A 55,844-nucleotide genomic window follows, 5' to 3' on the forward strand; every position below is an offset into this window, starting at 1 on the left:
AATAAGGAGGTACTTTATGTCGAATGTTACAATGAAAGGAAACCCGCTTACTCTGGCTGGAAATAAGTTGAGTGAAGGCGACAATGCTCCGGATTTTAAGGTTGTGGATCAAAATTTGCAGCCAGAGTCACTCAAAGATTACTCCGGCAAAGTAAAGCTTATAAGTGTTACTCCTTCACTGGATACGCCGGTTTGTGATATGCAGGCCAGAAAATTTAATGAAGAAGCTGCTAAATTGGGTGATAACGTTGCTGTGCTGAACATCAGTGTTGACCTTCCTTTTGCCATTAAACGGTTTTGTAATGCCGCCGGAATAGACAAGGTGGAGACATTATCCGATTATAAGGATGTTTCTTTCGGAGAAAACTACGGGGTGCTTATAAAAGAACTCAGACTTCTTGCACGGGCTGTTTTTGTTGTTGATGATAAAGATATTGTCAGATACATGGAAGTGGTTCCGGAAGTTACAGATGAGCCTGATTATGAAACGGCTTTGTCTGAGTTACGCAAAGTGACTCAATAACTATTGTCTAAGTAATATTTGCAATATTGCGTTGAGAATCTGAATATTAATCTGACCTGTTCATAGTTTTAGCTTTGGACAGGTCATTTTATTTATAAACAGTAAACTGTAACAATAAATCCATTCATTCTCCTCCTTTTTAGATATCTTCATATGACCCGGTCTTACAAGATTTACCAATTCTAATTTTTTTAAATTATAAGGTGATTCACAGCGTCGGTATATTTCGAAAAAAAATGCATTCTGCATAACTAAAAACAGGCGTATTAATCTGAACTTTGGTTAATAAAGCAAAATCGCAATAATGGTCATATGTTCATAATAATCAAGTGACAAAATTTTGAAAAGCTAAATGTATAAATTTTTTTTATAAACCTTACTGATTGTGTAGGAATTGTAACTAATTGATTTAACACTATAATGTAAATAAGACCTATATAGTCCTAATAAAAAAGAATTTTTTTGTAAATTTTTTATTGCATATATATCTATAGTTGTATATTGTATACACAATAAAGAGCATATGACAATATTAAGCAGTTGTTTGTTGTTATGTGTTGAAGTTTTTACATACTGAGCGTGTTTTTAAAGCTTTGAGTATTGAAATGACCAATAATTGGAAAAAGAGTTATTTATGGCATGTGCTATAAATTGCTAAAATAGTTGGAGGCTAAAAAATGGGAAAAGGGCAGTTAGGTTTATCCAGGAGAAAGTTTCTTCAGGTATCAGGTGCTGCTGCATCTTCTATTGCAGCAGGAGGGTTGTTTAACACTGTAAAAGCGAGCTCAAGTGAACATTCAACCCTCAACTCTTCAAAGGGCAATGAAAAGTTTATACCGTCTGCATGCGGAATGTGTGTTAACAAATGCGGTCTTGTTGCACATGTGGTGGACGGCAGAATTGAAAAACTAAACCCAAATCATAAGTTTTTCAAATCCCGCTCAATGCTTTGTGCTAGAGGAAATGCCGGGGCTGCTGAGCCTTATAATCCTGACAGATTAAAAAAACCGCTTTTGCGTGTTGGTAAACGCGGTGAAGGAAAATGGAAAGAAATAAGCTGGAAAGAGGCTTATAAGCTGGCTGCTGAAAAGCTGGCAGAATTAAAACAAAAATATCAAAACAGATCTTCTGTAGCCTTTGTTTCAACCGAAGGTTTTCAGGAAGAGTTTTTCAATATGCTCTCAACTTCTTACGGGTCCACTAATACAGTAAGACATCCCACTTTGTGTTTGGCATCAGTTATTCAGGGATGGTCATCTGTTTTTGGCACATATCCCGATGCTGACTTAACGGAAGCTGATTTTGTTTTGATGCTCGGAGCTAACAGAGCCGAATCTTTTGTAACACCGGACACAATTGATTTTCAAAAATCCATGCCCAAAAAGCAAACGCTCGTTTATGTGGATCCCCGTTTTACATCCACAGCCGCAAAAGCAGACAAGTGGTATGCCATCAGGCCCGGGACTGACCTTGCTTTTGTATTGGCTGTAATTCATGTTATTGTAAATGAAAATCTGTATGATGAAAATTTCGTCAATAAATACACATACGGTTTTGAAGACCTTGTAAAACTTGTAAAACAGTATACACCGGAATGGGCTGAAAAAGAGTGTGAAATCCAGGCTGATGAGATTAGATGGGTAGCTCGTGAATATGCCAAATATGCCCCCAGAAGTGTTGTTTATCCGGGCAGAAGAACATCCTGGTATGTGAATGATGTATACTTCAGACGTGCCTGTGCCATTTTGACAGCAATTACAGGTAGTTGGGATGAGCCGGGCGGTATCGTTCCAAAATCATCAATACCTCTTAATAAGCATGATGGCGCTTTATATCCCTTTTATGAAATGGTTAAGCCGCGCATAGACGTTAGCAGAAAATCATCTATCAAAAATTTAATACCTAATGATGAGAGGGCCAAAGAAGGCCTCCCTCAGGACAGATGCGCATATTTAAGTGAAAAGGACGGCAGCTGGATTGTTTTCAGAGATTCAATACTTAAATCCGATCCGTATCCTGTAAAAGGTATGTTTGTTTTTAAACAGAACCCGGTTGAAGCAGTTCCTAACAGAGAAAGGACGTTAGAAATGATGAAGCAGATGGAGTTTATCTGCACGATAGATATTCAGATGTCTGATACTGCATGGTATTCTGATCTTGTACTTCCTGAATCCACATACCTGGAAAGATGGGATCCCTGCCATTCTCTTTCAGGGATATGGCCTATTGTAGTTGCAAGACAACCTGTTATTGAACCTATATTTGATACAAAATCCATGAAAGAGATAACTGCCGGAATTGTCAATGAAATGCTTAAGATCCCTTCATTATGGGATGACTGCTGGGAGTCAGATGTTAAAACTTTTAAAGAAACTGTTGTTGAGCCTATACTAAATCAGCCTACAGAGAAATTTATAGAACATCAACTTTCCAAATACCCCGGAGCTTATGAAATGATGCTTAAAGAAGGGGTGTTTTATCTTGATGATAAAGCAAAATATGGAAAAACAAAAAAGAAAGATTTCAGATATAAAACAAAGACGGGAAAGATAGAAATTTACAATGTTCGATACGAAAATGACGGATTAAACCCACTCCCCGTTTATGCATCACCTCCTCAGCCCAAACCCAACGAATTCAGAATGATTTTAGGCAGACACGCATGGAATACCCATTCCGGGACACAAAATAACGAATATCTGCACGAAATTGAGCCTGAAAATGCTGTATGGATAAACGATAAAAGAGCACTTGAGTTAGGAGTTATGGATGGTGACTACGTTTATGTCAAAAGTCCTGTAGGAGAACAAAAGATTAAGGCAAAAGTCACCAGGAAAATCAGACCGGATTGTATCTTTTATACACACGGCTTCGGACGTTTGTCTAAAGGATTGTCTTTGGTTTACAAAACCGGTGCTTCACAGGCCGCTATCCTGGAAGATTATGTTGACTCAATTTCCGGTAATGCGGCTATGCATGAAACGTTTGTTGAAATAAGAAAAGCTTAAGAGGTGCACAAATGGCGAAAAAAAAATATGCAATAGTATTGGATGCAAGTAAGTGCTTAAACTGCAAAGCTTGCACTGTAGCCTGTAAGTTTGAAAATAATGTCCCTGTGGGTCAGGAAACTTATAGAATCTGGGTAACAGAAAACAGGGTGCATGGGAATTTTCCTGATTTAACTCAAACTTTCCAGCCTTCCCAGTGCCAGCATTGTGAAAACACCCCCTGTGCAAGTGTATGCCCCACCAATGCCACTTATAAAACAGAAGAAGGTGTTGTGCTGGTTGATTATGATAAATGTGTTTTGTGCAAAGCGTGCATGACTGCCTGCCCTTATGATGCCAGGTTTGTTGATGAGCATCTGGAAGTAGTGGAGAAATGCACCATGTGTTACCACAGACTTCCTGACAGGGATCCGGCCTGTGTAGAAACGTGCCCGACAAAGGTCAGAGTGTTTGGTGACATAAATGATCCGAAAAGTAAAGCAAGTAAGCTTTTGGCAAAGAATTCATATTACAGACTGAAGCCTAGTGTTAATACAAGGCCTCGTTTGTTCTATGTAGATTAATAAAGGAGGTTTGCCATGACCACTCACACAGAAAAAGTATCAAATGTAGCAGGTAAGACCTTAACCACTTCTTTGATTGTTTTAGGGTTGATCTTGCTTGGTATCGGGGGATATGCTTCATTGCAGGTATTTTTGCAGGGTCATGAAGCTGTGTATGCTGTAAACAGAGAAGTACCTTGGGGATTATTGATAGCCACTTATGCATATTTTGTAATTACATCAACAGGTCTGGCTTTTATAGGCGGACTGGGACATGCTTTTGGCTTTGAGAAATACTCAAAAATGAGCAAGCGTATTGTAGTAATGGCCTTTGTGATTTTATTAGCTGGTTTTACACAGATAGGAATGGAAATAGGCCACCCCATAAGACTAATGATATATCTCATCCTTTCTCCAAATTTGAGCGCTCCAATTGTTTGGATGGGTGTATTTTACGGGATTGAACTTGTTATACTTGCAGTGGAACTGTATATAATATTTAAACCTAATAAGAAAGAGTCGGATCATAATACGGCTAAAATTGTCGGATTCTTTGCACTTCTTGTTGGAGTTCTTGCAACCAGTAACCTTGGGTATGTTTTCGGTTCTTTAAATGCAAGACCATTCTATCATGGAGTATATTTTTCAATATTTCTGGTGATTTCAGGTATAACAGCCGGTGCTGCCCTTTTGCTGGCAATTCATAATATAATTTACAAATTTAAAGTTCCCGAGAGTCTTCACAGCAGTATGAAAGCTCTTGGCAAACTTATGGGAGCCGGAATCGGAGTAATGATATTTTTATATCTGTGGAAAATACTTTCATCTCTGTATACTCAGCCCGGGGATAGTTATCTTGCGGCAAAAGCGCTGCTCACCGGTCCGTTAAGTATTAATTTTTGGGTTGGGGAATTGCTGCTCGCCGTAGTTTTACCGCTTGCAATAATAGTGTTTTCAAAGGCGTCCAATATGAAGGCATTAGGCATCGCCGGTATAATTTTTATGGTCGGCTTATTCTTTACCCGGTATGATTTTATTGTTGCCGGTCAGCTTCCTCCAATGAGGGAAGGACTCGCCGGTTCTGGTGTTCATACAGTAAATGGATTAGCTCAATATTCTCCCTCAGCTACTGAATGGATGATATTTGCTCTGGGATGGGGGGTATTCCTGGTTTTGTATTTTCTTGCAGAACGTTTCCTCATCTTGGATACAAAGGAACATTAACAGTTTTGCTGACCCGTTAACTGGCGGGTCGGCTTTATCTCAAAAATTAGAGTTGCAGGCAAGTGTGATTTTTTTGTTCATAAGGAGTTTGAAGTGCCCAGACAAGATAAAATAAGATTTGTTGGTTATGATCCGGAAGTAAAAAATTTTAAACCGAGTGGCTTACCATCTGTCAAACTTGATAAAGTAGATTTAACAATTGATGAGTTCGAAGCAATCAGACTTGCTGATTATTTGGGATATGATCATGAAAATGCCGCTCTCCTGATGAATATTTCAAGACCGACATTTTCACGTCTTATTGTAAGAGCCAGACACAAAGTAGCTGATTTTCTGGTGGGAGCAAAGGAGCTCATTATCAAAGGCGGTAATATAGAATTTGTGACCAGGCAGCAGTGTGATAAATGCGGACTTGAAGTGCTAAATGGCAATAATAATAAATTCAAACATAAGTGTAAATAGGGGGTGAGATATGCCCGGGTTAGACAGAAGAGGCCCTTTTGGAAACGGCCCTAAAACGGGTAGGGGTTTAGGAAAATGCAGTGACAACAGTGAATTTGCCAGACTTGAAAGAGACAGACCGCGCTATGGAAGATGCAGACACAAAACTTGTAGAGGCAGACATGGAAATAAAACAGACGTAAGGGAGAATTAACCATGAGGATTTCAATACCGCTTATTAATAATGAAGTTAGTGATCATTTCGGAGGAGCAGATTCGTTTTTTGTTGCTGATATTGCTGATGATGGCGAGATTGTTCGTGAATTTACACAAACACCGCCTGAACATGCTCCCGGGGTTTATCCGAAGTGGTTAAAAAGTGAAAATGTGGACATTCTGCTGACTAAAAGCATTGGAGGCAGGGCGAAAGTTTTTTTAAATGATTACGGAATAAAAGTGATCACAGGTATAAACAATGATAAACCGGAGAAAATAGTATCAGAATATTTAAAAGGAAATGTAAATTCCTCAAATGAATTTTGTGCGGGTTCAGGTAATTGTTCAGAGCATTAATGAAAGGCAGGCCCCATAAACGGGGCCTGCCTTTTTTATTCTTCGTTTAAATTAAGATATTTTTCTGCCATTAGATAGAGAAATGCACAGAAAGCTATCGCACCTATAACGATTGATACTTCGGTGAATGAGGGAGTATAAGATACCAATCCGTTGGGAAGTGCTCCCTGCACATGAGCTCCCGGAGCCGGTTCTCTCATTGGAACAAGCTGACCGGCGATTACCAGATCATATCTCATATAAAAGATTCCTATTACTGCTGAGATAGCTGCAACAAGACTTGCTTTAATGTTTCTTCCTTTTGTAAAAATAATTATGAAAAATGGTATTAACATTCCCAAAGCAACTTCAAACAACCAAAAGTTGACGCCCAGCTGGCCGGAAAGCAGTGTCTGTACAGCTTCAAATTTTTCTGGAGGTGCTCCGTAAATTGAAGTAATAACTTTCCAGATATCAAAAAATATCAATACACCAACAAGGAAACCGAAAATTTTGGTGATGCTCTTTAAAACCTTCACTACTTTCTCCGGCATGTTTGAAGGAGATCTGTAAGCTACAAAGAAAATGATTATTATCAAAGCAGATCCTGATATAAGAGCAGAAAGTATAAAGTATATTGGCAGGTAAGGACCGTGCCAGAAAGGTCTTGCTTCCAGCAGACCAAAAACCGCTCCGAGGTTAGAGTGGGCTGAAATACCTGCCAGAAAGCCTCCAAGACCTGCGTAAAACGCACCTTTGTGATTGTGCTTCATCAGAAAGTAAAATTCAACAATGATAAATACCAAGTATACTCCGTACAAAGTACCCATCCACCAGATGGCTGACTCGAAATTGGGTGAGATCACATTGTATATCATCATTCTGAAAGGGTGTCCGAGCTCCAGGGCAATGACACCAAAACCACACAACAGAGTAAATATTGCCAGTATGATCGATCTTTTTCCGATGACTTCAAAATTTTCAATTCCGAAAACGTGCCCCATGGATGAGACCAGGCAAAGTCCCGTGCTTGAAACCACAAAAAATACATATGTGGAAATCAAAATCCCCCAGGGAACCGTTCTGGTTACACCGTAAACATCATGGCCGTTAATCAGGACGCTGAACAAACCGTATACACCTAAAAGCGAGATAAGCAAGGTTAATATTAACCATATATTGGATATTTTATCGTTCTTAGCAAAAACGTTCATGGTTGATACGTTGGTAGTCATTTTTGCCTCCTATTTTATATATTTGAGTTTCGGTTTTGTTCCTTTTCCAGGTTTCAAAACCGTGTATTCATTTTCTGCCAAAAGTCTGTAAACTTCGCTGTTCGGGTCATTAAGATCGCCGAACACCCTTACTTTAGGAGGGCAGGTTTCAACACAAGCCGGATCTCTTCCCTCGTCTCTCCGCTGATAACAAAAAGTACATTTGTCAATGGCTTCTGTAGAGTGGCTTTCATATCTTGCATCATAAGGGCATGCGGTCATGCAGTATTTACAGAGAATGCATTTGTCTGCATCCACCATAACAACACCATCAGCCGTTTTGTAGGAGGCGTGTGTTGGGCAGACATGAACACATGGAGGATTTTCGCACTGCTGGCACTGTGAAGGCTGAAAACTTCTGCTTATGGTAGGATAATTGGCATAATGCGTATCTTCTGCCACCCAGATTCTGTAATTATAGAAGCCGACAGGTACGTAGTTTTCCATTTTGCAAGCTACGGTGCATGCTTTACAGTCTATACATTTTGAGGTATCAAGAACTATCCCCCATTTTTCTTTTGCGTTTCTTCTTTTATGTGCAAGCTTTTGGTTAGCTTCCGCAAGCTTTAAAGCTCTGCTGTTTTCACTCATATTTTCACCTCTTACCTACTAAGCTTTTTTTATTTCTACAAATGTTTCGTGCAATAAAGCATTCCCGGATATTGTCTCGGCATAATCTTCCAGTATTTCGGCATCCGAAGCGCCAACTTTATAAACATTGGTAAGCCACTTGGACAATCGTCCGAAACCGTGAAGATAAAAAACTGTATCCGGTCTTGTATATTCAGTGACGTGAACTTTTACCTTTTGCTCTCCCACGGAACTTTTAACAATTGCATAGTCCCCGTCATTCAATCCCTGTTTGAGTGCGGATTTAGGATGTATCCAAAGCATGTTTGTGTAGTGCCCGTAAGCTTCCAGCAGATAAGGTACATTTTGCGTGTTTGCCTGAGTAAACTGTGCGTGTCTTCCCACAACAAATCTGTATTTACCTTGCGGAGCTTCAGATGGTTTCTGATAAACCGGGAGAGCATAAAGTCCGGCTTCCGGATATCTTACGCTGGCGAGTTCTATTTTGCCCGTTTTTGTTTTAAGCCTGGCACCTTCTTTGAGGGTTTTGCCGTATGGGATTTTATCTGTTTTGTAAAAGCATCCCTTTTCCATAAGCATTTTGTAGGCACCGGGATAATCTGAAAGCTGGTGCTTTATAATGTGAGACATGGGAACACCTTTGAATGTTTTAACATAATCCCTCATATAAGCCTTATCCTCTTCCCAGGCATCAACCCAGTATTCATCTTTCTTAAGGAATCTTTCAGTTAAATCAACGGTAATATCCTTCATGGATTTTGTATCAAAAAGAGGATCGATAACAGGTTTTCTGAAAATCACTACCGGCGCAACACCGCCTAAGCTATGAGCCGGATCCCATCTTTCCAGATATGTGGATTCAGGGAGAACTACATCTGAATACCATGCAGTATCGGACATCTGGATATCGATTGTACATATGAATTCCATAGATTTCAGCATTTCCAGTGTTTTAGATCTGTTAGGAACAGATTCAACCGGGTTTTGCTTGTAAACAAACATCCCTTTAACGGGATACGGTTTTTGCTTTAATATAGCATCCCTGAACAGTACCCAGCTTCCGTCAGCTTCTGAAAGATAAGCTACTTCATCTTTGGGCATACCTTTGTTGGATTTTATATATTCAGGTAAAACATCAGCTGCGAAACTTACTTTTCCGCCGTCTATTCTGCTTTTGACTCTGCCAAAAAGTGGGAATATGAACTCGTGAGATTTCAGACTTATACCGGACTTGGGTATAAGACCTCCCTTCCTGTCCCAGGCTCCAACTATTGCATTAAGAATAGCGCATGCTCTTCTGTAGTAAACATCATTGGCAGTAAAAGAACTTCTTCTGCCCGGATACCACACAGAAGCCGGGGCATTTTCAGCGAATTTTCTTGCCATCCATCTTATTTCGTCTGCAGGAATCTCGCTTTCCTTTTCAGCCCATTCCGGCGTATTTTCCTTAACGTGTTCTTTCAACTGATCGAAACCGTGTGTATATTTGTTAACAAACTCCTTGTCGTATAACTCTTCAGATATGATGACATTTATCATGGCCAGAACAACTGCCATATCCGTACCAGGTTTTATCGGAAACCATTTGTCTGCAATAGCAGCAGATTTTGTTGCACGCGGATCAAGATATACAAAAGTCTGTTCTTTATGTTTTTTTGCCAGATCAATTGTGTCAGGTGTAATAAAAGCTTCCGCCCTGTTGGAGCCGGCCATAACAACAAATTTTGCGTTGGCGATGTCAGCATCTGGCAATGTGCCGTAAACAGAAGAGTATCCCTGAATATTGGAAGCAAGACACAGCGTAGGATGACGTACACTGTTGGTTGATCCAACTACGGATGTCAGATGCCTGAAAAATTCTTCCTGCAAGCCTTCAGTGGAAGCGAATGCGATGGAAGATCTGTTGTCATATTTGTTTATCAGTTTTATTACATTTTCAATAATGTAATCGTAAGCCTCATCCCAGCTTACTTCTTTCCATTTACCTTCACCGCGTTTGCCGGTTCTTATTAAAGGTTTTTTCAATCTGTCCGGAGAGTAGGGCACTTTAGCTCCCACATTCCCCCGAGCACACAGCATAGACCTGGATTTGAAAAAGTTGTGATTGGGGTTCAGTTTATGAATTACCCCGTCTTTGACATCGGCAAATAAAGAGCATTTGTTAACGCATATTGCACATGCGCTGGGAACAGTTTTGCTTCCCGACTCTTTACTTTGTTTACCGTGTTCCGATGCAACGGCTTTGATCGTTGAGAATTTAGAAGCCATTGCCCCGGCTGCAAGAGTACCCCCACTGTAAGCAAGGAACTTCCTCCTGTTGAGCTTGGTTTTCAATAAAGACATATTTTGCCCCCTTGTTTTGGTGTTTCACTTTATCCATATGTTTGAATATAGATAAATATAATTAAAGGAATGGGCTGTCAATATTTTTTTTGCTTTATTATTAGACATTTATGGCATATGCCAATAAAGAAGGTATCTGAAAAGATATTTCTATGCTATAATTTCAAAAGCATTTGCCAATAACAGACACAACGGGTAGGGTTTTAGGGTATATTGCCGGTTAACTTTAAAGGGCATTTACACTCTTTTCCGCACCTTCTCATTTTTATTATTTCATCGGAGTTGCATTTGGAGCAATAGTAGTTTGTTTTTGCACCATCCGAATCTTCCCATTCATGGGCGCATCTGATGCATTTTAAATGTCTCTTATAGAATCTTATGTATTCTTCGCACTCTATTTTGACAATCTTGCCGTTTATCAGAGCATCCGCCATTTTTTTTCTGGCTATTTCAACTATTCTGCCAAAAGTTTGTCTTGATACATTCATCAGAGAGGCAGCTTCTTCCTGGGATAAGCATTCAAGATCAGCAAGCCTCATTGCCTCCAGCTCATCAAGAGTTAAAATTGTCGCATTACCATTATTATCTAAGGATTCATCTTTGTTTGGTTTGTTGTCATTGTATGGTCCGAATTCATTAACCCGAGGCCGGTGCATAACCAATCTTTCTTTAGGTGGACGAGGCATTTGCAACTCCTTTTGAACTTATGTTTATTTACATTATATTGCTGTGTTTCCTCAAAGTCAAGTTTTGAGTTTGATTTGTAATAATCATATGCTTGTAAAGGTGGATATCAGTTTGCATGCAAAAAGTTTGGTTTATAATAGCATAAGCTTATAACGCTAAATATTTTATTAAAAAAATTAGAATTATTTTATTTTGTAAACACAGAATCTTTTTTGATTTTATCATTTTTGTACTTTATTTTGCTATATATAAAAAACATATTTGTGCTATTGGATTTCATAATATTTGCAAAAGAGCAGATTTTATAGTTTGGTCTTGCATCATATGTCAGGATTTTGGGTGTTTTCTTGCAAATAAATTGACAAATGCCAAAAATTAATATATAAATATTCATATATTAATATATTCATGGAGGTAACTATGAAAGTACTCGTTATTGGTGGTGGCCCGGGCGGTATTCAGTCAACTAAAACTTTGAAGACACATAATCCTGAGATAGATGTAACTGTAATAAGACCTGAGCCGTACAGTGTTATATATTGTGCTCTGCCTTACGTTGTGGAAGATCTGGTGGACAGGCAGAAAGTTCGTAAAAGTGACAATTTGATAACAGAAACCGGAGCAAATCTTGTAAAAGATAAGGCTGTCAATGTTGATTTTGAAAATAAAGTAGTAAAAACAGAACTTTCCGGCAATTATAATTATGATAAACTTATCATTTCAACAGGTGCAACCCCTTTTATCCCTCCAATTAAAGGGAATGAGCTTAAAAATGTAGTATCTGTAAAGACAGAGAGTGATTTGGATCAGATATTGGAATGCGTGGAAAAGGGTGCCAGAAAAGCAGTTGTTGTCGGTGCTGGTAACATCGGTATAGAAATGTCGGTGGCTTTAAAACACAAAGGTATTGAAACTTACCTTGTGGAGATGCAGGACAGGGTGGTTCCCAATATGCTAAGTAAAGAACTTTCCAAATTACCGGAAAAAGAAATTGTTGAGCTTGGTATTAAGCTGAAGTTAAATGTCGCAGTTGATGAATTAACAGGAAAAGAGCGTGTTGAAAAAGTAAAGCTTTCCAATAATGAGACTATTACTTTGGCAGAAAATGATATGGTAATCATGTGCGTCGGCGTTAAACCCAATGTCGAACTTTTTAAAAACTCACCGCTTGAGATTGATACCGACGGTATAAAAGTGAACGAATATATGGAAACTAATATTGAAGATATATACGCTGTGGGCGACTGTACGAGTTATATTTCCTACATTGACAAAAAGCCGCTGGGGGGAAAGCTTGCTACAAATGCAGTACCTATGGCTAAAATATGCGCTTACCGGATACTCGGCAAAAACTATTCCTATCCGGGTTTTATTAATGGTGCCATAACAAAGTGCGTAAACTGGCGTATGGGAGGTACAGGATTCAGCGAGGAAACGGCAAGGCAAAGGGGTTTTGATATTACGACTGCTGTAGGGGAAACCACCACAAGATTCCCCATGATTCCGGGTGCCACCAAAGTCTATGTAAAACTGATTGCTGAAAAAAATACCTTAAGAATTTTAGGGGGAGAAGTGGTTGCCGGTGAAAGTGTTCCGCAGTTTATTGATGTGATTTCCTTTGCAATCCAGAAAAATTCTACTGCATATGATTTGTTTCAATTCAGCTATTGTGCTCAGCCCTTTCAAACATTTTTCCCTGCCAGTAATGCTATAGTTCAGGCCGCTGAGAAACTTCTAAACAGTTAATGCAGATGCGGTTTTCCCGCTTCTGCATTAACTGTTACTGCATCTTTACTGTCCTTTATTAAAACTGAAGTCACCCCATTTTTCGCAGTGCAAATATTTTTCAATGTAATTTGCACGCATTTCGCAGCCGAAACTCGAAACTACTGCCGCTAACCGTCTACACCCTCCTCTCATAATTGTTTTTATTTGCAAATATTTATCCACTTTACATTCCAACACAGGGTGTGACCGCTAACCGGCAGTACGTTTCTCAAACATCGGCTGCTTCATTTGTGCAAATTACATTGAAATCAGTGTCATGTTAGCTAATTATATGTAAAACAATACTTTTATATAATTTTTGGGGTGATGCCAGTTATTAAAACCTTTGAATTATTAAGTTTTCTGCTGTAAAAGATTGGAACTGTTTCCCATGATTTTGAATATTTCTGTCTGTCGGTAGTCTGCCGGAAAAAAGTGTATGGAAAATAAAGGAAAAGTGACTGAGCCAAAAGTGTTGAAAACATATATTAATTATAGTATTTTGATTAAAACAAACAGGGTAAATAAATTATGAAAGTTCTTATTACGAATGATGACGGCATATATTCCAAAGGTATATACGAGCTGTATAAAAGTATTTCAAAAATTGCTGAAGTCGTTGTTGTGGCACCTATTAAAGAGCAAAGTGCTGTGGGGCATGCCATCACTGTAAAATATCCCCTGAGGCTTCACGAAGTTAACCGTAAGGGCGAGTTTTTCGGATATGGTGTTGAGGGTACACCGGCTGATTGTGTGAAGCTTGCTTTCGATGATATCATTACGATTAAGCCTGATCTTGTTGTTTCAGGGATTAATCACGGAGCCAATTTAGCCTCCAATGTCATTTACTCCGGCACTGTTTCCGCAGCCACTGAAGGCGCTATGCTGGGGGTTAAATCGATGGCTGTCAGTTTAGCCTCAATTGAATACACCGATTTTTCTGCAGCTGCTGATTTTGCTGCTTTTTTTGCCAAATATCTGCATAATCTGAACGATTACCATTCAAATCTTATCTTTAATATAAATGTACCTCCGCTGGAAAGGGGGGAAATAAAAGGGTGGAAATTTACAAAACAGGGAAAAACGAGATTTATGGATACGTTTGAAAAGCGTCTTGACCCCAGAGGGAATACGTATTTTTGGCTTAAAGGGGAAAAGACTGTTGTTCACAGAAGTCAGGACTGCGATGATTATCTCCTTGAGCAGGGGTTTGTGAGTGTGACGCCGATTAAATATGATCTTACTGATTACAGTCTTTATGAAAAGCTTAAAAATACTGAGGGGGTTAAAGAGTGGAAGTGATAAAAAGATTACTAATCCTGATGGTTGTGATCGTTTTCTCAACTGCAATTGTTTCGTGTGAGGGGTGTAGCCAGAATAATCCCACATCACCGGAAAAAACTGATCAGCAAAGCTGAGAGCTAAGGCGGTAATGTTTATGAAAAAGACGGGAGTGTTTGTTTTATCCATATTGTTTATATGTACCAGTCTGCTTCATGCTGAAGTTAAAGTCCCAGATTTTTCTTTTTTCGGAAAAGAAATTGCCAGTTTTCGTATAAAACCTTCATTCACGAAGATTAACGTCAGCTTTAAAAATGCAAAAAGTTTTAGTACTTACATAGAAAGTATTAAGATTGAAGCTGAGTCTTTTGACAGAAAAGAATATTCCACCAAAAAACCGGGTTCAATTTACGGTGGGACTTTCGGAACGGGGTTATCGGCCGTATTTGTGGGGAATAAAGCCTACAGGAATTACCTCGTAAAACAGTTTCTTGAGGGCAATTATCTCGGCGTTGTGAATGCATATCCTGAATATAAGAATAAATTCACAGGCGGGAAATTTGCAAATGAGACGGCTTTTTTATACGCATCTTCCCTTCTGAAGACAGGTGACATTCCAAAGGCTGTGGAGATTTTTGAAAGGGTGGCCGCCGGTGAAGACAATTTTGCCTTTTATGCCCAGGATAAACTTTTTGAGTACCTCGAGGAAGTCGGAAGATACAAAGATATACTCCGCTTAGGCGGGCATTTAAAAAGGCTCAGTCCGTATGCATCGTATCTATATCTCGATACTTTGTACAAAAACAATCAATACGATAAAATGCTTAATTTTACAAGTGATTACGAAGAGTATGTTTCTGAATACCAGGTGATAAGGGATTACAAAATCGCGGCAGAATATTTTGCCGGGAAACTGGAGAAAGTGGCAGGATACGAAGCTTCATCAGAGGTATCTGTTAACTTTATTACAGATGCACTCCTTAAAACCGGTAATTTGGAGCGTGCTTTTATTCTGATAAACGGTATGAACAGGAATAATGCCTATAAATATTATTTTAATTTTAAGTACCACATTTTAAAGGGAGATTATGAAAAGGCTGAAAAAAGCTATGAAAAAATAGCAAAGGAAAGGGATAAACTCAGCCTTTTGTTTTTCTATCTGTCGGAAAGTTTCCCCGATATCCGTGAAAATGTCCTGAGTATATTTACGTTCAGCAACCCTGTTAATAGAGATTATTTGAATTATTACAAAGGTTTACTTTACCTAAGCAGGAATAAATATGAAAAAGCTGCTGAATATTTTGAACAGGTGGTTTTTCAGGAAAACCTGCTTATTAACAGCTATTTTTACAAAGGCATATGTTATGCTGATGAAAATGCGAGCAGGTCAAAACATTTTTTTATCAGATATCTGAACAATGGGGAGGACAAGGAAAAGAAAAACATTGCCAGATTTATGCTGGGGCAGTTTTATTACATTGAAAAGCAGTATGAACAGACTCTGATGCTTGTGGAAAGTTGTTCCACCGCCTTTTGCACAGAGCTTAAAGCACAGGTTTATCTGGCTGAGTCAGATTTCCGGGAGGCTTTTAACCTTCTTGAAAATATTGACAGCAATAAAGCCGTTTACATAAAAGCTGCCGCACTGTTTAATATGCAGGATTATGAAAAAGCCTTGACAATGCTCAATAAAATTAATGGCACTTACCCCGGTAAAGATTTGTTAAAAATGCTTACATATTATAAGCTTGAGGAGTTTGATAAAGGGCTGGAAATATTCAACCGGCATAAGAATGAAAAAGATTTTATCGACAGAACGATAAGACAGCTTTATCTTGCGAATGAATATTACACGGTGATAAATATTTTGAATAGTATCGCAGATCTGACACCTGAATACAGACTGATCATGGCAAAATCGCTCTATTCCACAGGCAAATATGACAGAGCTGAACAGATTTATTACGATTTTTTGAAGGAGAAAAAATATCTTTATGACAGTATAAACGGACTTATTTCTATACAAAGCAGGCAGAAAATACAAAAAAGTTTTCTGATAAAAGGTTTCAAATGGCTTAATGACATGGAATTCGAGAGGGAAAATGTTATTGCGCTTGATTTTGCCAGGCTCGCTTTCAACTCCGGTGACACCGGCATGGGGATAAAGTATCTCAATTATTTCTTTAACAATTATCCTGATGCATCAAATGTTAAAGAGGCATATATTCTCAGAGCTGATTTCTTTTTTAATAAAGGCAAGCTGAAAGAGTGTATTATGGACATGAACAGTGCTATAAGCAGATTTGGCCGGGACGGGGAACTTTTGCTTCAGAAAGCAAAATGTTTGAAAGAAGATGACACTTTAAAAGCCCTTGAAATCTACAGGGAACTCAGTGACAGCGAACGGTTTGAAAGGGTGGCCAAAACAAATATTATGGAGCAGTCGGATAACGTTTCGGAAGTGGAAAATATTGCTTTGGAATTTAAAAAGGAGCAGTACGACCTTTATCTAAAAGGTATTGAAAGAGTTTTGAATATTACTCCTTTAAATAGACTTGAGAAGAAAGAGGAGTATGCATACGAGTTGATAGATTCGGGAATCAGAAAATATGCTCCTGCAGGAGCATACTTTGTCGGTGCTGTTGAGTATGCAAAAGGGAATTATAAAAAAGCGGCATCAGGGCTTATGAAAGTATATTACCTTTATCCCGGATCAGATTATGCATTAAAGTCATTAAAGCTTGCTAAAAAAGCTTTCACTGAAACAGGTGACAATACAAACGCGGACAAAGTACAAAAAATAATAGATAAAATGGGAAGCAAGGAGGAATAGATGCTTGAAATTTTAGAAAAGGGCGGAGTGTTGATGTATCCTATTTTGCTACTGTCAATAATATCACTGGCAGTATTTTTGGAGCGTTTGGTCAGTTTGCGTAAAAACAGATATGTTCCAAAAAATTTTATGGATAAGCTGTATGTTTTCCTGCAGAATAAATCCTTCCAGGATGCACGGTCTCTTTGCGACATGAACAGTTGTGCAATAGGTGATATATCAAAAACAATCCTTGATAATCTGGATTTGCCAATTTCACGGCTGATGGAGCTGTCAGAAGAAGCCGGCAGATTCCAGGCCAAGAAACTCGAACGTTTTCTACCCACATTGCAGACAATTGCAAACATTGCCCCTCTGCTCGGTCTCTTGGGTACCGTTGTCGGGATGATTAAAACGTTTGTAGTGATTTCCCAGCAGGGTGTGGGTAATGCCCAGGCTTTGGCGGGCGGAATATCAGAAGCACTGTTAACTACGGCTGCCGGTCTTTCTGTGGCGATACCCACGGTTATTTTCTATCATATTATTAACAGCAGGTCAGAAAGGGTGGTTTATGAGCTGGAAGGTGCCACTTCCAACATCCTTAATCTGATTTTTAAAGAGGAAACAAAATGAAATTCCGTGACGATAAAAAGACGAGAAGCGTTGATATCAATCTGACCCCGCTGATAGACGTGGTCTTTTTACTCCTGATTTTTTTTATGGTTTCCACCACATTTATTTATACAGATGCACTGAAAGTCAATCTGCCTAAAGCAAAAGGTGAAAACGTTGAGATTAAAAAAAATATTAATATTGTGATTTCCCAAAACGGCTCGATTAATATTAACGGCAACAGAGTTTCAAAAGCAGGTTTGTCCAGAAAATTAAACGAACTGCACAAAGCGATGCCAGATGCCACTGTGATTCTGCAGGCGGATAAAAATTCAGCCCATGGTGATGTTGTTTTTGTAATGGATTACTGTAAAAGGGCTGGGTTTGAAAAGCTTGCAATAGCAACCGAGGAAGAATGAAAAAATACATGTTTCTCCCTATAACCTTATTGCTGTCAATTATGATTCATCTTCTTATACTTTTGTACATTCCCGGTTTCAATGTTGATTTTAGTAAAAAGGATAATGAAACAATTGAAATTGAGCTTGTAAAACCCAAAATCAAGAAACCTCAGGAAACCAACGAAAAAGCTGCTGAAAAAAAAGCCGCCGGGAAGAAAGAGATTGCTGCTGAAGAAAAGCAGCTGATTTCAGCTGAAAAAGTTATAGAAAGCGCCGATGCTGAAGTCTCAAAAACCTTGCCGAGGGTTAATCTTCCGAAATTTAAAGATGAGTCTGAAATTTCTGTGCAAAAGCCAGGGTTTGAAAATCTTGTTCAGGTACCTGAATCAAAAAACAGAGTAAATGTCAGCTCGGAAATTGCTTCAGCAAAGTCGGAAATGTCCTCCCGGTCAGTGGGGGTAAACAAAAACAAAGCGGCAAATGCGGGTAATAACTTTTTTGAAATTAAAAGTGCAAGCAACATCAACAGAACGCTTCTTAAACCTTATCCGGAGAAACCATCTTTTTCACTCGAATCCAATACGACAGTTACATTAAGTTTTTATGTTGATCAGAATGGGAACACCTATAGTATTACACCGGTAACGAGATCAGATAAAGATATTGAACAGCTTGCCATTGATTATGTGAGTAAACTGAAATTTGAGGCAGTGTCTTATAATAAGCCTGATAAAATACAGATTAAATTTTATTTTAAGGTGGAGTAGAAATTTATGGATAACCAATTGGAGATTATTATAAAAGACAAGATAAGAGAAAAGGGGAAAATTACTTTTGCCGAATTTATGGATACGGCGCTTTATTATGCTGAGTTGGGATATTATCAGAAGGAGAATCCTTTCGGCGAGCAGGGGAGTTTTTATACGGCGGTTAATGCTTCCTCTTCTTTCGGCAGATCCATAGCTTCCGGATTTGTAAAGGTATTTGAAAGTACCGGGATTGAACAGAATATATGCGAAATGGGCGCCGGAAGCGGCTATCTGGCCAAAGATATACTTGATTATTACAAACAGGAATTTCCTGAAATTTACAGCAATCTCAGCTACCTCATAATTGAAAAAAGCGAATATCTTATACAAAGACAGAGAGAGCTTCTTAAAGAACATGCTGATGCCGGTAAGGTCGTGTGGACTGATTTTGACAAATTTGCCGATTTCAACGGTATATTTTTTTCCAATGAGCTTGTTGACGCTTTTCCGGTACACCGCATAATCAATATAGACGGAGAATATAAAGAACTTTATGTTATTAATCACAACAATGAGCTGCAGTTTTACCCGGATAAAATTTCTACACCTGAGATTGAAGAGTACATGCAGCAGGCAGGCGTTAAACTTAATAACAAACAGATCGGTGATATTAATATAGATGCATTGAATTGGATAAAAACGCTGGGCAGTAAAATTTCAAAAGGTTTTGTTATTACTATCGATTATGGTTTTGAAGCTGAACAGCTTTATTCTGACTTCAGAGTGGACGGTACAGTAACTTGTTATTTTAAACATAAACAGAACAATGATTTTTTTGAGCGCATAGGATATCAGGATATCACTGCTTTTGTTGATTTTAGCGGTCTGGAAATTTACGGAAAAGAGTATGGCCTGGAGACACTATCTTTTGTACCCCAGTGGCTGTTTCTAATACAGTGCGGAATTCTTAATGAGATGGAAAAGGCTGAATCTGACCTCCAGAGGACGGCGATAAAGTCTCTTATAGTTCCTGAAGGCGGTTTCGGGACAAATTTTCATGTTCTTGTTCAGACAAAAAATGTTAAAATTCCTGAAGATTTTGTTTTTAACAAATCGTCTTTAGAGACTTTTGATACATTGTCCCGGAATTTTTAGCATTTATGTATTATTCCTTGAACAAATATCTTAAAGAAAAATATGGTGAAAAGGTCTGGAAAGTTCCTGTGGATGCAGGCTTTTCATGTCCCAATAAAACCGCAAACAGCGGCGGAGAAGGCTGTATATATTGTGATACTGCTTCCTTTACTCATGTGGAAAGAGGAGAGATAGCTGATCAGGTTAAAAAAAGAATTGAAAAGCTGCGCAGGAGAAAGATAAACAAATTTATTATATATTTTCAAAGCGGAACCAATACCTACGGTGATATACAAACGGTTAAAAGCAGGATAAACAGTTCTCTTATTGACGAGGATATTGTGGGGATTCATATCGGCACGCGGCCTGACTGTGTGGATGAAAGTATTTTGGGCTATCTTTCAGAGCTGAATGAAAAATATGACGTTACAATCGAATACGGTCTGCAGAGTGCCAAAAACTCTACATTGAAATTTATTAACAGAGGGCATTCAGCAGAAGAATTTGCCCGGGCTTGTAAAAGGACCAAGGCAAAAGGTATAAGCGTTTGTGCCCATATTATCTTAGGTCTTCCGGGTGAGAGCCGGCGGGATATGATTGAAACTGCTGATTTTGTTGCCGGAATCGGGATTGACTCAATAAAATTTCATCATCTCCAGGTATTGAAAAATACAAAACTTGCCGAGCTGTATAGAGAGAAAAAATTTAATTTGCTGAGCCAGGAGGAATATGTTGATATTTTGTCCCAATTTATAGCACGCTTACAGCCTGATGTTGTCATTTCAAGGCTGATAGGAGATTCCCCTGAAGAGTTGTTAATCGCTCCCGAGTGGCCGTCGTCAAAATCGGATTTTGTTAATAAATTAAACAAATTTATGGAGAAAAATAATTTATATCAGGGTAAACTTTATACAGGATGAATGTTTTAAGGTTATTTGCAGAATATTTTAGTCTTATACTCTCCATAGCCCTTGTTCTCGTTGTTTTATCGGGGCGCAAAGAAGCCAGAGCAACTTTCTCATGGGTTCTTATTATCATTTTTTTTCCGTATCTGGGAGCCTTACTGTATCTTATTTTTGGCAATCCAAGGCTTAAAAAGCTGGTTGATGTCAAGTTGAAAAGCAGGCGAAATATCAGAGTTAAAAAATATTTTGACAAAATGCCCGAATACAAAAATTCCCGCCTGGCCAATCTTGTGGAAACGGTTACAAATTTAAAGCCGCAGCTCTGTTATGATCTTGAACTCCTGCCCAGCGCAACGGACAAATATTCCAAACTTGCCAGGGATCTGCTTAATGCCAGACATTATATTTTAATAGAATACTATGTTTTCAGACAGGATGAAACGGGTGATTTTTTTCTTAAACTGATTGAGTACAAAGCTGAACAGGGAGTTAAGGTATTTTTTCTCTACGACGGTATGGGCGCTGTTGGAATCACTTTAAAGAATTATCTGAAAAATTTAAAAAGAAATGGCGGAAAGTGTGCCGCCTTTTTGTCTCCATTAAACTATAAGAGCATTTTGCGCATGAATTTCAGAAATCACAGGAAGATTGTGGTGGTGGACGGAAGGGTTTGTTATACAGGCGGCATTAATATAGGTAATGAATATATTGGAGATATTATCGGCAGTACCAAGTGGGTGGATACCCACGTTCGCTTCAGCGGAGACGCAGTTTATGCAGTTGAAGAGGTTTTCTCCGAAGATTGGTACTTTGCCACTGGTGAAGATATCACGGATTTGCTCCATAAAAAACATACCAGAGTGGGCGGAGATATTAATCTGCATGTTATTCCTTCAGGCCCTGATCAGAGCAGCCCGCTCATATATGATACAATCTTTTCCACTCTCAGTGCTGCAGAAAAAACAATCGATATTATTACACCCTACCTGGTTCCTGATCAACCTATAATCCAAACGCTGAAGAATGCTTCAAAGCGCGGAGTGAAAGTCAGAATCCTTCTGCCTGGCAAAAATAATCACCCTTTTGTTGCTGCAGCCGGACGCTCTTATTACGAAGAATTGGTGGAAGCAGGCGTTGATATATATGAAACGAGAAATGTTATGCTTCATGCCAAGATTATCATGATTGACGGCTTCTGGACAACCCTTGGTTCTGCAAACATGGATGCCCGCAGTTTCAGGCTTAACTTTGAGTTGAACGTTGTAATATATTCAAAAAGATTTGCTTCAAACACCACGGATCTTATAGATTCCTATTTTGAGATGGCCAGCCAGATTGAACTTAGCACTCTGCAAAACAAAAAATTCATCAACAGGATATTTGAAGGCGTCTGCAGAACGTTGTCGCCTGTATTATGAAAAAAGGGGCTTTGCGCCCCATTTTTACTATTTTTCAAGTTCGATTTTTACTTCTTTCTCTTTGTAATCTTCCGATTTGGGAAGCGTAATCTTTAATACGCCGTTTTTAAATTTTGCTTTTACATCTTCCCGTTTAATATGTTTTGGCAGTGTTATTTGTCTGGTGAAAGATCCGTATACCCTTTCTCTGCGGTAGTAGTCTTCATCTTTTTCTTCTTTTTCATCCTTCCTTTCGCCTTTAATTGTTAACAGATCACCAGCTATACTTACATCAATATCCTTTTCTTCCATACCGGGCAGGTCGGCCTTAACGACTATTTCATTCTTGTTTTCGGAGATATCTACCGATGGTGTAAATTCCATCTCACCCAACACTCTTTCATCCGGAGAAAAGAAGTCATTGAACAATCTGTTCATTTCGTCCTGCAGACTGTCAATTCCCCTGAAAGGAGAAAGTCCTTTTTGTGTTCTTCTCGGTAACATATCTGCACCTCCTTAATGAATTATTTTTTACATTTATAAAGATATATCTGAGTCTACCTGTGTCAAGATTTATTTTTAGCGCAACTAAAATTTTCTTATTAATATTATTTAGAACGAGTTTAAAAAGAATAAGCAGCCGGGAAAGGGTGTGAGAGTGAAATGGGGAGTTGGAGAAGTGGTATATTTGTGTATTAGTTGAGAGGGCATTCAACATCGAACATCCCCATCACCTATCACCCATTACCCATTACGCATCACGGTATTATAAATCACGCATTGAAATGTAAAAATTTCGGGATTTTGCAAGTTGTGCTTTATTGAGTTTGGAAATAATATAGTGTAAATTGGGTTTCAATAATTATAAACAGGGTGAAAAATGAGCTATCTTAAAGAATTTATGGAAATATTTGGGGAAATATCCCGGATACCAAGATGTTCCGGGAATGAAAAATTGATTGCGGAATGGATAATGAAAAGGGCTGATGATAAAGGATTTAAAACAAAAACGGATAAGACCGGTAATATTTGTGTAAAAGTTGACACCGGCAGTAATAACACTGTTGTTATCCAAAATCATATGGATATGGTGTGTGAGAAAGAAAGCGGTGCAAGACATGATTTCAGCAAAGACCCCATTAAAATGACAATTAAAGATGACTGGCTTAAAGCCGAATGTACTACATTAGGTGCTGATAACGGAGCCGGTATGGCTCTGGCGTTTTTATTGTCTGAGGAAAATTCACCTAAGCCCAATCTGGAGCTTCTTTTCACAGTGGATGAGGAGAGGGGACTTGTTGGAGCTTCCGGTCTGGAAGAAGACATGCTAACCGGAAGAACTTTGATAAATCTTGATACGGAAACGGAGGGAGAGTTTATTATCGGATGTGCCGGTGGAAGAGATACGTTGATAAGTAAAAAATATGATTTTATTAATTTTGATACTGCTGAGATGTTTAAGCTTGAAATCAAAGGATTGGAAGGGGGGCACTCAGGACTTGATATACATAAAGGCAGACCGAATGCGCTAAAGATGTTGGGAGAGATGCTTGGGGCTGTTAACAAAAATTATCCTGTTTACATATCGGATATTAACGGGGGAACAGCTCATAATGCTATCCCCCGCAGCGCCTTCGCAGAATTTATGGTAGAAGGTGAAATCACAAGAAAAAACATAGAAGATACACTGGCGGCGTTTGATACCGGATTGTTTGATTTGAAAACTGTAAAAAACAGCGGCTCAGGTTTTTTAACACAGGATGATTCAGTCCAAATTGTCAGTATGATTAACGAAATTCCTCACGGAGTCTACTCCTATGATTCTAAGATGCCTGATAAAGTGGAAACATCGTCTAATCTGGCCACAATAAAAATTGAAAATAGCTCTTTTACATGTTTGGTCAGTCAGCGGAGCTCTAACCCGTCTAATCTGAATGACTTGACGGCTTTGATAGAAGACTGCGCTTTAAAAGCGGGTGCTGAGTATGAGACGGGAAATGAGTATCCCGGATGGCTTCCTGAGCCAGATTCTGAAATAGTTAGAATATTTAAGAATACCTATTCCGAAATTTGCGGAATAGCTCCTAAAGTAGATGTTGTCCATGCCGGACTTGAATGCGGTGTAATCGGTGAAAAATTCGAAAATATGGAAATGATATCTCTGGGACCCACTATAATTGATGCTCACAGCCCTGCTGAGCGTTTAAGCCTTTCATCTGTGGAGAAAGTGGTAAGACTGTTAAAAAGGGTTTTTGAAAAAATTGCCTGATAAATTTATTTGAAGATTTTTTTAGCCACGCCGTTATAGAGATTCTGATAAAAAGCGGGTTTTTCCTTTTCGTATTTGGGTGCAAAGTGGAAAAATTTCACATATTTGCTTCCACTTTTACAGAAGATATTTTTGGCCAGATCCGTGGTTAAATGCTTCTTTTTAACGGCGTGAGTTACATCCGTTTTCATAAACATGCTTTCGATAAGCAGAATATGGCTGTTTTTGGCAAAATTTATTGCCTTTACATAATTTCCATATGTGGGAGCGTTGTCCGTAATAAATGTTAAATCCTGAGCCGGTGAATATATAACGAGCATTTCCTCAAGTTCTTTTATGCTGTATTCTTTTGTGCCGTCAAAAGTGGACACATTAAGGATTGTTTCCCTGTTTCCTTTTCTCAGTTCGTCTTTTAGCTCGGTCAGCCATTTGCCGGGGATAAACCCATACTGTTCGCATGAATTTTTCTTAATATTTATGTGAATAAATTCGTTTATTCTGTAACCTACGGAGATTGTTCCGTGATCGAAAAATTCAAATGTAAGGGTGAATCCGTCCCCCAAATCTATCTTTTCAGGGCTATACTTCTCAATTTCGGGCTTAAATGATTCGTAGGATCTGAACATTGCTCTTTTGTAAGGTTTTTTGCTGCTTAATTCTATTACTTCGAGAGTAAATTTATAGTCCTGAACCAAATTCCATGTATATCCTCTGAGTTTGCCGCTGACATTTTCGATAATTCCGGGTGGCCCGAAAAATCTAATATGCTTCTCAGATCTCAAGAAACTTCTTAATATCCTGTCAAATCCATAAAAATGATCGACATGGGCATGGCTGATAAAAATATCACTTATGCTGAGGACTTCACTGTTTGAGATATTACCGAGTCTTCCGCAGTCCAGAAGAAAGGCTTTTTTCTTGTAAATATTGCGCACAAAAAAAGCAGTATCTTCGAAAGGAGAGTTTATCGGTTTTATTATAAAGTTATGCTTCATCAATCAAAAAATTTTCTATTTTTATTAAATTATCATCCACAGCTGCTTCGGTAGTGTCCACTACCAGTCCAGCACCTATATCCTCTGCAGATTTCATCTGTTTATCAAAAATTTCCGGCCTTCCGTCTGAAACAGAGGATTTGCTCAGCCGTTTCTGCAGTCTTTTAATTATTTTATCTTCTTCAGCTGTAAATTTGAGTTTGATTATATGCAGATTATTATCGTTCCTGAATATTTCAAGAAAATCGTTTTTCGAGAAACTGCCGTCAACTGCCGTCATCCTGCCTAATTTGCTGTATTTACAGGCCATCTCACCGAGTTTTTTGTATAACTTTTGTGAATTCTCTTTTGAGTATAAACCTTTGCCGTATTCATCATAAATTTTTGATTGGGGATCCAGACCGGCTGTGATTTTTCTGTAATAATCAGTACTCAGAAGGCGGCCAGGGTATTTTTTTACAAAAGCCTTTGCATTTTTACTTTTACCTGTTCCCATAAGACCAGTGAAAAGAAGAGTTTTAACTCCATCCATGTTAATTGCATATGTCAGACTTAATTCCATTAGCCTGTTTAGTTCTTCTTTCTTTTGGGTGTAATTTTCCCAGTTTTCACCTTTCTCTTCCAATAAGAAACAGGTGACTTTCGCCCTTACAAAAGCTCTGTAACATTTATAAAAATTTATCAGTTTTTGTGAGTTCTCATCATCATAGACACTGAGAAATCCCTCAAGAAAAGCGTCCGAAAGTTCATATTTGCCGATTTGATCAAGTTCAGTGCAGAGAAAAACGAAATCGGATATGACATCGTTGAAACGCATCCTTCTGTTGAACTCTATACAATCCATCAGTCCGACTTTTTGATTTTGGAAAAAAATATGCTCCAGCCTCAAATCCCCGTGTCCGTCTTTTACATACCCCCCGGATACTCTGTTTATAAAAATATTTTGATTATTATCCAGAAAATCTAATGTTTTTTTCTTTATAAAGTCATAATACTTACTGTCTATTAATGTGCCGCTATACTTTTCAGTTTGCTGGAAATTTTCTTCACAGTTATATCTTACCGTTTTATAGCCGCCGTTCTCTTCTGCAGCTTCAGCTGATGTCTCAATATTTTGAAAAAGTTCGGCCGTTTGTTTGCCTATATTCCGTGCTTTCTCTTGGGAAACTTCACCTTTTTCGATTCTGTTTTTCAGAAAATCCTTTTCAGGGATTTTTTTCATTTTTACAACATAATCCACTGCCGTTAGTGTGCTTGTGGCCGGAACGAGAACAAATTCGGAGCCGCGTCTGGCAATCTTCAAAGCGTCCTCATATACCCCCCGGCAAAAACGCTCATTAAGTTTTTTTTCCAGAATACAAAAACGCTTTCTGTCCTTTGAAAGTTTGAAATTCAGGAAACCGAAGTCCACCTTTTTTTTCAGTTTGTAGACAAAATCATCAGTCAGCAAAACGTGGGAAATATGCGTTTCGATTTCCTCTTTCGGTTTAACCAAATCTCTTAATATCAGCAGACTTGAATCTTCCGTCATATAATCTCCGCATTGTGAACATTTTTCAGTTGCTGCATACCAAACTTGTGTGTTTTCTCATCCAGGGCGATAACACAGTTTTCCGGTACAATCACATGGTAGTTTCTGCTGACCGCATCAGCAGCGGTATACATAACACAAACATTGGTTAAAAGTCCAGTCAATACTAAAGTATCGATGTTTTTTTCCTTCAGAATCTCATTTAACCGGGTATCGAAGAAACAGGAATATCTTGTTTTCTCCAGGACTATATCATTACTCTCCGGTTTGAGCTCATCGATAATTTCCGCTCCTTTCGTTCCTTTTACACAATGCTTCGGCCAAATTTCAAATTCCTTGTCTTCCGGATCGTGAGCATCACACACGTATATAACGGGATTGGAGTTTTCTGCAGCAATTTTTCTCTGTTCGTTTATACAGTCCACAATACTTTTGGCATTCGGAGTTTGCAGAGGAGCACCTTCCTGTACGAAATCATTAAGCATGTCAATGATTATAAGTGCCTTATTCATTATTATCACCTCCTTAAACTTTTTAAATACCTGATCTGGGGTTTATAGCTTTCATCTTTTTTCAGTGGTGTTTCCAATATACCTAATGTTTTGCTGAAATGCTTATCATTCAAGACTTTTCTGAAAAACTCTTCACCGAGAAAGCCTTCACCTATCATTTCATGTCTGTCTCTTTTGCTGCCGAGATCAAACTTGGTATCGTTAAGGTGGAATACTTTTACTTTGTCACCGAAGAGACGGAATGTTTCATTAACTACATTCTCGTAATCTTTTTTAAAATCGTAACCTGCTGCAAACATATGGCAGGAGTCAAGACAAACACCCAGTTTATAAGGATATTTTGAGGAGTCGATAATATATTTAAGATGCCGGATATCATAGCCGAGATTTGTTCCCTGTCCTGCGGTGGTTTCCAGTAACATCATGCAGTTAAAATCATTATTCCCATAAATATTGTCGATGAGGGCGGTAATATTATTAAGACCTTTCTCCTCACCGATACCTGTGTGCGAGCCCGGATGAATTACATAGTACGGGATACCGAGAGTATCACATCTGCCCAGTTCATCCTTTAGGCTTTCAAAAGATTTATTATACAGGTCTTTCTTTTCTGTTGCCATATTGATTAGATAAGAACTGTGGGCGCAAATTTTATTACGCCCTAATTTTTCAGCCTTTTTGCGGAATTTCTCTGCTTCATCATCGCTTATTTTTTTGCCCTGCCATCTATTGGCATTCTTTACAAATACCTGCATCGATTCACATTCATCCGTTAGTGCTCTGTCGATGCTTTTGTGAATCTCCCCGGCTATTGATTCGTGTGCGCCCACATACATTTATCAGCTCTTTTTCATATATTTCAGGTACGTTTCCACTTCAAACCTGGAACCTATTATTAATGGTGTTTTCTGGTGGAGTTTTTCAGGTTTTATATCAAGAATATTCTTGTGACCGTCTGTGGCCATTCCGCCTGCCTGTTCAATAATGTGTGCCATTGGATTTGCTTCATAAAGCAGCCTGAGTTTGCCTTCGGGATTGCTTTTGTCTCCGGGATAGAGGAAAATACCTCCTTTCAGAAGATTCCTGTGGAAATCGGCAACAAGTGAACCGATATAGCGGGAGGTGTATTTTCTTTCTTTTATACTTTTTATATATTCCACAAAATCCCTGATTTCAGGAGTCCATCTGTGATAATTGGCCTCGTTTATGCTTAATATTTTGCCGTGTTCAGGAATTCTGATGTTTTCATGTGAAAGGAGAAATTCACCGATGCTGGGATCAAGGGTAAATCCGTTTACACCGACACCCGTGGTGTACACAAACATAGTACTGGAGCCGTAAACTACATATCCTGAAGCTACAAGTTTATTCCCCTCCTGCAGAAAATCCTCTCTGCATCCGTTAAAACCTTCCGAAATTCTTTTGTAAATACCGAATATGGTTCCGATACTGATATTCACGTCAATATTGCTGGAACCGTCAAGAGGATCGAAGACTATGACATATTTTCCTTTCGGATATTTGTCGGGGATTTCTATAATATCTTCATCTTCTTCGGAGGCCATGGCACAGACTTTTCCCGTATGATCGAGGGCTTCAATCATTTTGCGGTTTGCATAGACATCCAGTTTCTGCTGTTCTTCTCCGTGGACATTTGTGGATTCATTTTTACCAAGGATGTTTACGAGTCCGGCTTTGTTAACTTCGCTGCTTATTATTTTTGCAGCAAAAGCTATCTGTTCCAGCAGTATGGTGAATTCACCTGTTGCTTCCGGGTGTTTTCTCTGCTCCTCAAGCAGAAACCTGCTTAAGTTTGTTACTCCTTTTTCCATCCAAACCTCCTTCAAAAAGAATTTTAATACGGTATTTTTAAAACATCTCTTTTAATATGTTTGTTGTGCTCAGTTATTAGTGTATTTTTATAAAACTTGAGTTTTTTGTACAGTATTTTCTTGTTTTTTTTCGAGTTTTGCACTTGAACCTGCTGCAAGTCTTTGTCCGCCCTGCTAAATCCAGCTTTGATGTGTTTCAGGACTTTTGAATAATTATTTTTATGAATTTTACCACCCTCTGTCCAGAAGTGGGCAGACTTAATCCCCTTCTAACATTTTGATAGGAGGGGAAGATAAAGCTCCGCGCACTTAACGCATTAAGTGCGCGGTTGGACGGGGTACTCACTCTATATTTTAATCATTTTTCAGGAAAAACATGTTTAGTTTTTATAGTCGCCGAATTCCTTTTCAATTTCTTTTTCAAGTTCCTCATGTGCTTTCTTTGCCTGGAACTGCTGCCATAACGCTCTTTCATTTTTAAAACTGCTGATAGCATTTTTCTGTACAATATCCTCCACTTTACCCGGATTCAGCACAACGAGTGTATAGTATTCGTTACATGGTGAAACCCACGTTTTTGTTGGTACGCTTCCTGAAAGTGTTTGGCTGGCAACCTGTTTTGAAACGTTTACAGCTACTCTGTCCACGGTTTCTTCATCTCCTACCCCGGTTGCCTGGGTGAAATTTTTAAACATGTTTTTTACCTTAACACTAATCGTTCTGGCTATTTCGTCTCTTGCCACTGCAATAGCTTCTGTTCTTGCAAACTGCATGCCCGCAGCACCGATATTTGCTGAACCAAGGCCGGTTATGCTTCCTTCCATACTTGGGTTAATCACCCAGCTGGGAGCACCTTCAAGGCATGAGTGTTTAAGAGGTTTCGGAGCTTTCTTGCCGCACCCTGCCGCAACAAAAGATAATATAATTAATACCATTGCTGCATATAGAACTTTTTTCATAAAACCCTCCTTATATAGTGCATTGAAAACTTTTTTTAATATAACATAAAAAATATCAATTACTAAGTGAAATTGCTTCAAAGTTTTTATTTTTTACAAGAGGCATTACCATGCCGAGTGTTGCGTTAACATATGTGGGATCAGCTGTATAGTAGCGTTTGCCATTATATTTGATACTTTTCCCATTTAGATTTATCTCTTCGCTGAAGCCAACTGCTGCCGCCACATGTCCCGGATAATCCAGCAAAATAACATCAAGTCCCAGAATTTCTCTTATCAGATATGCAAAGAGCATCGCTCTGTCCTCACAGTCAGAATACGGATAAAAAACTGTTTCTTCCGGTGTAAGATATTTTTCAAAGCCGAACTGTTCCATATCCGTTTTATACTCAAAAGCTTTCTGAACAAATCTTAATATGATATTAACTGCTTCGACCTCGCTTTTCCCCAAAACCACACTGTTTAAAGATTTTACGACTGCACGTTGAAAACCTGCCGAGGGCGGAGAAACAAGGTAGGCGTTAAGCACTGTTTGAGGGAAGAACCTGTAGTATCCTATATAATTTTGATTGTATATCAGGTTGAAAGAATATTTTTCCCCCGAGTAATTAAAGCTGAATGTTTTAGCAGCACTGTAATTTGCGAAATTTGGATTTTCCGCTCTGAAAAAAGCGAATTTATCTGCTCCTTCATATTTGCCCTCATATGTTTTCAGGCTCGTTATTGTATTTTTTTTAAACAGTGTGTCTACTGCATAATATCGTGTTTTCTCTATTGTAAAATAAGTAACGCCGTACAAGGTATACTTTGACGGTAAAAGCAGATATATCCTGTTGTTTTTGAAACCTATCTTGGCGTCATAACCCAGTTTTGACAAAATATACCACTGCAAGAGGGCTGCTGAATTCTTGTCTTTGTGAATGTTTTTGCTGATGTCTCTTGTGAGCAGGTATGTTCCCCAGTCGTGCAGTTTAAGCATTCGCCTGATATCTGTTATCTGACTTATAAAAGGTTTGTAATCAGCGGTGCTGAGTTTTTTCCAATATTCACTGATTTCTTCGTTATTTACTGTTGTTGGAAAAGTTTCGGCAATATCTTTATCAAAACGTACATAAATTTTTGTGCCGAAAAAATCGAAGACCATTTCCGAGGTTTCCAATGCTTCTTGAGACACTTCTGGATGAGTCACAGGTTTTATCTTTTTAACAGGCTCAGACTCCGGTGGAGTTGGGATTTCTTTCTTTGTAACTTTCGGACTGTCTGGTATATCTTTCGGAGTATGTAGTTTTGCATGAGGAATTTTATCAGGTTTTGGTACTGTATCCGGATCTATCCCTTTGAAAGCATTGAATTCTTTCCATTGTTTTTTCAAAAATTCTGCAAATTCCCTGTCCCTTTCTTCTTTAAAATTTTGGAATTCACCGAACTGCCTATTTATATAGTCTTCAAAAGATTGTTCGGCCGGTGCCGGAATTGCGAATAAAATGAACAGAAAAACAAGAAGAATCTGTTTCTTCATATGCCTCCTCTTTTTGTACATACTGCAGATAATTTTGTGTATATTTAATTTTACATTTATGATTTAAAATAAGCAATTATAAAAATATATTAATAACTGCTTTCTGCATATGAATTGATTAAATATTTAACGACTGCTATAATTCAAAAATCTCTAATATTGAAAAGGAGTATGATATTAATGATGCGCGAAATCTTTGTTTTTATCTCAGTAATTTTAGTAAGCGGGTGTGTGACTGCAGCTAATAATGTAAAGCAGAATTCTTATGAAAGGCAAAACAAAAATGCAAATGAAGCTTTTGAAGAACTCGACAGGGAAACCGGAAATAAATCACCAGCTGAGCAAGAGCTTGAAAAAGTAGAAGAGGAAATGAAGAACAAAAGTAATTTTCAAAAGAAAAATGAACAGGAGAAGTGGAAAACAGATTCTGGTATAAATAATTATCCCGAAAAGAAAAGACCGTATGCTGTGGAGAAGAAAAATCTACCTGACATTGATTTTCCTATGAAGAACGGCAAACCTGTTTGGTTTTTTAATCCTACCTATAACGGTTATCTGGGAGCAGTGGGAGTGGCAAAAAAAATATCGGTAAACGGTGGTTTGGGAGCACAAAAAAAGCTGGCGAAAACACTTGCACAGGCTGAATTGATAAAAATGATTAGAGTTGTAGTAAATACAGAGCTTAAGTCTGAGCGTATTCAGGTATCTTCAGATGTTTATTCCCACTATCATTCCAAATTAAGCTCATTGTCCGTGCACAGCGCCGAAGGTGTTGTAAAGAATGCCGTTGTTAAGGATGTGTGGATAGATGAACAAACGGGCAACTTGTATCTGTGGCTTGTAATGGAGAAGTAAAGGTTGAGTTTAAGAAAGTTGCGTACGCGGTTAATACCTCAACTACCTTAAGTACATCAAATACCTCTAAAACCTTCCCTTCGTCCGTTACGCATCATCCATTACAATTTAATATTGCTATTGACATTATGCTGAAATGCCTTAAATTTTTACTTCTAAAAAAGGCCTTGCACTATTATATTAGTTATGATAAATCACCAAAGCTGAGTGGGTGATCCCACTCATTTTTTTGCTTAATTTAGGCTGGTCGATATGAATAAAACTCACAGACTTATTGAGGAGAAGGTCAAAGGCTTTGCACTCGAAGTATTGCCTGATATAGGGCTGGAGCTTTTTGATGTAACCTTCAGGAGAGAAAATACCGGTCTTGTTTTGAGAGTTACTATTGACGGTGAAGGGTTAGGCCTGCAAGAATGCAGTAAAGTTAGCGGTATCATATCGGAATGGCTGGACGAAAACGATATTGTAGGTTATGATAACTATAATCTTGAGGTTTCGACACCAGGCCTTGACAGACCCCTTAGGAATATCAATGATTTTGTCAGATTCAGAGGGCGTTACTGTAAAGTAGTCTTAAAAGATGCTAAAGAGGCCGGAAGGAAAACGTTGAAAGGCTATATAAACAATGTTGAAGACAGGACGGTGACGATATTTATGAAAAGCAGTAAAAAATATTTTCACATAGATTATGACAATATAAAGAAAGCCAATTTAGAAGTGGAGTTTTAGGAGGAAAGATGAGCAGAGAACTTGCCAAGGTGGCTGATGAGCTTGGTAGAGAGAAGGGATTAAGCCGGGATGATTTGAAAAATGCGCTTACTGAATCTATTGTAGCAGCTGCCGCTAAACGGATAGGCAAATACGGCGAACCGGAAGTTAGTGTAGATCTGGATAGGGGTGAAATCAAAATACATATTCCGAAAGAGGTCGTGGAAGAAGTTGACAGTAAATGGCATGATATACACATTGATGATGCTGTGAAATATAAAGATGATCCTCAGCTTGGGGATATCATATATATTCCGGTAACATTGGAAGATTTGGGAAGACAGGCTGCTCTTGTTGCAAAGCAGAAGCTTATGGAAAAAATCAGGGAAGCAGAGAAAAATATAATTTATCAGGATTTTCAAAATAAGATCGGTGATGTTGTTACGGGAACCGTTCTTAAAACGGAAAGGGACAACATTGTAGTCAACATAGGCAAAACGGAAGCACTTCTGCCTAAACGTGAGAAGATACCGGGGGATTTTTATAACAGAGGTGACTATATAAGAGCTGTACTCCTTGAAATCAGGGTCTACAGAGGGTGGCCGCAGTTGATATTGTCCAGAACACATCCGGATTTTCTTAAGAAGCTGTTCGAAGTTGAAATTCCTGAGGTTTTCGAAGGTATAATTGAAGTTAAAGGGTGTGCCAGAGAGCCCGGTGACAGGGCAAAAGTTTCTGTGTATACGCTGAACAGCAATATAGACCCTGTTGGGGCATGCATAGGTCTTAAAGGTGTCAGGATTAATTCCATAAGCAATGAACTCAGAGGCGAAAAAATAGATGTTATAGAATGGTCACCGGACCCGGTAAGGTATGTATGTAATGCAATTTCTCCTTCACAGGTTTTGCTTACCAATATTTTCGAGGATGAGGAAACTATTGAGGTTGTTGTACCGGATGACCAGCTTTCGCTGGCTATCGGCAAAAGAGGGCAGAATGTGCGCCTTGCCGCTATGCTTACCGGCTGGAGGCTGGATGTACTTAAAGAAAGCGAATATAATGTTATCCGAAAAGAGCGTATGGAGGAGCAGGAGCAGGAATTTAAAGAATTTTATGAGCTGTATAATCTTGAAAATATAGATATCCTGGACGATACGATGATTACAAAACTTATTGAAGCCGGGATTGATGATGTGGAGAAACTTTCTACTTCGAGTGTTGACGAAATAAGCTTAGCTCTCAGCATTGATGAGGCCCAGGCCATTGAAATCCTTAATGAAGCGATAGATTATCTTACTTCGAAACTTGAAGAGCTGGACTCTGAACAGGAATCGGAAACGGGTGAAGATTCAGGAATGGAAGTAGAAACAGAGGAAGAGGAAGAGTAAAGGTTTGAAAGAAAACAGATGCGCTGCATGTGGAGTAAAAAAATTAAACAGAGAGCTGCTGAAGTTTGTATCATTATCCACAGGTGAGTTTGCATTGGATTTTAAACAGACGATGCCTTTAAAAGGGGTTTATGTCTGTGCTGAGAAAAAATGTATAAAAGAAGCTGCGGACAAAAAGTTGTTTAATAAGGCTTTTGGCTTTGATGTTGATACAGGTTCTTCTGATGCAGTTTTGAAGCATGTTGAAGATGTTTATGAAAGGTATGTTTATTCGCTTTTGAGAAACGGAAGAGGCGGCGGAAAAGTGGTCAGCAGTGCGATGTTGAAAGATGTAAATGTCATATCACGTGCCAAATATTCCCTTATAAGCGGGGATGTTGGGGACGATAATAAATCAAAGATTTTGCACTTGTGCGGCAAATATAATATAGAATATTGTTTTTTTAAAACAAAAAATGATTATTATAAAAATGTTGAAGGTAAGTACAGGGCAGCTTATTTTGTTCTGGAAAATTCACTTGCGGAAAAAATAAAAAATACTGTCGACACATTAAGACAGATAAATAACGGGTCAGCTTAAGAGGTGTTTTTTTATGGATAAGTATAAATTAGCAGAGGTAGTAAAAAAATCAGATTTGACATTAAAAGAGGCTATTGAGAAGCTCAAGGATTCAGGTGTTGATGTTAATGATGAATCTGATGAAATAGATATAAATTCAGTTAAAACTCTTGGTGTAGACCCTAAACTGCTGAGTGTTGATAAAAGGCAGCAGATGCTTAAAAAGGCTCTGGAAAGACATAAGAGACACCCAAGGCCTAAAGAAGTTGTTGTTAAAGAAAACGGAGAACCTCAAAAAAAGACCAAGATCTCCAAAGAGGAGTTGCTGAAAAAGAAAAAAGAACTGGAAAAGAATCTGAAAAAGGTTGATGAGGAACGTTCTCAGGCACAAAAGCCGCAAAAGACCAAGGCTGAGAAAACCGAATCTGAAAGAGCAGCAGAAAAGAAAACTGCTCCAGAGAGCACTAAAAGAACAACGGCTAAAAAAGTTACAAAAACAGATGAAGATAAAAAGAAAACTGCTCCGGTAACTAAGAGTACCGGTGAAAGCAGTAAGCAGCAGGTGCAGTCAGCAAAGACCAAAAAAGAAGAAGTTATAAAAGAAACTCAAAAACCTGATGCCGGCCTGGCACCTGATTTTTACAGTGAAGAAAATATAGCAAAACGTAAGAAGAAAGAAGAGGACGATCTGTTGGCTGAAAAAGAGAAGGAAGGTAAAAAAGCCAAGGGAAAGAAGGGCGTTAAAAAAGATAAAAATATTCAGAGAGATATCTGGGAAGGTATAGAAGAGCTTGAGCTGGAAGAGGAGATTGAAGAAGAACTGGAGTCCAAAGAAACAGAGGCACCGGAAACAGCAGAGCAGGAAGTTGTAAAAGAAGAGGCCCCAGCTGAACCTGAAGAGAAAAAAGAGGAAAAAGTAAAAGAAGAAAAAACAAAACCCAAAGATAAGAAGAAAGGCAAGCCGCAGGCACAGAAGAAAGGCAAAGAGAAAAAGGCTGAGCAGCCAAAACCCCAGAAACCCGTTAAGCCGGGAAAAATTCAGATTGGAGAATCTGTGACAGTGAGTGAATTTGCCGGCATGATCGGTATTAAAGCTACAGAACTTATTAAAAAGCTTATGATGATGGGGGTTATGGCAACAGTTAATCAGCATATTGACGCGGAAACTGCCCAGCTTCTGGGAGCTGAGTATGATATTGAAGTGGAAATAAAAACGGTTAAAGAAGATGATCTTCTGCCTCAGGTGGAGGATGATCCTGAAAAGATGCAGCATAGACCGCCCATTGTTACAGTTATGGGGCATGTTGATCACGGTAAAACATCGCTTTTGGATGCGATCAGGGAAACTAAAGTTGCTGATGCTGAAGCAGGCGGTATTACTCAGCATATAGGCGCGTATGAAGTAGACCACGAAAAGGGAAAGGTGGTTTTTCTGGATACCCCTGGTCACGAAGCATTTTCCGGCCTTAGGGCAAGGGGTGCTAATGTCACCGATATCGTCATTCTTATAGTTGCAGCTGACGATGGTGTGATGCCCCAGACGAAAGAGGCTATTGATCATGCCAAAGCTGCTGGAGTCAGAATGGTTGTGGCTATCAATAAGGTTGATAAACCAAATGCTAATGTTGAGAAGGTTAAAACTCAACTTGCCGAATACAATATTATCCCTGAAGAATGGGGTGGTGAATATCAGTTTGAAGAAATTTCAGCCAAAAATCATGTGGGTATAGATGACTTGCTTGACCGCGTACTCCTTGAGTCTGAAATGCTGGAGCTTAAGGCAGATCCCGATCGTCCTGCAGAAGGGATTGTTATAGAGTCTCAGCTTGATAAGCAGAAAGGACCTGTAGGCACTATTTTGGTGAAAAAGGGTACATTGAAAGTAGGTGACGCTTTCGTTGTGGGTGACCATCAGGGTAAAGTAAGAGCTATGTTCAATTACGCCGGAAAACCTATTAAGGAAGCCGGACCTTCGATTCCTGTTGAAATAATGGGATTCAGTGAAGTGCCTGAATCCGGTGATTCTTTTATAGTGACACAGGATGAAAAGACAGCCAAACAGGTTGCTTCCATGAGACATGATAAGAAAAAAGAGAAAGAACTTGCCGAAAGATCTAAAGTAAGCCTAAATGATCTTTTTGACCGTATAAAAGAAGGAGAAATCTCCGAGCTTAATATTGTTATAAAAGCCGATGTTCAGGGCTCTCTTGAGGCACTCAAGAATTCTCTGCTCAAGCTTTCCAATCCGGAAGTAAAATTAAACATCATTCACGGCGGTGTGGGCGGAATTAACGAGTCCGATATCCTGCTCGCTTCTGCTTCCAATGCGATAGTGATCGGTTTTAATGTCAGACCGGATTCCAAAGCTAAAACCACCGCTGAAAAAGAGGATGTTGAAATAAACCTTTACTCCGTGATTTACGAAGCCATCGAAAGTGTTGAAAAAGCCATCGAGGGTATGCTTACACCCGAGACAAAAGAAAATGTGATCGGCAGGGTAGAGGTGAGACAGGTTTTCTCTGTGCCTAAAGCCGGTAAGATTGCAGGCTCTTATGTTCTCGAAGGCAAAGTTGTAAGAAATGCTCATGCCCGTGTTGTCAGAGATAACGTGGTTGTTTATGACGGTGCTATAGATTCTCTGAAACGGTTTCAGAATGATGCCAAGGAAGTTACTTCAGGTTATGAATGTGGTATCGGCATAGCTAAATTCAATGATATAAAAGAGGGAGATATCCTGGAAATATATGAATTTAAAGAAGAAAAGCGTACTATTGAAGATGTGCAAAAAGAGCATCAGAAAGAAAAGGCGGATAATGAATGACGATAGGCTCTGTTGTCTTTGAGCTTGATATTGACAGCGCTTTTTCCCTTAAAGAAAAAAGAAGGGTTTTAAACAGCTTGAAAACCCGTCTTAAAAATAAATTTAATGTAGCGGTTGCAGAAGTGGGAGAAAAGGATGTCTGGAACAGGGCTGATCTGGCAATTGTTACCCTTGCTGACGACAGATCCTTTCTGGATTCACAACTTCAGCAAATTATCAATTTTGTGGATATGTTTCACGAGGTTGTAATTATGCATATAAATCAGGAGATTTTTTGATGCAGAAAGGCGGATACAGAGACAGAAGAGTGGCCGAACTTCTCAGACAGGAGATTTCGAAGATGGCGGAATTTTCCATAAAAGACCCTCGGGTAAAAGGTGCGGTTATCGTTAAAGTTAATGTCACAAAGGATTTGAGCCTTGCCAGAGTATATGTGCGCAGTATGTTTGAGGATAACCTGGATGAGGTTTTGGAAGGATTTAAAAGCTCTACAGGTTTTATTATAAGTCAGTTGAATAAAAAGATAAGAATACGCAAGATACCGGATCTGGAATTTATTAAAGATGACACCATTGAAGTGGCAAGCAGAATAGAAGAGCTTATTGAGGAAATTCACAAATCAGATGAACGTAATAATTAACGTTTACAAACCTTCCGGAGTATCTTCATTTCAGACGGTCAATAAGGTAAAAAAACTGCTTGGTGCCGATAAATGCGGGCACACAGGAACTCTTGACCCTTTGGCCGAGGGTGTACTGCCCGTTTGCGTAAATCAGGCAACAAAGTTTGCCGATTATATTATGGATTCTGAAAAAGAATATGTGGCCGAATTATGTTTCGGTAAAAAGACAGACACAATGGATAAAACCGGGAGCATTTTGGAGGAAAGACCACACTGTAAAATTGATGAAGAGAAATTCCGGAAATTGCTGGAAAATTTTACCGGTGATGTGAATTTAAAGGTTCCATCATATTCTGCAGTTAAGCTTAACGGGGAAAGGGCATATAAGCTTGCCAGAAAAGGTGAAATAGAGGACGCAGGATACAGAACTTCGAAGATAAAAGAAATGGAACTGCTGAGTTTTGAATTTCCCGTTGCGGTTTTACGTATCAGATGCAATAAGGGTACATACATAAGAAGCTTAGTAGACAGATTAGGCGATGAAAGCGGATGTCTGGCATATATGAGCGGACTTGTGAGATCATCCAACGGCAGTTTTCATATGAAAGACTCTTTTTCGCCTGGAGAAATCGAAAAATGTATCGAAAACGGCGATTATTCGTTTATGAAGAATGTGAATGATATTTTAAACTGGCCTGTTGCAGTTGTGAAGGATGAAGCTGTTGACGCTTTGATGAACGGGAATGCTCCTGATAAACAGGGGTATTTAAAGCTTCCTTTAGAGCAGGGAGATAACTTTTTTATACAAAATTTAAAAGGCGAAATACTGGCCTTTGGCAGGAAGATGAAAAGAAGCAGAAAACCGATTAAAGTTGTTAAGGTGTTCAAAAATAAACTTTAATTCGAATATTTTGATAAAATTATTGTAAAATAAATTTTTTTTTGATAGAATTTTCGTTTTTACAAGGAGGTGTAAAATGGCTTTAGCAAAAGAAGAAAAGCAGGAGATTATGGAGAAATTTAAGGTGCATGACAATGACACAGGTTCTCCGGAAGTTCAGGTGGCACTTTTAACCAATAGAATAAAAGACCTTACTGAACATTTTAAAACTCACCCGCAGGATTATCATTCAAGAAAAGGCCTGTTGATATTAGTCAGCAAAAGAAGAAAGCTGCTGGATTATCTTAAAAAGAAAAATTACAACAGGTACAAAAAATTGATAAGCAATCTGGGAATAAGGAAGTAATATGGAAAACAAAGAGAAGATTTACGAAATCGTGCTCGGGGAAAACTCCGAGCCGATTTATCTGAAGACGGGCTGGAAAGCCAAACAGGCTAATGCCAGCATTTGGGCGCAGCATGGTGATACTATTGCGCTGGTTACCGCCACGTGCAGCAATAAAGCACCTGAGGGGATAGATTTTTTCCCCCTTACAGTGAATTATTTCGAAAAATTCTACGCAGTGGGCAAAATACCGGGAGGTTTTTTTAAGAGAGAAGCTAAACCTTCTGACAGGGAAACCTTAATATCAAGGTTGATTGACCGCCCTTTAAGGCCTCTTTTTCCTGACGGTTTCAGAAATGAAACCCAGATTGTGGCTATGGTGGTTTCAAGTGATCAGGTTTGCTCAAGTGATATTCTGGCACTCAATGCTGCCAGTGCTTCACTGATGATTTCCGATATACCTTTTAACGGGCCTGTCGGTGCCGTGCGTGTGGGAAGAATAGACGGTGAGCTTGTGTTGAATCCTAATGCAGGAAAACTTGATGAGCTTGAAATGAATATAACTGTTGCCGGTACGGAAGATGCTATTGTAATGGTCGAGGCCGGAATGGACATAGTTTCTGAAGATGAAGTTATTGATGCTCTGGAGTTCGGTCATGAAGGAATCAAAAAAATAATAGCCGTTCAGAAACAGATGAGAGATGAGTTGGGCGGGGAAAAAATCAGTTTCAGTGATTTCTCCACTCCGGAAGATTTGGTGGAGAAGGTTAATTCCGAAATAGGGGATAAACTGAAAAAAGCTGTAATGATTCCCGGAAAACAGGAAAAATACGATGCTATTGACGAAATAAAAGAGGAATATCTTGAAAAAGTCAAAGAGGAACTAGGTGAAGAGGAATTTGCTGATAAATCCAAACTTTACAACGATGCTTTTTCTGCTGTGGAAAAAAATGTATTTAGGGAAGTTACACTCAATTCCGGGCAGAGAGTTGACGGCAGAAAATACGATGAGATAAGACCGATTGATATTGAAACAGGCCTCCTTCCAAAAGCACACGGTTCGGCTCTTTTTACAAGAGGTGAAACACAGGCGCTTGTCACCACAACTCTGGGAACGAAAATGGATTCTCAGATGGTGGATGATATTGAAGGAGAAACTTCAAAACGTTTTATGCTTCACTATAATTTTCCGCCTTACTGTGTGGGTGAAGTCGGTTTTATGAAACCTCCCGGCAGAAGGGAGATAGGTCATGGTGCACTTGCCGAGCGCGCTCTTCAGTATATTCTCCCCGATGAGGAGAGTTTTCCTTACACCATGCGCATTGTTTCGGATATTCTTGAATCGAACGGCTCATCTTCGATGGCATCGGTGTGCGGAGGAAGCCTTGCACTTATGGATGCCGGTGTGCCTGTTAAAGATGCCGTTGCAGGAATTGCTATGGGGCTTATCTATGAGAAGGGCAAATTTGCCGTTTTGACAGATATAATGGGTTTGGAAGATCATCTTGGAGATATGGATTTTAAGGTTACCGGAACTAAAGATGGTATTACAGCTTTACAAATGGATATAAAGATAGAGGGACTATCCCGCGATATCTTGAAAGAGGCTTTACAGCAGGCAAAAGAGGGCAGACTTTACATTCTCGATAAAATGAATGAACAGCTTCCTTCACCAAAAGAGCTGCCTGATAACGCTCCAAGATTTGAAAGAATCAATGTAAATCCTGAGAAGGTTGGGCTTATTATCGGACCTTCCGGGAAAACGATTAAAGGCATTATAGACGAGACCGGTGTAGCTATAGATATACTTGACGGTGGTATCCTTAATATCTTTGCCACGGACAAGGAATCTATTGAGAATGCCAGAGAAAAGATTGAAGCTCTGGTGCAGGAGCTTGAAATTAACAAGGTTTATACCGGTAAAGTTAAAAAGGTTATGGAATACGGCGCTTTCGTAGAACTTCTGCCTGGTGTGGAAGCACTTCTTCATGTGTCTCAATACAGTAAAGAACGGATTAAAAGTATTGCAGATTACCTGAAGGTGGGAGATGAAGTTAAGGTGAAATACCTGGGCAAAGACGAGCGGGGCAGACATAAAATAACCAGAAAAGATATGGAATGAATTTAAAGGTGTCTCAGGACACCTTTTTTTCTTGGTATGAAAAAAATTAACGTTAAAATACAAAAAACAAAAGACAGCAGGGTTCCTGTTTACAAAACCGAAGAATCAGCCGGGGCAGATTTATTTGCTGCAGAAGCGGGAATTGTGAAAGCAGGGAAAATAAAACTGGTGAAGACCGGTGTATCTTTCTCTATTCCGGAAGGATATGAAGCCCAAATCAGACCCAGAAGCGGTTTGGCCTTAAAAAAAGGGGTAACAATACTTAATACGCCCGGCACCATTGATTCTGATTATCGTGGTGAAGTAGGGGTAATTTTAGTGAACTTTGGTGATAACGACTTTGTCTTCAATACAGGAGACAGAATTGCTCAGGTTGTATTTTCAAAAGTTTACAGGGCTGAATTTACTCTTTCTGACGAGTTGGATACAACAGAAAGAGGATCGGGCGGTTTCGGACATACGGGTTTTTAAATCTTGACTATAAAAGGTAATTAGATAATATTAAGCTAATGAACTCATTGCTAATCGACACTTCATGGGGAAATTTGTCCTTATCGCTGGTAAGAGAAGGCGAGCTTATTTCAAACATATCTCTGAAACTAAAAAACAAAATGAATGAGATGCTTCTGGAGGCAATAGATTACTGTTTGAAAAGTGTGTCTATGCAGCTGCGTCAGCTTGATAGTATTACAGCTGTTATCGGTCCGGGGTCATTTACCGGAATAAGAATCGGCGTTTCTTCAATTCAGGGCATTGCAGCAGGATTGGAAATAAAACCTTCAGGGATCTCATCTCTCGATGCGGCTGCGCTGGTTATCAATAAATCAAAAAGCAGAATAGCGTGCAAACTGCGCGGAAAAACCTTCGCCCTAAGGGAATACGATTTTGAGAGGGGGAAATATTCTGAATATCAGAATGTGACCGAAGATATGATAGATTCTGATATTGTTTTGATTAATACGAAGAATTCAGGTGATGTTGATCTTAGCAAGGCAATAATGCACAATAAATTTTCACAGTTTTTAAGAGACTGTGTTCCTTTTTATATGACTAAATCCGAAGCGGAGCTCAAATTTGGTAATTGAAGCTGATATCTCACATATAAAGCTGATTGCTGAAATAGAAAAGGAAAACTTCCAAAAGCCCTGGTCATATAATTCTATATATGAAGAGTTTATGAATCAAGATTCCGCAATTTATGTTTTTCTCGAAAAAAATCAGGTTGCAGGCTACCTTATTTACAGATGGATGTTGGATGAGGTGGAGCTTTTGGATATTTCTGTAAAAAAGGATTTCAGACGCTGCGGGATTGCAGATAGATTGATGGAGTTTCTTATAGAACAATCAAAAAGTTGTCATATTTTCCTTGAAGTTAGACAGGATAACGCTCCTGCATTAAATCTTTATAAAAAGAAGGGCTTCAGGAAAATTGGATTGAGGAAAAATTATTACTCACAAGGTATCGACGGATTTGTTATGAAATTATATGTACAAGGGGTGCAAGATGTTAAAAATGAATCAGGGTGTTGTGCAAGAGCTGTTGGAATCCAATAAGGAATTTAAAGAACTCTTTGACGAACATGTGAAGCTTGAGCAGGACTTGGAAGCGCTTTACAGCTTGAAATACATACCACCTGAGGTTGAGCGGAAGATAAAAGAGATTAAAAAAATCAAGCTCAGGGGAAAAGACAGGATGGAACAGATTATTTCCGAGCATAAAAAATCCAGTTGATTTATTCGTTTACTGGGGATTGTAATTGCCGGTAACTTTTTAATAAATGCAAGAGGTGTTGAATGGATAAGAAAAAGTATGTATTTACATCAGAGTCAGTGACAGAAGGTCATCCGGATAAGATTGCGGATCAGATTTCCGACGCCATCCTTGATTCCATGCTGAGTGAGGATCCCTTCAGCAGAGTGGCATGTGAGACAATGGTGACAACGGGGCTGGCAATCGTAGCCGGAGAAATTACTACACGCACATATGTTGATATTCCCGGCGTTGTCCGCGATACAGTAAAGGAGATAGGCTATACAAGGGCAAAATACGGTTTTGATTATGAGACCTGTGGTGTGATGACGAGTATTGACAAACAGTCTCCTGATATCGCCCAGGGGGTTGATACCGGCGGAGCAGGTGATCAGGGGTTGATGTTCGGTTTTGCATGTGATGAAACCGAGGAGTTAATGCCTCTTCCGATAATGCTTGCTCACAAAATTTGTATGCAGCTTTCCGATGTCAGAAAATCGGAGATACTGCCTTATCTGCGTCCGGACGGTAAATCGCAGGTTACTATAGAGTACGACGGCTTCAAACCGGTGAAAGTGGATACCGTTGTGGTTTCCACCCAGCATGCCGATGATATAAAACTTTCCGATTTGAAAGAGGATATAGTTGAGAAGGTTATCAAACCTGTTATCCCCAAACATCTGCTTGATGATGAAGATATCACATATCATATCAATCCCACCGGCAGATTTGTTGTGGGGGGTCCGATGGGAGACTGCGGACTTACGGGCAGAAAAATAATTGTGGATACCTACGGAGGCTCCGGAAGACATGGAGGCGGATGCTTTTCAGGTAAGGACCCTTCAAAAGTTGACAGAAGTGCTGCTTATGGAGCCAGATGGGTTGCAAAGAATATAGTTGCTTCCGGTCTAGCCAGCAGATGTGAATTGCAGCTGGCTTATGCTATCGGAGTGGTCGAGCCTGTATCTGTTTCCGTAAATACCTACGGCACAGGTGCTGTCCCCGATTCAGAGCTGGAAAAAATTGTCAGAAAAATATTTGATCTCACCCCCAAAGGTATTATGGAAGCGCTGGATCTTAGAAAACCGATTTATAAAAGTACGGCAGCCTACGGTCATTTCGGCCGGGATGGTTTTTCCTGGGAAGACACTGCCAGGGCTCAGGATATAAAAGATTTGGCGGGCAAGCTTGGCTCCTAACCAGAACAGGTGAAAAGTGCAAAGTAAATATGATGTTATAGTGATAGGAGCGGGGCCAGCAGGTGTGAACGCCGCTACACAGCTGTCCGCTGCCGGTTTTTCTGTTCTTGTGGTTTCTGAATACATCGGAGGCGGGTATTGTTTCTCGGGCAGTATCATGTCGAACACCGCCCTGTATCTGAGTTATTTGTACAATAAATTTAAGACAAGAACGGTTAATTTTATTGATATACCCGAAGAGGCCGTTAAAGCTCCGTTTGACTTCAAAAAATCCAGGAAGTATGTTGAAAACATCTCCACCAAAATAGTAAAGGCTTTCACCGACCAGCTAAGTGAAGCCGGTTCCGAATTTTTTCAGGGTATTGCTGAATTTGCCGGCAAAGATAAACTTAAAATTCAATCCCGTCAAACCGGTAAAAAGCACGAAGTTAAATTTGGCAAGTGTATTGTAGCCACGGGTTCGTATAACCCTCCCCTTGAAATACCTTCCACAAAAAAGTTCCTATATGCAAATAATATTTTCAATCTTCAGACAGTTCCTGCTTCTGTTGCCGTTATCGGAGGCGGCTTTGTGGGTTGTGAATATGCTACATTTTTCAGAAGATTAGGCTGTGATGTCCATATTGTAGAAAAAACGGACAGAATACTCTCCACGTTTGACCCGCAGGTCACCAAAAGACTGGAAGACAGCTTCAAGAGGAACGGTATTAATCTGAGAAAGAATGCCAATATAGTGAATGTGGAAAAAGTAGGGAATAAGAGTATTCTTTTTTTTGATGATGATGATAATATGGAGGCTGAGGAAATCTTTGTTGCCGTCGGGCGTAAACCTGCTGTGAATAATCTTTCATTAGAGAAAGCCGGTGTCCAAATGAATGAGAACGGTGTGGAGCTTGACCAAAGCTTTAGAACCAGCAATAAAAATATATATCTTGTGGGCGATGCATCGGGAAAAACTATGCTTGTTAACTGGGCATATAAATCCTCTTCATTTGTTGCTAAACATATATCAGGTGTTCAGAGAAAATTTAAATACGAATTTATGCCGAAGGTTTTATACATAGATCCGGAGGTTTCAAGTGTAGGTTTTACCGAAAAGGAAGCCAGACTGAAAGGTTTCTCGCCTTTGACGGTAAAGTATACCTATACAAATCTTGAAAAATCTTTGATAATAGGGTTTAACAAAGGACTGGTAAAAGTGATTTATGACAGGGAAACGAAAAGGATTCTCGGTGCTCATATTTTCGGAAAAGGTGCTTCTGAACTTGTGACAGCATTTACACTTTTAATCCAGTCCGGTATTAAAATCGATAATATTTCCGAATATATATTTAATCATCCTACTTTCGCCGAAGTTCTCAATGAGCTGGGAAATAAAGTGAAGACAAAAGGGGGGAAGTAGGAAGATAGTTAAGTGGTAAGATGGTGAGATAGTGAAGTGGTGAGGTAGAGAGGTAGAGAGGTTGGTTAGGAATGAATACAGTTTTCTTGGGGTTGGGATCAAACATTTATCCGAAAGCCAAAAATCTGTCATCTGCTATCGCAGGGTTGTCTTCTCTTCTGAATATTATCTCCGTTTCAGGTGTTTACAAAAGCCGGTCATTGCTTCTTGATGCTCAGCCGGACTACTTTAATATTGTATTAAAAGCATCAACTTTTATCAATCCTTGTCAGCTTCTTTCTTTTTGCAAAACTATTGAGAAAATAATGCATAGGGATACCCCTTACAAATGGGGACCCAGAAATATTGATATCGATATTATTGATTTTGACAAAAGGATTATTAAAAGTAAATCACTCTTTTTGCCCCATAAAGAGTTCCCGTACAGAACTTTTGTTGTGCTGCCGCTTTTGGAGATTGAGCCGGACTATGTTCATCCGGAGAATCATATTAGTGTTGAAAAAATGTATGATTTATTGGATAATCACAGTGAGATTCATCGTTTGGGAGAGTTAAAATGGCGGTAGTGACAATTTCCAGAAGTTTCGGCTGTTCCGGAGAGAAAGTTGGAGAAGAAGTTGCCGGACGTCTTAATTATTCTATGATTAATAAACAGATTATTGAATATATTTCAATTTTAGCGGATACTCCCTTGGAGGTGGTATCAAAATTTGATGAGGAACAGCATTCGAATATTAACGCCAGGCTTTCCAAATATATTGATTTGTCGATGTTTAAAGAGATGTTTGGCAAAAGCGGCAAAGAACTCAAAGAACCGTTGGCGGAGAAAATTATCGATGAGAAGGAGAAGCTGTTTAAAGAAGATGTCGATTACAGTCCTGTTTTTGACAGCGATGTTTTCAGGCAGATGAGTGAAAGGGTATTTCATTTTATTGCCGATAAGGATAACGCCGTTATTATGGGCAGAGGTGGACAGGTTGTTTTGCAGGAACACCGCAATACTCTGCATATAAGGCTGTATGCACCTGTTTCTAAAAGGGTTGAGTGGATTGCAAGCCGGAGGGATATCCCGAAAAAAGAAGCTTCTAAACTTGTCGAGGATATAGATAAAAAACGAAGGAACTATCTGCAGCACTATTACGGAGAAGATATCAGTGATGACAAACTGTATCACCTGGTTATTAACGTTGATAAACTTTCAGTTTCCGAAGCAGCCGGTATGATTTTGAGTCTTATCGATATCAAAAGCTCCAAAGAAAAAGCTTAGTATCTTCATTAAATTTTCTTACATTGGCATTTTCTCCGGCATATGAGAATATTTCATATTCGAATGCGAAAACCGGTGTATCCGGCAGTAAGTGTCCTCCGATTACGGTAAAATCCCTTTTGGCAAGTGTGATATGGATATGTGCAAACGGCTTGTCATCTTTCAGAGAAATGTTTCCCTTAAGCGAGATAATTTCCATAGGCTCATTGACATGTGTGTTTTCATACGTTCCTTCCTTTTGATTATAAAATGTAATGGAAGCCTTTGTAACACTGCCGATACCGGCAATAAAACCTTCGTGTATATTAAGATTCTTTATTTCATTCATCAGACCGTAATACAGATCTTCATCTTTTTTCAGCCGCCCCTGATAAACGTTGTCGATTCTGAAAATGTTGTACATGGGCACCTCCATTCTTTTAGTTGACAGCATCATAAATCTAACTTATATCTTACAGAGATTTTTTTCAAAATTGTTAAGTTCGCAGTGTTTATACTGCTCTTTATTTAAATTATAACATATAAGATAGCCGGAGGAAATTTTTGTTTAGAAAGGTCAGAGGCTTCAGGGATATTTACGGCGAAGAGATCGGTTACTGGAGAAAAATTGAAAAAGTTATTTATTCTCTTTCCGAGTCGTTCGGCTACAGCGAATATAAGATGCCGGTGCTTGAAAAGGCGGAAGTTTTTGACAGGGGTATAGGCAGTACAACTGATATTGTAGAAAAGGAAATGTTTGCTTTCGAAGACAGAAATGGTGATCTTCTTGCACTGAGACCTGAAGGTACGGCCGGTGTGGTTCGCGGTGTAGTTGAAAATAAGCTTTATGCGGCAAGTGGAGTTAAGAAGTATTATTACTACGGTCCCATGTTTCGCAGAGAGAGGCCTCAAAAGGGTCGTTACAGACAATTTTACCAGTACGGGGTAGAAGCTTTCGGCTCGGCATCTCCTCTTGTTGATGCCGAAGTTATACAGCTTTTGTGCTCCTTTTTTGACAAATGCGGAATAGGGGAGTTTTTGCGTCTTGAAATTAATTCTATTGGTTGTCCGGAATGTCGCCCGGGTTATAAAAATAAATTGATTGAATATTTTTCAAAATATGAAAAGGAATTGTGCGAGGACTGCAAAAGAAGGCTAAATACAAATCCTTTGAGAATACTGGATTGTAAAGTTCCAGGATGTAAAAAGGTTGCATCTGATGCACCGGTGATGATTGATTATCTGTGTTCTGAGTGTTGGGAACATTTTGACAGTGTGAAGTATTATCTGGAGATATCAGGCATAAATTATGATGTCAATCCTTTCATGGTAAGAGGACTTGATTATTATGTGCGGACGGCTTTTGAGATGATAACCGATAAGTTTGAAGCTAACAGTACTGTTGGAGCCGGAGGCAGGTATGACGGATTGGTAAAACAGCTGGGAGGGCCGGATTATCCCGGCATAGGTTTTGCCGTCGGAATAGACAGGTTGGTTAATCTGATCAAAGAAGCCGGGCTGACTTACGAAGAGACCCTTGATATTTTTATGGTGATGTTTCCTGAAACAGTTGATGCCGGACTGAAACTTTTGAAAAGTCTCAGAGATGAAAACTGGGGCGTTGATATGGATTTTGAGCTGGGCTCCATGAAATCCCAGATGAAGAAAGCCAACAGATCACAGGCTTCCTATGTGGTTATTTTGGGAGAGGAAGAGCTCGGGAAAAATGCCGTTACATTGAAAAATATGACTGATGGAGAACAACAGCTTGTCTTGCTGGATGAGTTGAAAAATATTTTATCGCAAAAACTTTAAGTTTGGTAAGTGAAGGAGGCCGAAGTGCTGTCACATTTAGGTAGCTGGAGAAGAACGCATAGTTGCGGTGAACTGAGAGCCGGTAATATTGGAGAAGAAGTTGTTATCATGGGATGGGTTCAGCGCAGAAGAGACCATGGCGGTGTTATTTTTATAGACCTCAGGGATCGTGACGGGGTCACCCAGATAGTACTTAACCCTGAATTTGATAAAGAAGTGCATGAGCTTGGAGATAACGTCAGAAGTGAGTTCGTTATTGCCGCTAAGGGAAAGGTGGAACACAGGCCTGAAGGGACTGTTAACTCTTCTCTGCCCACGGGTGAAGTGGAAGTTTATGTAAACGAACTGAAGATTCTGAATAAATCCGAAACCCCACCGTTTGTTATAGAAAATCATTCCAATGCGAACGAAGACATAAGGCTTAAATACAGGTATCTGGATTTGAGAAGACCTGCGTTGCAGCAGAATATTATACTGAGACATCAGCTGATACGGGTGATAAGAGAGTTTTTGTATGAAAAAGATTTCCTTGATATTGAAACCCCATTTCTGACAAAAAGTACACCTGAAGGGGCAAGGGATTATCTCGTGCCGAGCAGGGTAAATCCGGGCAGGTTCTATGCATTGCCTCAGTCTCCGCAGATGTTTAAGCAGCTTCTTATGATATCGGGTTTTGACAGGTATTTTCAGATAGTAAAATGTTTCAGGGATGAAGATCTTCGGGCTGACAGGCAGCCTGAGTTTACACAGCTGGACATGGAACTGTCTTTTATTGATCGTGCGGATTTAATGAAACTTATTGAAGAGCTGTTCGTTAAAATATTTAAAGATATAATGGATGTTGATGTTAAAAAACCTTTTGAAATAATGTCTTATGATGAGGCAATGGAAAAATTCGGTCACGACGCGCCTGATACAAGATTTGGGCTTCATCTAAAAACAATAAATGATCTTGTGAAGGATTGCGGATTTAAAGTCTTTGCCGACAGTGTAAAAAACGGCGGAGTGGTAAAGGCAATTAATGCAAAAAATGCAACCAATTTCTCCAGAAAGGATATTGATGATTTAACAGATTTTGCCGTGAGCCTTGGAGCAAAGGGACTTGCATATATCAGGGTTAACGAAGACGGTCTGCAGTCTCCTATTGTAAAATTTCTGGGTGAAGATCTGGCTGACCAAATTGTCAGTGAAATGGGCGGAGAAACAGGAGATATTATCTTTTTCGGAGCCGGCAAAACTGACATTGTTAATCTTTACATGTCCAAGGTAAGGCTCAAGCTGGGAAGAATGCTGAATCTTATTGATAAGAATAAATACAATTTTGTCTGGATTACGGACTTTCCTCTTCTTGAGTGGGATGAGGATGAAAAACGCTACGCAGCCGTGCATCATCCTTTTACTGCACCCGTTGATGAGGATATAAAATATTTTGACACAGACCCTTCACAAATAAGAGCCAAAGCTTACGATCTTGTTCTCAACGGTTCTGAGATTGGAGGGGGTAGTATTAGGATACACAGAAGTGATGTCCAGGAAAAAATGTTTGATGCCCTCGGTATGACAAGAGAGGAAAGCAGGAGAAAGTTTGGTTTCTTTATGGATGCTCTCAAATACGGTACTCCGCCTCACGGAGGCATTGCTTTCGGTGTTGACAGGATTGCAACGATTTTGACCGGTTCGGAATCGATACGGGATGTTATAGCTTTTCCTAAGACCCAGAGGGCTACGTGTATGATGAGCGATGCTCCGAGTATTGTTGATGAAAAACAGCTGAAGGAATTAAGTATAAAGCTTGATATAGTGGAAGATATATAAACTTTATATCTTTCTTTGACTTTTGGCAAAGTATGTGTTATTTTTAAAATAATAAGAGATACGGAGGGAGTTATGAAAATTTTGAAATATTTGAGCTTAGTTGCTCTGGTTGTTTCATTTGCTTTCGCATGTGCAAAAGCTCCGGTAAAGATGTATGACGACACAAAAGCTGCGCTAAATGTTGCAGAACAGAGTAATGCCAAAGAGTGTGCCACAGAAGAGTATAATGCAGCCATGGAAGAACTTAAAGCTGCTGAAGAGCAGATGGAAGAAGCCAAAGATCATACTTTCAAAGGCAAGTATTACGATGCTGCTGAAAAAAGGCTGAAAGCTGCACAGGAAAAAGCTGCAGAAGCTGAAAGAGTGGCAAAGGCTATGTCCAAAAAGAACGATAGGGCAGCAGCCGAGCTTGAGGAATTAGGCAAAGAGCTTGATGCTATTGAAGCGGATGCACAAAAATATAACGTTGGAAATTATGATGAACTTGAGGCAAAATACGAAGAGGCTCAGGAAAATATTGACGATTGTGAACCGGGCAAGGCTAACGCTTTGATCGATGAAATTAAAGCAGGGCTGCAGGATGCCAAAGAAGAGATTGCAGCTGCAAAAGCTGAGGAAATGAAAGAAAGTATGGCGGCGGAAGAGGAAACTACTAAAGAATCCTCAGGTGTAGAAAAATATACTGTTGTTAAAGGTGATACACTTTGGGATATTTCCGACAGAAAATACATGAACCCCTTTATGTGGCCTCTTATATACTGGGCTAATAAAGATGAAATCAAAGATCCTGATCTGATATTTCCCGGACAGATCTTTAACATCAATAAAGATTATTACTATAGTGAAAAAGAAGAAGCCATTAATTTCGCTAAGACTAGAGGACCTTGGTCACTCTTTGACGGAAAATAAGGCTTAAGCTTCCATTGATGAAGATATAAGTGAATGAAATATGTAAAGGGGATCTCTTTTGGGATCCCCTTCTTTATTAATTATTTATGAGTAAATTTAAGAAACAGGTTCTGGAATTACTTTTTGATTTTTACGATAAATTTTATATGCATGTTGTTCCTGCCGGCGATATACGTATAGGTGAAAGAGGCTTTATAGGTAATGAGAGTGAGCATGGTCTTGTGCTTGTTTTCAGTGCTTCATCGTATAAAAACCTGAGATGGGATGATCATGCCCTTTATGCAGATATGCGTTTTTCGGGCAAATGGGAGTCACTTGTTATCCCCTTTCAATCGATTGTTACTGTTTTTGACGACCCCGGTAAACCGGATTTTGTTTTTAAATTTTCGATGTATACAGAAAAAGAGTCCGACGGTAAGAATAAAGATAAACAAAAATCTGCTGATAAATCCAGGGTGAAGTCTTCAAACGGGAAAATCGTTAAGGTTGATTTTTCCAGAAAGGATGACTAATTTGAATAAATTTTTTGATGAACTAATACCGATTCTTTCCTATGAGATATTCAATGTCAATGTCGGCGAAATGCTGGCTGCCTTTGGTATCCTTTTACTTTTTTTCATTTTAAAGCATGTATTATTAAATATCGTATTTTATTTTTTGAAGAAAGCGACAAAAAAAACACTGAGTTCTTTTGATGATGATTTGGTGGAGATTGTTAAACCGCCTCTAAGTCTCACTATTACAGCAACAGGTTTTTTTCTGGCAATAAATGTTTTTACATTTACAAAAGATATAGATCTTCTTCTTTTGAATATTTATAAGACTTTTTTGATAGGCAGTTTTTTCTGGGTATTATACAGAGCCGAAAATCTGCTTAAAATATTTATGGAAAAATATGCCTATAAAAAACAGATAGAAATTGCCGTTGAATTTCTACCTCTTTTTAGAAAACTCATAAGAGCAGCCCTTATTGTGTTTGCTGTAACCATTATTATTCAGGAATGGGGATATAATATCGGAGCCATTATCACAGGGCTTGGAATAGGCGGGCTCGCTGTGGCTCTTGCAGCAAAAGATACTCTTGCCAATTTTTTCGGCAGCCTTATGATTATCATGGATCGTCCGTTTGCAATCGGTGACTGGATCGTTGTTACAGACATAGAAGGGGTTGTGGAGGAAATCGGTTTCAGAACGACTAAAATAAGAACTTTTGAAAAAGCGCTTGTTTCAGTTCCCAATTCCAAAATTGCAACCGACAATGTTACAAACTGGTCACGCAGGGATTCCCGCCGTATTAAATGCAAGGTGGGGGCAACCTACTCAACACCGCCGGCATCGCTGAAAAGAGCTGTAAGTGATATCAATGATATGCTTGTCAATCATAAAAATATAAACAACGATATGATAATGGTCTATTTCGATGAGTTTGCTGCCAGTTCTCTTAATATATTTGTTTATTGTTTTGCTGCCACATCAACCTGGGCTGAATATCTTGCCATTAAGCAGGATGTATATTTTAATATTATGGATATATTTCAAAAACATGACATAAGTTTTGCTTTTCCGTCCATGTCTTTATATCATGAAACTGATGATGAAAGCCCATTGATTGTCAAACAGAAAGATTAAGGGGCGGAAATTTTTTGATTTCTCCAATTTCCCGGGCAAGCTTGTAAAATTTTATTAGTCCGCAAATATGTTTCTCCGTAAGATTGTAGTTAATAATATCCCAGTAGTCCAGTATTTGGTATGATGTCAAGCCTTTAAAACTGTATTCTTCCAGAAGTGCCGCAAGATTTTTTTGTGAGTCTACTTTTATATTTACAAGATTTTTGTGCAGTCGTTTTATATCCTCGGTTCCTTCCCATTTACTGTCTGCTATCCAGAGTGCGAAAACAAAAGGGTAGCCGGAAAACTGAAACCAGTGAAATCCCAGATCATACACGTACTTATAGTCGTTATTGTAGTAACTGAAAAGTGCTTTGTCACCTATCAGCAGTACGGCATCACTATTATCAAAATCATTTGTGAAGGATACTTTTACATTAAAATAATATTTAAGGAGTATTTTTAATAAAACAACACTGGTGCCCGACTCCTCGGTCAAAAAAACAGTTGCATTTTCCAGCTTATCAATTTTTTTACTGCTGAACAGGCAGACGCTCTTGACATCTCCCGCCGAGCTGATGGAAATATCCGGTATAATAATATATTTCCGCGGATTCCTTGCATACTCTATACTGCTGCAAACGCCGACATCAACCCCTCTTTCCCGAATCATTTTATTCAGGAAAGAAGGTGTGCCCCTTACAAAGTCATATTCTTTGATTTTCTTTAAATAGTAAAAAATGGGATACACATTTGCGTAACGGATTTCACCTATTTTCATTTTTACACCACTAAAAATTTTATTCCTATTGCTACAAGAACAACTGCTCCAAAATATTCAGCGTACCTGCCGATAAAATGCCGGCTGAGGCTTCCGAAATAGACACCTGCGAATGTAAAGGCAATGCATACAATACCGATTACAGAAGCCGGAATAAAGATATTGCCTGGGAAGAGTGCAAGGGATATACCAACTCCCAGAGCGTCCATGCTTGTTGCAACCGATAAAAATATTAGGGAAAGTCCTTTTGTGGGATCTGTTGTATAGCATCTTTCGGAATCCGAAACCGTGGCATCTTTTATCATTTTATATGCAATTATAAAAAGTATAATTCCCGCTATAATGTTAAGATTGGATGTGTATTTGAGCAGTATTCTACCGAAAAATGCACCTATCAGGGGCATAAGGAACTGAAATAATCCGAAATGCCACGAAAGTCTGAAATAGTGTCTTGGACGGTTAAACCTGCAGCCTACACCGAAGGCGACACTGAAAGCATCTATACTCATTGCCACTGCAATTAACAGTACTTCCCAAATATTAAGCATTTGAGTAGATATCACAATTTTGCTTTCTAATCAAATTTAAAAAGTTAGTTTGACAATTATTCGATTGTGTGGAAATTATAAGCAGAAACGCAAATATATTTGTTATATAAAAACAGAGATTGCCCGGTTTCAGTTCGTTCCGATCGGAAGGATGCCGGCGACCGTAACGGTGAGATCTCTACTGTTATATTGCAAAGAGACCTCTCCGCTTCGGTCGAGGTGACATAAAACTGTCTAGCATCCGCCTTGGGCGGATAAATAGGATGTTGCACATATTTACCAGTCTAAAAGACTGGTGTTAGCCGCAGGCATTCTCTCGACCGGAGCGTAGCGGAGAGATCTCAGACGTTGTTTGACCAAAGTACCCTCTCTTGCATCTCCCCCTAATCCAGGGGGGACAATGATTCCCCTCCTAAGATAGGAGGGGTTAGGAGTGGTATGAAATTAAGTTGTTTGACGATAGAGACCTCTCGACTACGCTCGAGGTGACAAGTTTCTACTTTTTGTCATCGTATATTAAGAAAGCAGGAAAAATTGTTTAACAGGCTATTAAAAAGTTGTATAAGGTTCCAGAGCACTGAAGGTGATAAAGGACATGATTGTCATTGGT

Annotated in this window: 56 protein-coding genes; 41 read left to right on the top strand and 15 right to left on the bottom strand. The window is 39.1% G+C overall.

Translation table 11 applies throughout. The features are described from left to right. Window positions 1–16: 16 nt before the first annotated feature. The 7 genes from tpx (at window position 17) to UMU13_RS06435 (ending at window position 6,311) form a co-directional block, all read left to right on the top strand. Entirely contained in the window at window positions 17–523 is a 507-nt protein-coding gene (tpx, locus tag UMU13_RS06405) for a thiol peroxidase (protein ID WP_328217906.1), read from the top strand. Window positions 524–1,200: 677 nt separating this feature from the next. After that, the gene (locus tag UMU13_RS06410) at window positions 1,201–3,531 is read left to right on the top strand and encodes a molybdopterin-containing oxidoreductase family protein (RefSeq protein WP_328217908.1); all 2,331 of its coding nucleotides are present in this window, start codon (window positions 1,201–1,203) and stop codon (window positions 3,529–3,531) included. An 11-nt stretch (window positions 3,532–3,542) separates the two neighbouring features. Next, window positions 3,543–4,094 (top strand): 4Fe-4S dicluster domain-containing protein, encoded by a 552-nt coding sequence (locus UMU13_RS06415; RefSeq protein ID WP_013886642.1) that lies wholly within the window; start codon window positions 3,543–3,545, stop codon window positions 4,092–4,094. A gap of 15 nt (window positions 4,095–4,109) precedes the next feature. Further along, window positions 4,110–5,297 carry an NrfD/PsrC family molybdoenzyme membrane anchor subunit gene (nrfD, locus tag UMU13_RS06420; RefSeq protein ID WP_328217912.1) on the top strand — a complete coding sequence of 396 codons (1,188 nt, stop codon included), beginning with the start codon at window positions 4,110–4,112 and terminating at the stop codon, window positions 5,295–5,297. Window positions 5,298–5,390: 93 nt separating this feature from the next. Then, window positions 5,391–5,759, top strand: coding sequence for a DUF134 domain-containing protein (locus UMU13_RS06425; protein WP_328217914.1), 369 nt, complete (start codon window positions 5,391–5,393; stop codon window positions 5,757–5,759). Between the two features lie 10 nt (window positions 5,760–5,769). Further along, complete coding sequence (locus UMU13_RS06430; RefSeq protein ID WP_328217916.1) at window positions 5,770–5,952, top strand: DUF5320 domain-containing protein; 183 nt, start codon at window positions 5,770–5,772, stop codon at window positions 5,950–5,952. A 2-nt stretch (window positions 5,953–5,954) separates the two neighbouring features. Continuing rightward, window positions 5,955–6,311 carry a NifB/NifX family molybdenum-iron cluster-binding protein gene (locus UMU13_RS06435; protein WP_328217917.1) on the top strand — a complete coding sequence of 119 codons (357 nt, stop codon included), beginning with the start codon at window positions 5,955–5,957 and terminating at the stop codon, window positions 6,309–6,311. A gap of 35 nt (window positions 6,312–6,346) precedes the next feature. Here UMU13_RS06435 and nrfD (UMU13_RS06440) read toward each other — a convergent pair whose 3' ends face one another. From nrfD (UMU13_RS06440) to UMU13_RS06455, 4 genes are all read right to left on the bottom strand, one after another. Continuing rightward, window positions 6,347–7,525, bottom strand: a complete 1,179-nt coding sequence (gene nrfD / locus UMU13_RS06440) for an NrfD/PsrC family molybdoenzyme membrane anchor subunit (protein ID WP_328217918.1) — start codon at window positions 7,523–7,525, stop codon at window positions 6,347–6,349. 9 nt (window positions 7,526–7,534) lie between these two features. Next, window positions 7,535–8,155, bottom strand: coding sequence for a 4Fe-4S dicluster domain-containing protein (locus UMU13_RS06445; protein WP_328217919.1), 621 nt, complete (start codon window positions 8,153–8,155; stop codon window positions 7,535–7,537). 18 nt (window positions 8,156–8,173) lie between these two features. Further along, complete coding sequence (locus tag UMU13_RS06450) at window positions 8,174–10,498, bottom strand: molybdopterin-containing oxidoreductase family protein (protein WP_328217920.1); 2,325 nt, start codon at window positions 10,496–10,498, stop codon at window positions 8,174–8,176. Window positions 10,499–10,701: 203 nt separating this feature from the next. Continuing rightward, window positions 10,702–11,184, bottom strand: a complete 483-nt coding sequence (locus tag UMU13_RS06455) for a DUF134 domain-containing protein (RefSeq protein WP_328217921.1) — start codon at window positions 11,182–11,184, stop codon at window positions 10,702–10,704. Window positions 11,185–11,605: 421 nt separating this feature from the next. Between UMU13_RS06455 and UMU13_RS06460 the strand changes: the two genes are divergently transcribed. From UMU13_RS06460 to cls, 10 genes are all read left to right on the top strand, one after another. Then, the gene (locus tag UMU13_RS06460) at window positions 11,606–12,931 is read left to right on the top strand and encodes an FAD-dependent oxidoreductase (RefSeq protein ID WP_328217922.1); all 1,326 of its coding nucleotides are present in this window, start codon (window positions 11,606–11,608) and stop codon (window positions 12,929–12,931) included. Window positions 12,932–13,483: 552 nt separating this feature from the next. Continuing rightward, window positions 13,484–14,254, top strand: coding sequence for a 5'/3'-nucleotidase SurE (gene surE / locus UMU13_RS06465; RefSeq protein WP_328217923.1), 771 nt, complete (start codon window positions 13,484–13,486; stop codon window positions 14,252–14,254). After that, the gene (locus UMU13_RS06470) at window positions 14,245–14,370 is read left to right on the top strand and encodes a hypothetical protein (protein WP_273264713.1); all 126 of its coding nucleotides are present in this window, start codon (window positions 14,245–14,247) and stop codon (window positions 14,368–14,370) included. The genes surE and UMU13_RS06470 overlap by 10 nt, the downstream gene beginning before the upstream one ends. Window positions 14,371–14,390: 20 nt before the next feature. Further along, window positions 14,391–17,066, top strand: coding sequence for a tetratricopeptide repeat protein (locus UMU13_RS06475; protein ID WP_328217924.1), 2,676 nt, complete (start codon window positions 14,391–14,393; stop codon window positions 17,064–17,066). Next, entirely contained in the window at window positions 17,067–17,678 is a 612-nt protein-coding gene (locus UMU13_RS06480) for a MotA/TolQ/ExbB proton channel family protein (protein WP_328217925.1), read from the top strand. After that, window positions 17,675–18,076: an ExbD/TolR family protein gene (locus UMU13_RS06485; RefSeq protein ID WP_328217927.1), complete on the top strand. Its 402-nt coding sequence runs from the start codon at window positions 17,675–17,677 to the stop codon at window positions 18,074–18,076. The genes UMU13_RS06480 and UMU13_RS06485 overlap by 4 nt, the downstream gene beginning before the upstream one ends. Further along, entirely contained in the window at window positions 18,073–18,825 is a 753-nt protein-coding gene (locus UMU13_RS06490) for an energy transducer TonB (protein ID WP_328217928.1), read from the top strand. Before UMU13_RS06485 ends, UMU13_RS06490 begins: the two co-directional genes overlap by 4 nt. A 6-nt stretch (window positions 18,826–18,831) precedes the next feature. Continuing rightward, window positions 18,832–19,962 (top strand): class I SAM-dependent methyltransferase, encoded by a 1,131-nt coding sequence (locus UMU13_RS06495; RefSeq protein ID WP_328217929.1) that lies wholly within the window; start codon window positions 18,832–18,834, stop codon window positions 19,960–19,962. Window positions 19,963–19,967: 5 nt separating this feature from the next. Next, window positions 19,968–20,861 carry a TIGR01212 family radical SAM protein gene (locus tag UMU13_RS06500; RefSeq protein ID WP_328217930.1) on the top strand — a complete coding sequence of 298 codons (894 nt, stop codon included), beginning with the start codon at window positions 19,968–19,970 and terminating at the stop codon, window positions 20,859–20,861. Further along, window positions 20,858–22,264 carry a cardiolipin synthase gene (gene cls / locus UMU13_RS06505; protein WP_328217932.1) on the top strand — a complete coding sequence of 469 codons (1,407 nt, stop codon included), beginning with the start codon at window positions 20,858–20,860 and terminating at the stop codon, window positions 22,262–22,264. The genes UMU13_RS06500 and cls overlap by 4 nt, the downstream gene beginning before the upstream one ends. 27 nt (window positions 22,265–22,291) lie before the next feature. On the opposite strand, the gene UMU13_RS06510 is transcribed toward cls, so the two are convergent. Beyond that, window positions 22,292–22,747: an Hsp20/alpha crystallin family protein gene (locus tag UMU13_RS06510; protein WP_328217933.1), complete on the bottom strand. Its 456-nt coding sequence runs from the start codon at window positions 22,745–22,747 to the stop codon at window positions 22,292–22,294. Between the two features lie 376 nt (window positions 22,748–23,123). Between UMU13_RS06510 and pepD the strand changes: the two genes are divergently transcribed. Continuing rightward, complete coding sequence (pepD, locus tag UMU13_RS06515; RefSeq protein ID WP_328217935.1) at window positions 23,124–24,512, top strand: beta-Ala-His dipeptidase; 1,389 nt, start codon at window positions 23,124–23,126, stop codon at window positions 24,510–24,512. Window positions 24,513–24,517: 5 nt separating this feature from the next. Here the strand turns inward: pepD and UMU13_RS06520 are convergent, their stop codons facing one another. The 7 genes from UMU13_RS06520 to UMU13_RS06550 all read right to left on the bottom strand — a co-directional run bounded on the left by UMU13_RS06520 (window position 24,518) and on the right by UMU13_RS06550 (window position 31,860). Further along, window positions 24,518–25,507, bottom strand: coding sequence for a ribonuclease Z (locus tag UMU13_RS06520; protein WP_328217936.1), 990 nt, complete (start codon window positions 25,505–25,507; stop codon window positions 24,518–24,520). Further along, complete coding sequence (locus UMU13_RS06525) at window positions 25,497–27,038, bottom strand: bifunctional aminoglycoside phosphotransferase/ATP-binding protein (RefSeq protein WP_328217937.1); 1,542 nt, start codon at window positions 27,036–27,038, stop codon at window positions 25,497–25,499. The genes UMU13_RS06520 and UMU13_RS06525 overlap by 11 nt, the downstream gene beginning before the upstream one ends. Continuing rightward, the gene (locus tag UMU13_RS06530; protein ID WP_328217938.1) at window positions 27,035–27,550 is read right to left on the bottom strand and encodes a cysteine hydrolase family protein; all 516 of its coding nucleotides are present in this window, start codon (window positions 27,548–27,550) and stop codon (window positions 27,035–27,037) included. The genes UMU13_RS06525 and UMU13_RS06530 overlap by 4 nt, the downstream gene beginning before the upstream one ends. Window positions 27,551–27,555: 5 nt before the next feature. After that, complete coding sequence (locus UMU13_RS06535; protein ID WP_328217939.1) at window positions 27,556–28,386, bottom strand: deoxyribonuclease IV; 831 nt, start codon at window positions 28,384–28,386, stop codon at window positions 27,556–27,558. 3 nt (window positions 28,387–28,389) lie between these two features. Further along, complete coding sequence (gene fbp, locus UMU13_RS06540; protein ID WP_328217940.1) at window positions 28,390–29,382, bottom strand: class 1 fructose-bisphosphatase; 993 nt, start codon at window positions 29,380–29,382, stop codon at window positions 28,390–28,392. Between the two features lie 380 nt (window positions 29,383–29,762). Further along, a complete protein-coding gene (locus tag UMU13_RS06545) occupies window positions 29,763–30,341 on the bottom strand; it encodes an LPP20 family lipoprotein (RefSeq protein ID WP_328217941.1) in 579 nt (192 codons plus the stop codon). 55 nt (window positions 30,342–30,396) lie between these two features. Then, a complete protein-coding gene (locus UMU13_RS06550; RefSeq protein ID WP_328217943.1) occupies window positions 30,397–31,860 on the bottom strand; it encodes a hypothetical protein in 1,464 nt (487 codons plus the stop codon). A gap of 171 nt (window positions 31,861–32,031) precedes the next feature. Here UMU13_RS06550 and UMU13_RS06555 point away from each other — a divergent pair, with 171 nt between their 5' ends. The 18 genes from UMU13_RS06555 to UMU13_RS06640 all read left to right on the top strand — a co-directional run bounded on the left by UMU13_RS06555 (window position 32,032) and on the right by UMU13_RS06640 (window position 47,779). Next, window positions 32,032–32,715 (top strand): hypothetical protein, encoded by a 684-nt coding sequence (locus UMU13_RS06555; RefSeq protein WP_328217945.1) that lies wholly within the window; start codon window positions 32,032–32,034, stop codon window positions 32,713–32,715. Between the two features lie 252 nt (window positions 32,716–32,967). Then, window positions 32,968–33,444, top strand: a complete 477-nt coding sequence (gene rimP / locus UMU13_RS06560) for a ribosome maturation factor RimP (protein WP_328217946.1) — start codon at window positions 32,968–32,970, stop codon at window positions 33,442–33,444. An 8-nt stretch (window positions 33,445–33,452) separates the two neighbouring features. Then, on the top strand, window positions 33,453–34,811 hold the full coding sequence (gene nusA, locus UMU13_RS06565; protein WP_328217947.1) for a transcription termination factor NusA: 1,359 nt from the start codon (window positions 33,453–33,455) through the stop codon (window positions 34,809–34,811). A 4-nt stretch (window positions 34,812–34,815) separates the two neighbouring features. After that, window positions 34,816–35,391 carry a YlxR family protein gene (locus UMU13_RS06570; RefSeq protein WP_328217949.1) on the top strand — a complete coding sequence of 192 codons (576 nt, stop codon included), beginning with the start codon at window positions 34,816–34,818 and terminating at the stop codon, window positions 35,389–35,391. Window positions 35,392–35,404: 13 nt separating this feature from the next. Next, on the top strand, window positions 35,405–38,191 hold the full coding sequence (infB, locus tag UMU13_RS06575) for a translation initiation factor IF-2 (RefSeq protein WP_328217951.1): 2,787 nt from the start codon (window positions 35,405–35,407) through the stop codon (window positions 38,189–38,191). Beyond that, window positions 38,188–38,469, top strand: a complete 282-nt coding sequence (locus UMU13_RS06580) for a DUF503 domain-containing protein (protein ID WP_328217952.1) — start codon at window positions 38,188–38,190, stop codon at window positions 38,467–38,469. Before infB ends, UMU13_RS06580 begins: the two co-directional genes overlap by 4 nt. Beyond that, window positions 38,469–38,831 (top strand): 30S ribosome-binding factor RbfA, encoded by a 363-nt coding sequence (gene rbfA / locus UMU13_RS06585; protein ID WP_328217954.1) that lies wholly within the window; start codon window positions 38,469–38,471, stop codon window positions 38,829–38,831. The genes UMU13_RS06580 and rbfA overlap by 1 nt, the downstream gene beginning before the upstream one ends. Beyond that, a complete protein-coding gene (gene truB, locus UMU13_RS06590; RefSeq protein ID WP_328217955.1) occupies window positions 38,815–39,714 on the top strand; it encodes a tRNA pseudouridine(55) synthase TruB in 900 nt (299 codons plus the stop codon). Before rbfA ends, truB begins: the two co-directional genes overlap by 17 nt. 76 nt (window positions 39,715–39,790) lie before the next feature. Next, entirely contained in the window at window positions 39,791–40,060 is a 270-nt protein-coding gene (gene rpsO / locus UMU13_RS06595) for a 30S ribosomal protein S15 (RefSeq protein WP_328217957.1), read from the top strand. Between the two features lies 1 nt (window position 40,061). Continuing rightward, window positions 40,062–42,161, top strand: a complete 2,100-nt coding sequence (gene pnp, locus UMU13_RS06600; RefSeq protein WP_328217959.1) for a polyribonucleotide nucleotidyltransferase — start codon at window positions 40,062–40,064, stop codon at window positions 42,159–42,161. A gap of 36 nt (window positions 42,162–42,197) precedes the next feature. Continuing rightward, complete coding sequence (dut, locus tag UMU13_RS06605; protein WP_328217960.1) at window positions 42,198–42,632, top strand: dUTP diphosphatase; 435 nt, start codon at window positions 42,198–42,200, stop codon at window positions 42,630–42,632. A gap of 38 nt (window positions 42,633–42,670) precedes the next feature. Further along, a complete protein-coding gene (gene tsaB, locus UMU13_RS06610; RefSeq protein WP_328217961.1) occupies window positions 42,671–43,246 on the top strand; it encodes a tRNA (adenosine(37)-N6)-threonylcarbamoyltransferase complex dimerization subunit type 1 TsaB in 576 nt (191 codons plus the stop codon). Further along, window positions 43,236–43,715 (top strand): ribosomal protein S18-alanine N-acetyltransferase, encoded by a 480-nt coding sequence (rimI, locus tag UMU13_RS06615; protein ID WP_328217962.1) that lies wholly within the window; start codon window positions 43,236–43,238, stop codon window positions 43,713–43,715. Before tsaB ends, rimI begins: the two co-directional genes overlap by 11 nt. Further along, the gene (locus UMU13_RS06620) at window positions 43,675–43,893 is read left to right on the top strand and encodes a DUF465 domain-containing protein (protein WP_328217963.1); all 219 of its coding nucleotides are present in this window, start codon (window positions 43,675–43,677) and stop codon (window positions 43,891–43,893) included. Before rimI ends, UMU13_RS06620 begins: the two co-directional genes overlap by 41 nt. Window positions 43,894–43,955: 62 nt before the next feature. Further along, on the top strand, window positions 43,956–45,110 hold the full coding sequence (gene metK, locus UMU13_RS06625; protein WP_328217964.1) for a methionine adenosyltransferase: 1,155 nt from the start codon (window positions 43,956–43,958) through the stop codon (window positions 45,108–45,110). 16 nt (window positions 45,111–45,126) lie between these two features. Beyond that, complete coding sequence (locus tag UMU13_RS06630; RefSeq protein ID WP_328217966.1) at window positions 45,127–46,512, top strand: dihydrolipoyl dehydrogenase family protein; 1,386 nt, start codon at window positions 45,127–45,129, stop codon at window positions 46,510–46,512. Between the two features lie 71 nt (window positions 46,513–46,583). Further along, window positions 46,584–47,078: a 2-amino-4-hydroxy-6-hydroxymethyldihydropteridine diphosphokinase gene (folK, locus tag UMU13_RS06635; protein WP_328217968.1), complete on the top strand. Its 495-nt coding sequence runs from the start codon at window positions 46,584–46,586 to the stop codon at window positions 47,076–47,078. Next, window positions 47,069–47,779, top strand: coding sequence for a cytidylate kinase-like family protein (locus tag UMU13_RS06640; RefSeq protein ID WP_328217970.1), 711 nt, complete (start codon window positions 47,069–47,071; stop codon window positions 47,777–47,779). The genes folK and UMU13_RS06640 overlap by 10 nt, the downstream gene beginning before the upstream one ends. Here the strand turns inward: UMU13_RS06640 and UMU13_RS06645 are convergent. Beyond that, window positions 47,754–48,182 carry a PPC domain-containing DNA-binding protein gene (locus tag UMU13_RS06645; protein ID WP_328217971.1) on the bottom strand — a complete coding sequence of 143 codons (429 nt, stop codon included), beginning with the start codon at window positions 48,180–48,182 and terminating at the stop codon, window positions 47,754–47,756. The two genes, UMU13_RS06640 and UMU13_RS06645, sit on opposite strands and share 26 nt — an antisense overlap. 140 nt (window positions 48,183–48,322) lie before the next feature. Here UMU13_RS06645 and hisS point away from each other — a divergent pair, with 140 nt between their 5' ends. The 5 genes from hisS to UMU13_RS06670 all read left to right on the top strand — a co-directional run bounded on the left by hisS (window position 48,323) and on the right by UMU13_RS06670 (window position 53,926). Continuing rightward, entirely contained in the window at window positions 48,323–49,573 is a 1,251-nt protein-coding gene (gene hisS, locus UMU13_RS06650; RefSeq protein ID WP_328217973.1) for a histidine--tRNA ligase, read from the top strand. A 24-nt stretch (window positions 49,574–49,597) separates the two neighbouring features. Beyond that, a complete protein-coding gene (gene aspS / locus UMU13_RS06655) occupies window positions 49,598–51,388 on the top strand; it encodes an aspartate--tRNA ligase (protein ID WP_328217975.1) in 1,791 nt (596 codons plus the stop codon). A 72-nt stretch (window positions 51,389–51,460) separates the two neighbouring features. After that, on the top strand, window positions 51,461–52,297 hold the full coding sequence (locus tag UMU13_RS06660) for a LysM peptidoglycan-binding domain-containing protein (RefSeq protein WP_328217977.1): 837 nt from the start codon (window positions 51,461–51,463) through the stop codon (window positions 52,295–52,297). An 86-nt stretch (window positions 52,298–52,383) separates the two neighbouring features. Then, window positions 52,384–52,809, top strand: a complete 426-nt coding sequence (locus UMU13_RS06665) for a ClpXP protease specificity-enhancing factor SspB (protein ID WP_328217978.1) — start codon at window positions 52,384–52,386, stop codon at window positions 52,807–52,809. Further along, the gene (locus UMU13_RS06670) at window positions 52,802–53,926 is read left to right on the top strand and encodes a mechanosensitive ion channel family protein (protein ID WP_328217980.1); all 1,125 of its coding nucleotides are present in this window, start codon (window positions 52,802–52,804) and stop codon (window positions 53,924–53,926) included. Before UMU13_RS06665 ends, UMU13_RS06670 begins: the two co-directional genes overlap by 8 nt. Here UMU13_RS06670 and UMU13_RS06675 read toward each other — a convergent pair. Together UMU13_RS06675 and UMU13_RS06680 are read right to left on the bottom strand one after the other, a co-directional pair. Further along, the gene (locus UMU13_RS06675) at window positions 53,910–54,686 is read right to left on the bottom strand and encodes a menaquinone biosynthetic enzyme MqnA/MqnD family protein (RefSeq protein ID WP_328217982.1); all 777 of its coding nucleotides are present in this window, start codon (window positions 54,684–54,686) and stop codon (window positions 53,910–53,912) included. The two genes, UMU13_RS06670 and UMU13_RS06675, sit on opposite strands and share 17 nt — an antisense overlap. A gap of 2 nt (window positions 54,687–54,688) precedes the next feature. After that, the gene (locus UMU13_RS06680; protein ID WP_328217984.1) at window positions 54,689–55,234 is read right to left on the bottom strand and encodes a manganese efflux pump MntP; all 546 of its coding nucleotides are present in this window, start codon (window positions 55,232–55,234) and stop codon (window positions 54,689–54,691) included. Window positions 55,235–55,844 lie beyond the last annotated feature (610 nt).

This window comes from Flexistipes sp. (genome assembly GCF_036172515.1).
In the GTDB taxonomy this organism is placed as follows: domain Bacteria; phylum Chrysiogenota; class Deferribacteres; order Deferribacterales; family Flexistipitaceae; genus Flexistipes.

Excerpts from the sequence above, each read along its gene's own strand:
- tpx (WP_328217906.1), top strand. The coding sequence starts at position 17 with ATGTCGAATGTTACAATGAAAGGAAACCCGCTTACTCTGGCTGGAAAT.
- UMU13_RS06410 (WP_328217908.1), top strand. The coding sequence starts at position 1,201 with ATGGGAAAAGGGCAGTTAGGTTTATCCAGGAGAAAGTTTCTTCAGGTA.
- UMU13_RS06415 (WP_013886642.1), top strand. The coding sequence starts at position 3,543 with ATGGCGAAAAAAAAATATGCAATAGTATTGGATGCAAGTAAGTGCTTA.
- nrfD (WP_328217912.1), top strand. The coding sequence starts at position 4,110 with ATGACCACTCACACAGAAAAAGTATCAAATGTAGCAGGTAAGACCTTA.
- UMU13_RS06430 (WP_328217916.1), top strand. The coding sequence starts at position 5,770 with ATGCCCGGGTTAGACAGAAGAGGCCCTTTTGGAAACGGCCCTAAAACG.
- UMU13_RS06435 (WP_328217917.1), top strand. The coding sequence starts at position 5,955 with ATGAGGATTTCAATACCGCTTATTAATAATGAAGTTAGTGATCATTTC.
- nrfD (WP_328217918.1), bottom strand. The coding sequence starts at position 7,525 with ATGACTACCAACGTATCAACCATGAACGTTTTTGCTAAGAACGATAAA.
- UMU13_RS06445 (WP_328217919.1), bottom strand. The coding sequence starts at position 8,155 with ATGAGTGAAAACAGCAGAGCTTTAAAGCTTGCGGAAGCTAACCAAAAG.
- UMU13_RS06450 (WP_328217920.1), bottom strand. The coding sequence starts at position 10,498 with ATGTCTTTATTGAAAACCAAGCTCAACAGGAGGAAGTTCCTTGCTTAC.
- UMU13_RS06455 (WP_328217921.1), bottom strand. The coding sequence starts at position 11,184 with ATGCCTCGTCCACCTAAAGAAAGATTGGTTATGCACCGGCCTCGGGTT.
- UMU13_RS06460 (WP_328217922.1), top strand. The coding sequence starts at position 11,606 with ATGAAAGTACTCGTTATTGGTGGTGGCCCGGGCGGTATTCAGTCAACT.
- surE (WP_328217923.1), top strand. The coding sequence starts at position 13,484 with ATGAAAGTTCTTATTACGAATGATGACGGCATATATTCCAAAGGTATA.
- UMU13_RS06475 (WP_328217924.1), top strand. The coding sequence starts at position 14,391 with ATGAAAAAGACGGGAGTGTTTGTTTTATCCATATTGTTTATATGTACC.
- UMU13_RS06480 (WP_328217925.1), top strand. The coding sequence starts at position 17,067 with ATGCTTGAAATTTTAGAAAAGGGCGGAGTGTTGATGTATCCTATTTTG.
- UMU13_RS06485 (WP_328217927.1), top strand. The coding sequence starts at position 17,675 with ATGAAATTCCGTGACGATAAAAAGACGAGAAGCGTTGATATCAATCTG.
- UMU13_RS06490 (WP_328217928.1), top strand. The coding sequence starts at position 18,073 with ATGAAAAAATACATGTTTCTCCCTATAACCTTATTGCTGTCAATTATG.
- UMU13_RS06495 (WP_328217929.1), top strand. The coding sequence starts at position 18,832 with ATGGATAACCAATTGGAGATTATTATAAAAGACAAGATAAGAGAAAAG.
- UMU13_RS06500 (WP_328217930.1), top strand. The coding sequence starts at position 19,968 with ATGTATTATTCCTTGAACAAATATCTTAAAGAAAAATATGGTGAAAAG.
- cls (WP_328217932.1), top strand. The coding sequence starts at position 20,858 with ATGAATGTTTTAAGGTTATTTGCAGAATATTTTAGTCTTATACTCTCC.
- UMU13_RS06510 (WP_328217933.1), bottom strand. The coding sequence starts at position 22,747 with ATGTTACCGAGAAGAACACAAAAAGGACTTTCTCCTTTCAGGGGAATT.
- pepD (WP_328217935.1), top strand. The coding sequence starts at position 23,124 with ATGAGCTATCTTAAAGAATTTATGGAAATATTTGGGGAAATATCCCGG.
- UMU13_RS06520 (WP_328217936.1), bottom strand. The coding sequence starts at position 25,507 with ATGAAGCATAACTTTATAATAAAACCGATAAACTCTCCTTTCGAAGAT.
- UMU13_RS06525 (WP_328217937.1), bottom strand. The coding sequence starts at position 27,038 with ATGACGGAAGATTCAAGTCTGCTGATATTAAGAGATTTGGTTAAACCG.
- UMU13_RS06530 (WP_328217938.1), bottom strand. The coding sequence starts at position 27,550 with ATGAATAAGGCACTTATAATCATTGACATGCTTAATGATTTCGTACAG.
- UMU13_RS06535 (WP_328217939.1), bottom strand. The coding sequence starts at position 28,386 with ATGTATGTGGGCGCACACGAATCAATAGCCGGGGAGATTCACAAAAGC.
- fbp (WP_328217940.1), bottom strand. The coding sequence starts at position 29,382 with ATGGAAAAAGGAGTAACAAACTTAAGCAGGTTTCTGCTTGAGGAGCAG.
- UMU13_RS06545 (WP_328217941.1), bottom strand. The coding sequence starts at position 30,341 with ATGAAAAAAGTTCTATATGCAGCAATGGTATTAATTATATTATCTTTT.
- UMU13_RS06550 (WP_328217943.1), bottom strand. The coding sequence starts at position 31,860 with ATGAAGAAACAGATTCTTCTTGTTTTTCTGTTCATTTTATTCGCAATT.
- UMU13_RS06555 (WP_328217945.1), top strand. The coding sequence starts at position 32,032 with ATGATATTAATGATGCGCGAAATCTTTGTTTTTATCTCAGTAATTTTA.
- rimP (WP_328217946.1), top strand. The coding sequence starts at position 32,968 with ATGAATAAAACTCACAGACTTATTGAGGAGAAGGTCAAAGGCTTTGCA.
- nusA (WP_328217947.1), top strand. The coding sequence starts at position 33,453 with ATGAGCAGAGAACTTGCCAAGGTGGCTGATGAGCTTGGTAGAGAGAAG.
- infB (WP_328217951.1), top strand. The coding sequence starts at position 35,405 with ATGGATAAGTATAAATTAGCAGAGGTAGTAAAAAAATCAGATTTGACA.
- UMU13_RS06580 (WP_328217952.1), top strand. The coding sequence starts at position 38,188 with ATGACGATAGGCTCTGTTGTCTTTGAGCTTGATATTGACAGCGCTTTT.
- rbfA (WP_328217954.1), top strand. The coding sequence starts at position 38,469 with ATGCAGAAAGGCGGATACAGAGACAGAAGAGTGGCCGAACTTCTCAGA.
- truB (WP_328217955.1), top strand. The coding sequence starts at position 38,815 with ATGAACGTAATAATTAACGTTTACAAACCTTCCGGAGTATCTTCATTT.
- rpsO (WP_328217957.1), top strand. The coding sequence starts at position 39,791 with ATGGCTTTAGCAAAAGAAGAAAAGCAGGAGATTATGGAGAAATTTAAG.
- pnp (WP_328217959.1), top strand. The coding sequence starts at position 40,062 with ATGGAAAACAAAGAGAAGATTTACGAAATCGTGCTCGGGGAAAACTCC.
- dut (WP_328217960.1), top strand. The coding sequence starts at position 42,198 with ATGAAAAAAATTAACGTTAAAATACAAAAAACAAAAGACAGCAGGGTT.
- tsaB (WP_328217961.1), top strand. The coding sequence starts at position 42,671 with ATGAACTCATTGCTAATCGACACTTCATGGGGAAATTTGTCCTTATCG.
- UMU13_RS06620 (WP_328217963.1), top strand. The coding sequence starts at position 43,675 with ATGAATCAGGGTGTTGTGCAAGAGCTGTTGGAATCCAATAAGGAATTT.
- metK (WP_328217964.1), top strand. The coding sequence starts at position 43,956 with ATGGATAAGAAAAAGTATGTATTTACATCAGAGTCAGTGACAGAAGGT.
- folK (WP_328217968.1), top strand. The coding sequence starts at position 46,584 with ATGAATACAGTTTTCTTGGGGTTGGGATCAAACATTTATCCGAAAGCC.
- UMU13_RS06640 (WP_328217970.1), top strand. The coding sequence starts at position 47,069 with ATGGCGGTAGTGACAATTTCCAGAAGTTTCGGCTGTTCCGGAGAGAAA.
- UMU13_RS06645 (WP_328217971.1), bottom strand. The coding sequence starts at position 48,182 with ATGTACAACATTTTCAGAATCGACAACGTTTATCAGGGGCGGCTGAAA.
- UMU13_RS06660 (WP_328217977.1), top strand. The coding sequence starts at position 51,461 with ATGAAAATTTTGAAATATTTGAGCTTAGTTGCTCTGGTTGTTTCATTT.
- UMU13_RS06665 (WP_328217978.1), top strand. The coding sequence starts at position 52,384 with ATGAGTAAATTTAAGAAACAGGTTCTGGAATTACTTTTTGATTTTTAC.
- UMU13_RS06670 (WP_328217980.1), top strand. The coding sequence starts at position 52,802 with ATGACTAATTTGAATAAATTTTTTGATGAACTAATACCGATTCTTTCC.
- UMU13_RS06675 (WP_328217982.1), bottom strand. The coding sequence starts at position 54,686 with ATGAAAATAGGTGAAATCCGTTACGCAAATGTGTATCCCATTTTTTAC.
- UMU13_RS06680 (WP_328217984.1), bottom strand. The coding sequence starts at position 55,234 with ATGCTTAATATTTGGGAAGTACTGTTAATTGCAGTGGCAATGAGTATA.